The following is a 57,270-nucleotide window of genomic DNA, read 5'->3' on the forward strand; positions in this document are numbered from 1 at the left end:
GCGAAGCGCGGCTGGCTGTCCGGGATCACGTAGACCTCCATATGGGGGGCGTATTCGGTCAGCCGGTCGATCAGGTTTTTGCCCGCGAAAAAGCGACGCTTATTGTTCGTGCGGCCCACAACGATTTTGGATACGCCGGATATGCGCGCGTATTCCGCGATTTGCGCGGCGATGTCGTCCCCATATACGGTGGCGACGCGCGCGCCCAGATCCTCGGCCAGCTTCAGGTTTTGCCGCAGGCGGCGCAGGTTGTCGCCCTTCAGCTCGCTCGTGCGCGGCGTTTGCACAAAAAGGGCGGTAAAGCCGGAATGAAAGGCTTCCGCCATGCGCGCGGCGGTACGAATGACCTTGGCGTTCGACGGCGCGCTCGAAAGGCAGATGAGGATATGTTCGCCCGCGTCGGCAATGGCGCGTTCGCCGGATTTTTCCGCCGTACGGCCCAGTCGGTCGGCGGTGCGGCGCAGCGCGAGCTCGCGCAGCGCGTCCAGATTCTTGCGGGTAAAAAAGTGATGGAGCGCCTGCTGCGCCTGCTCCTCCCGGTAGATCTTGCCCTGCTGGAGGCGCTGCATCAGCTCATCCGGTTCCAGATCGACCACTTCCACCTGCGCGGCCGCGTCAAAGATGCCGTCCGGCACCCGCTCGGTGACCACCACGCCGGTGATGGAGGACACCAGATCGTTCAAGCTCTCCAAATGCTGCACGTTTACCGTGGTGTATACGTCGATCCCCGCGCGCAGCAATTCCTCAATATCCTGATAGCGCTTGCGGTGACGGCTGCCGGGCGCGTTGGTGTGCGCCAGCTCATCGACAAGAATCAGCTGGGGGTGACGGGCGAGCGCGCCGTCCAGATCGAATTCACGCAGGCGAAGCCCCTGATAGCCGGTCAGGCGGGGCGGAAGCTGCTCCAGCCCGCCCAGCAGGCGAAGCGTTTCGGGCCGGGTGTGCGGCTCGATATAGCCCGCCACCACGTCGATGCCGTCCCGCTTCATTTGGTGCGCCGCGTCCAGCATGGCGTAGGTCTTGCCCACGCCGGCGGCGTAGCCGAAAAATATTTTAAGCCGCCCCGGCGCGCGCCGGGGGTCGGTCTCTATTTGCTTGAGCAGCGCGTCCGGGCTTGGGCGTTGTTCCTCCAAGACGGTTCCCTCCCTTGGGATATACGGTATGGTATGAACACAGTATATCACATCGCGCCGCGCCGCGCTGTTTTGATTTTGGGGCTGGCATTAAGATTTTGTTAAGATGAAAGCGCGGGGCGCGGCCGTCTTAACAAAATCTTTATACCGCGGCGCATTCCTTAACGGGGCGTTTATAAGCGTTGGGATACAATGAAAACAATTTATTTCATGCGAGGGGTTAAGACTGTGTCACCTTGGAAAAACAACCGGATCACGCCGGCGCAGATCGTGATCGCGGGATTTCTGCTGCTGATCCTTTGCGGCGCCGCGCTGCTCACGCTGCCCTTTGCCACAAGAGACGGCGCGGGCGCAAGCTTTGGCGATGCGCTGTTCACCGCCACCTCGGCCACCTGTGTGACCGGCCTTGTGATACATGATACCTATACCTATTGGTCGGCCTTCGGCCAGCTCGTTATCTTGGTGCTGATCCAGATCGGCGGCATGGGCGTGGTGACGATGGCCATGGCGATCTCGATGTTCACGGGCCGCCGCATCGGCCTGAAGCAGCGGTTCGTTTTGCAGGAATCCATGGCCGCGCCACAGATGGGCGGCGTGGTGCGCATGACCGGCTTCATCCTCAGGGCCACGCTTTTGTTGGAAAGCCTTGGGGCGGTGGTCATGGCCCTGCGCTTTATCCCACTGTTCGGCTTTGTCAAGGGCGTGTGGTTTTCCGTGTTCCACGCGGTCTCCGCGTTCTGCAACGCGGGCTTTGACCTAATGGGCGGGGCCGCCCCGTATTCTTCGCTCACCGCGTTCGCGGGCGATCCGCTGGTCAACCTGCCCATCATGGCGCTGATCACGGTGGGCGGCATCGGCTTTTTCGTTTGGGGCGATATCCGGGAGCACGGCCTTCGGTTCCACGCCTACCGGCTGCAGACGAAAATGGTGCTTACCGTGTCGCTCGCGCTTATTTTGCTGCCCGCCGCGTATTTTTATTTTTATGAGTTCAGCCAGCCCCAGTGGGCGGGTATGACGGGGGGCGAGCGGGTCTGGGCCGCGCTGTTCCAATCGGTCACGCCGCGCACGGCGGGCTTTAACACCGTAGAGCTGACGCGCTACGAAAGCCCAAGCGTGCTCGTTACCATTTTACTGATGCTGGTGGGCGGCTCGTCCGGCTCGACGGCGGGCGGCGTTAAGACCACGTCGCTGCTGCTGCTTTTCCTGTGCGTGCGTTCCAGTGTGCAGAACCGGGACAGCGTGCAGGCCTTTCGCCGCCGCTTGCCGCCCGAGGTCATACGCAACACAATCACGATCTTGACGCTTTACGTGCTGCTGTTCTTAACAGGCGGCACGCTCATCAGCTGTATCGAGGGCGTATCGCTTTCCGCCGCGCTGTTTGAAAGCGCCTCCGCCATCGGCACGGTGGGGCTGTCGCTCGGCATGACCGGCGGTCTGGGTCCGGCGTCGCGGTTGATTTTGATCTTGCTGATGTATTTCGGCCGCGTCGGTGGGCTGACCATGCTGTACGCCGTGGCCAGCCGCCGCCCGCCCGCGCTGAGCCGTCTGCCGCAGGAAAAGATCGCGGTGGGATAACCGGAGAAGAGGAGAAACTGAAATGAAATCTGTTTTGATCGTCGGCATGGGCCGGTTTGGCCGCCATATGGCGCGCAAGCTGACCGAATATAAGCACGAGGTGCTTGCGGTGGACCGCAGTGAGGAACGCATCAACGACGTGCTGGGCTATGTGACCAACGCCCAGATCGGCAATTCGACCAACGAGCAGTTCATCGCTTCGCTCGGCGTGCGCAATTTCGATTTCTGCGTTGTCGCGATCGGGGATGATTTTCAGGCGTCGCTGGAAACGACCGCGCTGCTGAAGGACTGCGGCGCGCGTTTTGTGCTGGCCCGCGCCAACCGCGACGTACACGCCAAGTTCCTGCTGCGCAACGGCGCGGATCAGGTGGTCTACCCGGAAAAAGAGATGGCGATCCGCACCGCGGTCAAGTATTCCTCGGATCATATTTTTGATTACATCGAGCTCACGCCCGACCATTCCATCTACGAAACGCCCGTGCCGGGCGCGTGGGTGGGCCGCAGCATCGTGCAGCTGGCCGTGCGCTCACGCTACCATATCAATATCCTTGCGATCAAGAAAAACGGGGAGCTTCAGCCGCTGCCCGGCCCGAACCACGTTTTTTCCAGCGAGGAGACGCTGCTGCTTCTGGGCAGCAACCGCGATGTCCAGCGTTTTTTGCAGTTTTAAGAAAAGGGCGGCGCGCCGGGAGAGTCAAAGCTCCGGCGCGCCGCCTTTTTCTCGCTCAGGAGAGCATACCGTCAAGCGCGAGGTTTACCTTGAGCACATTGACGCGCGGTTCGCCGAACACGCCGAGCAGGCGGCCCTCGGTATATTGCCGGATCGTCTCGCGTATCTCGTCCTCGCTTTTGCCGGTGGCCTTTGCGATGCGCGGCACCTGATATTCGGCGGCGGCCGGGGAGATATGCGGGTCAAGCCCGGAGCCCGAGCAGGTCACAAGGTCGACCGGCACCGGCTCGCCCGCGCGGTCGGGGTTGGATGCGCGCAGCTTTTCCACACGCTCGGCCACCAGCGCCTCGTATGCGGGGCTGGCGGGGCTCAGGTTGGAGGGCCAGGCGTATGCGGCCGGTGCGCCGTTTTCATCGGTAAACGTGCCCACGTCGTATTGCATGACGCGGCCCCACAGGTGGCCGTTATCCGTAAACTGTTGGCCGAGCAGCGCGGAGCCGACGACCTTGCCGTTCTGAGAAAGCAGGCTGCCGTTCGCTTGGCTGGGAAACAACAGCTGTCCCAAACCCATGACCGCCATGGTGTAGATCAGGCCGGTGATGAGCGACATGAGGACGAGCAGCCACATGGCGCGGACGATCACACCGCCGGTTTTTGTTTTGGTATTCATATGCTTCTAAATCTCTCCTTACAGCAGCCCCAGCAGATACAGGGGGCCGGTGATCGTTAGTGTGATAAGCGTAACGCCCGCGAGCACCGCCGCGGGCGCGCAGAAAAGCAGCGCGGGCAGCAGCAGGGCGGGGTGGCGCAGCAGGAACGAAGCCATATAAGCTTCCCTCACTTTCAAACAAGGCCGAACGACGAAAGCAGCAGGTCGATCAGCTTGATGGCGACAAACGGCGTTAGGATGCCGCCGAGGCCGTATACGAGCAGGTTGTGCGAAAGCAGCTTGCCCGCGGGCACCTCGCGGTATTTGACGCCGCGCAGCGCCAGCGGAATGAGCGCCACAATGATAAGCGCATTGTAAAGGATAGCGGAAAAGATCGCGCTTTCGCCACTGTGCAGGCCCATGATGTTGAGCGCGGACAGGCCGGGGTACAGCCCCATAAACAGCGCCGGGATAATGGCGAAGTATTTTGCCACATCGTTGGCGATGGAAAAGGTGGTGAGCGCGCCGCGCGTCATCAAAAGCTGCTTGCCAATGCGCACCACTTCGATCAGCTTGGTGGGGGAGGAATCCAGATCGACCATGTTGCCGGCTTCCTTTGCGGCCTGCGTGCCGGAGTTCATGGCCACGGCCACGTCGGCCTGCGCAAGGGCGGGCGCGTCGTTTGTGCCGTCGCCGGTCATTGCGACAAGGTGGCCCTTGGCCTGATAGTCGCGTATCATGCGCAGCTTGCCTTCGGGTGTGGCTTCGGCCAGAAAATCGTCCACGCCCGCCTCGGCCGCAATGGCCGCCGCTGTCATGGGGTTGTCGCCCGTGATCATGATGGTTTGAATGCCCATTTGGCGCAGGTCGGAAAATTTCTCCTTCACGCCGTCCTTGATGACGTCTTTTAAATGGATCACGCCTAAAATCCGATGGTTTTTGGCTACGACCAGCGGCGTGCCGCCCGCGCGGGCAATATCCTCCACCACGCCGCGGCACGCGGCGCTGTATTGGCCGCCGCCCACCTCGGCCCAAGCGCGAACGGCTTCCGCCGCGCCCTTGCGGATCTCGCACCCGTCAAAATCCACGCCAGACATGCGGGTACCGGCCGAAAAAGGGGATGAAGCGCATGCCTTTTTCGCCGACCGTCCGTCCGCGCAGCCCGAATTGCTCCTTGGCCAGCACGACGACCGAGCGGCCCTCCGGCGTTTCGTCGGCAAGGGAGGAGAGCTGGGCCGCGTCGGCCAGCGCGCGGGCGTCCGCGCCGTCCACCGGGAGAAAGGCGACGGCCTTGCGGTTGCCCAGCGTGATGGTGCCGGTTTTATCCAGCAACAGGATGTCGACGTCGCCCGCGGCTTCGATCGCGCGGCCGCTCATGGCGAGCACATTGGCTTGATTCAGGCGGCTCATGCCCGCGATGCCGATGGCCGAGAGCAGCGCGCCGATCGTCGTCGGCGCAAGGCAGACGAGCAGCGCGATCAGCGCGGTGACGGACGAGGGATTCGCAAGCCCCGCCTGCTTTGCCGAAAAGTCCGAATACGCATACAGCGCGACCGTGACGAGCACGAAAATGATGGACAGCGCGGTCAGCAGGATTTGCAGCGCGATCTCGTTTGGAGTCTTGCGGCGGTTGGCGCCCTCGACCATGGCGATCATCCGGTCGAGAAAGCTGTCGCCCTCCTCCTGCGTCACACGGACGGTCAGCCAGTCGGACAGCACGGTCGTACCGCCCGTGACGGCCGAGCGGTCGCCGCCCGCTTCGCGGATGACGGGCGCGGACTCGCCGGTAATGGCCGATTCGTCCACCGAGGCCGCGCCCTCGACCACCTCGCCGTCCGCCGGAATCTGTTCACCGGCGCGCACGAGGAAGCAGTCGCCTTTTTTCAGCGATTGCGAAGCCACGTCGGTAAACGCGTCGCGGTTTGCCGGATCGGCCAGCCGGTGCGCCGTCACGCCCCGGCGCGAGGCGCGCAGCGTGTCGGCCTGCGCTTTGCCGCGGCCCTCCGCGATCGCCTCGGCGAAGCCCGCGAACAGGCAGGTCAGCCAAAGGATGACGGCAATGCCAAGAATAAAGCCGGTGCCCGTGTCCTGCATGCCGAAAAAGGTAAGAAGAAATAAAACCGTGGTGAGGATGGCCGAAAGATAGACCAGAAACATCACCGGGTTTTGCAGCTGCGTTTTGGGATGGAGCTTGATCAACGAATCCCTAACGGCGCGCCCGACCAGCCGCGGGTCGGACAGCGCTGTTTTTTTCTTTTCTTTCATACGGTGAGCACTCCCTTTTATGCAAGCATTTGTGTGAATTCAGCGATCGGGCCTAGGCTTAAAGCCGGGAAGAAGGACAGCGCGCCCACGAGCACGACGATGAAGATCAACAGGCCGACGAACATGGCGTTCGTGGTGGAAAGCGTGCCGGCCGAAACCGCCGTCCGCTTCTTTTGCACCATCGAGCCCGCGATGGCAAGCGTGGCGAGCATGGGCAGAAAACGCGCCGCGAGCATGACCAGACCGATCGATACATTCAAAAACGGCGTGTTCGCGTTAAAGCCCGCAAAGGCGGAGCCGTTGTTGCCCCCGGCGGAGGAATAGGCGTATAGCACCTCGGACAGGCCGTGCGCGCCGCCGTTGTTCAGGCTGTCCGCCGTCGCGGGCAGCAGCGTGGCGATACAGCTGCCGATCAAAATGACCAGCGGCGTCGCTAGACAGACCAAAACCGCCATGCGCATTTCAAACGGCTCTATTTTTTTGCCCAAATATTCCGGCGTACGGCCCACCATCAGGCCGGCGATGAACACGGCGAGTATGGCGAAGCCGATCATGCCGTACAGTCCGCAGCCGACGCCGCCGAACACGACCTCGCCCAGCTGCATCAGCAGCATGGGCGCCATGCCGCCGAGCGGCGTTAGGCTGTCATGCATGCAGTTGACCGAGCCGTTCGAGGCCGCCGTGGTATATACCGCCCAAGTGGCGGAGGCGGCGATACCGAAACGGGTCTCCTTGCCCTCCATGTTGCCGCCGGGGTAACCCTCGGCCGGGGCCATGGCCACCGCGCCGTCCTGCGCGAGCTGCGGCGTGCCGTGTTGCTCCATGACCGCGACCACGCCGAGCGCCGCGACCAGCAAGAGCAGCATGGCGAGGAACAGCGCCCGGCCCTGCCGTTTGTCCCGTATGCTGCGCCCAAAGGCAAAGCAGCAGGCCGCCGGAATGAGCAGCAGCGAGATCATTTCGATCAGATTGGAAAGCGGCGTTGGGTTTTCCAGCGGGCTTGCCGAGTTGACGCCGTTGTAGCCGCCGCCGTTTGTGCCGGATTGTTTGATGGCGACTTGGCTCGCCTGCGGGCCCATGGGGATGATGCCGCGCGTCACGGTGATTTCCGTGCCATCCTCCTGTTGCACGGTGGCGGGTTCGACCAGCTCGTAAACCTGATAGTCCTTTAGATTGGTCATGACGCCCTGCGACACAAGAGCCAGCGCGATCACCAGATTCAGCGGCAGCAGTACGTACACGACCGCGCGGGTCACATCGGCCCAGAAGGAGCCAAGCCCTTGCTTCTGTACGCGCCGAAAGCCGCGTATCAGCGCAAACAGTACGGCCAGCGCGACCGCCGGGGTGACGAAGTTTTGCACGGTTAGGCCGATCGCCTGCGAAAAATAGCTCAGCGCCGATTCGCCCGAGTAGGACTGCCAGTTGGTGTTGGTCACAAAACTGGCGGCTGTATTAAAGCCAAGGTGCCAGCTCGTTCCTTCGATGCCCTGCGGGTTCCACGGCAGGCCGCCCTGTAACATGAACATCGCCCAGAGGGCAAATAGGCTCAGCGCGGAAAAGGCAACGGCGCAGCCCGCGTATTTCTTCCAGCTCATTTGTTCGCCGGGGTCGATGCGCATAAGCTTGTAGATCCCGCGCTCGCACGGGCCGAGCAGGCGGCTGAAAATAGTCTTTTCACCCTCCATCGCACGGCTCATGAATCTGCCGTACGGAACGGCCAGCGCGATGAGCAGCACGGTGTACAGCACGATCTGTAAAATAGCGTTCACTTCTTATTCCTCTCCTTTTAACAGTACATAGCTTAAATAGATAAGCACGAAAATTGCCACAACGCCTACTGCGGCGACGACGACTTGCATAGAGAACCCTCCTTTGTCTGCTTTTTGGTTCGATGGCATAATACCATGGAAAAAATAAGCGCGCCGCTAAAAAAACGGCGCGCCTGTTAAAGCTTTATTAAAATAGAAAAAGAGGGGCGGGAGGCCTTAACGTTTCCTTAATATGAACGGAAAAACCTTAACCGCCCGCAAAGACAAAAGGGGGTATAGTAAGGATAGAAGAAAGGGGGTGAGGAAATGAACATGCTGATCGTTGCCGCGGGGTTTGTTTTCGCTCTGGCGTTTTTGGGGTATCGGCTGCTTCAGCTGGGCCGCTTCCTCGATCACAGCACGCTGCACCCCTATCCATGCGATACAATAAACTGTGAAAACGCGCAAAACAAACGATAGATGAAAAAGCCCGGCCGGCGCAGAATCATGTCTGCGCCGGCCGGGCTTTTTCATTTTTTACTGCGCGGTCTCGGCTTCAAACTTTTGCTGGTAGGCCTTTTGCAGCGTTTGCAGCAGGTCGGGCGCTTTGCCGCCGACGGGCTTGCCGTCCACCTCGCAAACGGGGATGCAGTGCGCGCCGGTGGAAAGCACAAGCACCTCGTCCGCCGCCATCAGTTCCTCCATGGTAAACGGAGCGACGCGGACCGGAATGCCGCGTTCCTCGCAAAGCTGCAAACAGTGCAGCCGCGTGATGCTGGGCAGGATGAGCTCATCCGCCGGCGGGGTGCAGAACGCGCCGTCTTTTAATATGGCGATGCCGGAGTGCGCGCCCTCGGTCACGCGGTCCGCGCGGTGGAACACCACCTCGTCGCATCCCGCCTCGTGCGCCCGCTGCGAAGCGACGACGTTCGGGATCAGGTTCAGCGTTTTGATATTGCAGTGCAGGAAGCGCGTGTCCTCGCGGGAAAGAAGCTTCATCGCGGCCTGCTGGCTGTCCAGCCTCGTCGGTTCGACGAAAACCAGCAAGCTGGGCTTTGCATCCTTCGGAAAAGCGTGCATGCGGTGGGAAACGCCGCGTGTTACCTGCCAGTAGCACACGCAGGGCGAGGCGTCCACACGGCTGATCAGATCGCGCAGAAGCGCGTCCAGCTCGGCGCGGGGCATGGGCTCGGCGATTTCGAGCAGGCGCAGGCTGTTATAGAAGCGATCCATGTGGTCGGAAAGCGCGAAGGGCTTTTGGTTCATGCAAGCGGCCGCCTCGTACACGCCGTCGCCAAAATAAAAGCCGCGGTCGGTCACAGGGGCGCGCACCTCGTCGATCGGCCCGATCTCGCCGTTATAATATGCAATATCCTTCATGGGGTGTCTTCCTCCTTCTGTTCCGGTGTCCAGTATTCTCTTAGTATACGATAAACGTGCGCGCTTGGCAAGCGCCGCAGGCCATGCTATAATAAAAGAAACATATGCGCAAGGAGACTGTTCATGATGAAAACACTGCTGCACATCTGCTGTGCGCCCTGCTCGATCGCCTGTATCGACACGCTGCGGCAGGAGGGGATAGAGCCCACCGGGTTTTGGTACAATCCGAACATTCACCCGTTTACCGAATATAAAACGCGGAAAAACACGCTGCGCGAATATGCGGAGAGCATCGGCCTAACGCTAATCGTGCAGGAGGAATACGGCCTGCGCCGCTTTATCGAGGGCGTGTATCCGGATTTCGACCACCGCTGCGCGTTCTGTTATACGCTGCGCTTTGAGGAGACCGCGCGCTACGCGGCGGAAAACGGGTTCGACCAGTTTACCTCCACACTGTTCGTCAGTCCCTATCAGAACCACGAGCTGATGCGTCAGGCGGCCGAGCGGGCCGCGGAAAAGTACGGGGTGGCCTACCTGCACCGCGATTTTTCGCCCCGCTTCCGCGAAGGACAGGACAAGGCGCGCGAACTGGGCCTTTACATGCAAAAATACTGCGGTTGCATATTCAGCGAAGAGGACCGCTATAAGAAGAAGCCAAAAAAGAAAAAGGATGCATAAGGAAATTGCTTTACAAACGGCGCGGGAACTGCTATAATACTTCTCGTACACGCGCCCGTAGCTCAGCTGGATAGAGCGTTGGACTCCGACTCCAAAGGTCGCAGATTCGAATTCTGTCGGGCGTACCACGAAAGCCGCTTATTCGTAAGAATAGGCGGCTTTTTTGCGCGCCTACGTTTTTAATCGAGCGCTATGGCGCTTTTTTGCGTGTAATACGGCCCCCGTTGAACGCTGGTTCTGCGGGGGCTTTTGCATTGGTATAAATAGACAAGTATCGGAATGCGTTCCAAAAAACAGCAAAATGCGGTACGCTCCTTTTGACGAAAAAAAGGGAGGCGTAACCATGCTAAAGGACATCATCGCAAAAAACGCGGTACGAACGCGGGAGTTAAATCGGCCCGATCCATCAAGACCCCTGTCGCGATCGAACATGCTGTCGCAGGATGAGGCGGCGGCCCGCGTACCCATGCAAACGAGCCATTTGAGCAGAATTGAACGCGGCGTGCAAAATGCAACGCTGGATACCCTATGGCGGCTGGAAGCCGCGTTTGGGCTGAAACGCTATGAACTGTTTAATGAAAACGGCGGCAAGGAGGGCGAAGAACCCTGCTATGCGACGCTGAACCGATTTGCGCGCCGCTGCGTCAAGCTGCCGGACGATACCCCGGATACGGCGCCCTCTCCACTACTTGCGGTGCTGGACGATATGCTGATCGAGCGCATCGAGGTGGACGACATTGAAAAGGCGGCGCGGGGCCAATGACAAAGTCCGCTTATTCTTACCGAATAAGCGGCTTTTTACTGTCTGTTTTGGGTATAAAAGGAAGGTGGAGAGCGTTGAGAGAACAAAACCTGAAAATTATAGAAGTTTCATGCGGTGCGGCTGTATAATCTGTCGCGTTTTGACTTGATTTCTTGTGAGAAAACTGTCAGAATGATGGGAGGGAGCGCATGAGGGGCGGGCGGCCGCAAACCCCTCTGCATTTTCGCATGACGAGGAAAGCGGGTAAGTGAAATGTTTTTGATGCTGCTGGTGCTTTGGATCATACTCAACGGCAGGCTGAACGCCGAGGTCCTTGTGATAGGCGTGCTTCTTTCCGGGCTGATCTACCTGTTCGCGGTGCGCTTTATGGGCTATTCCTTTGGGTTTGACCGGAAGCTGATGAAAAAACTGCCGGCCTTTGCCCGATACTGTTTTTTGCTGCTGTTTGAGATCATCAAAGCCAATATCGACGTGATGCACCTGATCCTTTCGCCGCAGTACGAACCGGAGCCGCAGCTGATCACGGCGCACATTCCGCTGAACACCGCGCTGGGCCGCGTGATCCTCGCAAACTCCATCACGCTGACCCCGGGCACGATCACCATACAGCTCAAGGGCGACGAGTATTTGATCCACTGTTTGGACAAGGAGCTTGGCGAAGGGATCGAGCACTCCGCGTTTGTCGCAAGGCTCACGGAATTGGAGGAAACGCATGGATAATGTCTTTGTTTTCTGCGCGGGGCTGTGCGTGCTGCTGCTGGCTATCCTGATCTTTGCGTGTCTGGTGCGCGCCGTGCGCGGGCCGCGCATCACGGACCGGATCTTGGCCTGCAATATGGTGGGCACCATGACCATTGCCATTATCGCCATTCTCGGTACGATCATGGACCAGAGCTGGCTGTACGATATCTGCCTGATCTACGCGATGATCAGCTTCTTGGCCGTGGTCGTCCTGAGCCGGGTGTACACCGGCGTTTACCGCAGGCACAAGCGGGAAAGCGCCGCGGGGGAGGATAATCCGCATGATCGATAATTTATTTGCGCTGCTCGCGGCGCTTTTGATGCTCGCGGGCGCGGCCATCATGGTGATCGGCACCATCGGCGTGTTTCGTTTCCGCTTCGTCCTCAGCCGGATGCACGCCGCCGCCATGAACGATACGCTGGGCATTTTGTTCATCCTGTTGGGGCTGTCGGTGCGGTGCGGTTTTACCTTCGCCACGCTTAAGCTGCTGCTCGTCATCGGCTTTTTCTGGATGGCAAGCCCGGTCAGCTCGCATCTGCTTGGCAAATTAGAGGTCAACACAAACGAAAACCTGTCGAAGGAGTGTGAGATCGTCGATGAGCGGAATCATTGAAACGGTATTGCTGGTTTTTCTGATCCTGTGCGCGGTTTCGTGCAACTTTAGCAAAAGCCTGCTTTCGACCATTATCATTTTCATGTCCTACAGCCTTGTCATGAGCATTATTTGGGTGCTCTTGGAATCGCCTGATCTGGCCATCACCGAGGCGGCCGTTGGCGCGGGCGTGACCAGTATCCTGTTTTTCATCACGCTCAAGCAGATCCATGCCATTGACGTGCATGACGAGGAGGCGCCCCATGAGCCGACAGAGAAGTAACTACGAAAACGGTTTTTGGGACAAGCTGGGGCGCATGCTGCGCGGGGAATACGATCCCTTTGCCGGCAAGCTTGAAATGGGCGAAGCGGAACGCCCGCCGCGGCTCAGCGCGGCCGATCTGCTGGAGATCGAGAAGCTGCGGCAAACCCGCGATAAGGTGGAAAGCCCGCGCGAGCTTCGCCTGTTCCGCAGGCTATATAAGCTTGCCTCGCTTGTGGTCTGCGTCAGCATCATCGGTATTTTGCTGCTGACGGTCGCCAACCTGCCGCCCTTTGGGGACGCGGGCAACCCGTCGAATAACGAAGTCGCCGCCCGCTATATCGAAAACGGCGTGGAGGAGACCGGCGCCACCAACATCGTGACCGGCATGATCTTGAATTACCGTGGGTTCGATACGCTGGGCGAGACCACGGTGCTGTTTATCGCCGCCTGCTGCGTGATGATCCTGCTGCTGACCACGGAAGAGGAATCGAAAAAGCAGGATCTGGACGACGAAAGCTTTGAACCGCACGAGGACGATATCCTGAAAAAGATCGCCTCCGTGCTGTTTCCCGCTATTTTGCTGTTCGGCGTGTACGTGCTGATGAACGGCCATTTATCGCCGGGCGGCGGCTTTTCGGGCGGCTCGGTGATCGGCGCGGGGCTGATCCTTTATCTGAACACCTTCGGAGTGGCGGGCACGCGCCAGTTTTTCAACGAGCATGTATACGAAATCGTCAAGATCACGGCGCTCACCATTTACGCGCTGACGATCTGCTATCATGTGTTCACGGGAGCGCTCGGCTTGCCGAACCTGATCCCGCTGGGCACGCCCGGCGCGATCCTTTCCGGCGGCATGATCTTTTGGATCAATCTGTGCGTGGGTTTTGAGGTCGCGTGCACGATGTATGCGTTTTACGTGCTGTTCCGGCGGGGCAACATGTAGTTTCGATCGCAACCACGCTTGCGATCGAGCATTCCGGCTCCGGCGCGCGCCTTTCAGGCGCACTTCTCCGCCGGTTTGTGAAAAAGCGAGATACATGCGCCAATGTCATTAAGATAAGGGAAGCGCACAGGAAAAAACAAGGGATTCACCGAGCTAGAAGGGCGCGACGCCCTCGGCGCGCCGTCTCGAAGGGACGTAACACTTGCTGAGAAACCATGTCCCTTCGCTCGGCCGTACCAGCCTGTTTGATGCTCTCACTTATCCCGGTGCTTCGCTCTCGGCGCGCCGAGGGCGTCGCGCCCTACATGTTCTGTGCTTGCGATACCTTTTTGCCTTGCCTGACCTTATCTGAATGACATTGATACATGCGCCCGCTTTTTTGTCAACTTGAAGCGTTGCTTCAAGTTTCCATTTGATCACGCGCTGCGGCGCGAAAGTAGGGGGAATCGGGGATGCTGCAAAACTTGCTGGTCAATAAATACGCGGCCTGCGCGGTCATTTTGTTCGGCATCGGCTTTACCATGCTGCTGCTGCACCAAAATTTGATCCGTAAGATCATCGGCCTCAATATCATGGATACGTCGGTATACCTGTTTTTGGCCGCCGAAGGCTTTATCAGCGGGCGCACCGCGCCGATCATTGTCAACGGCGTGCGCGAGGCTTCCGCTTATATCAATCCCATCCCCTCCGGTCTGGTGCTGACGGGCATCGTGGTTTCGGTCAGCTCTTCGGCGCTGCTGCTCGCGCTGACAATCTGCCTGTACCGGCGCTATCACACGCTAGATCTGGACGAGATATTGATGCAGGTAAAGAAGGAGTGGATGTGATGACGCTTTTTCAGTGCCTGCCCGCGGTATCCATTTTTCTATGCATGATCGCGGCCATCTTTTCCTCCGGGCTGAGCGGCAAGAACGCCCGGCGGCTGTCCATTCTGCTTCTGAGTACGGTGAGCGTTTTGAGCCTGTTGACGCTGATCTACACGCTCGGCACCGGGGAAAGCTTCGTGTTCCGCATGGGCCGGTTTCCCGCGCCATGGGGCAACGAGATCCGCGGCGGCATTCTGGAAGCGATGCTGGCGCTCCTTTTTTCGGTCATTATGCTGATCTCGGTTTTGGGCGGCATGAAGCATATCGATGTGGAGGTCGATCCGAAAAAGCTGAACCTTTATTTCATTATGATCGACCTGATGCTGGCCAGCCTGCTCGCGCTGACCTACACCAACGACATGTTCACCGCCTACGTGTTCGTGGAGATCAACACCATCGCGGCGGCGGGGCTGATCATGATCCGGCAGATCGGCCGCACCTATGTCGCCGCCATCCGATATCTGATCATGAGCCAGCTCGGCTCCGGCCTGTTTTTGCTCAGTCTGGCCCTTTTGTACAGCCTGACCGGTCAGCTTCTGATGAGCCCGGCAAAGGAGGCGGTCGCGGGGCTGCTATCCTCCGGCGCGTACGGCGAACCGCTGATCATCACCATCGCGCTGATGACGGCGGGCCTTTCCATCAAGAGCGGCCTTTACCCATTCCATTCTTGGATGCCGGACGCCTACGGCTATTCTACGGCGGCGTCCAGTTCGATTTTGTCCGGTCTGGTGTCCAAGGGCTATATCGTACTGCTGATTAAAATTTATTACCGCGTGATCGGGCTGGATATCATCATGCACGGCAAAATATCGAACATTTTGTTCGTATTCGGCCTTGCGGGCATGGTGATGGGGTCGATCTCCGCGATGCGTGAATCGGATATCCGCCGCATGACCGCCTTTTCCTCGGTCGCGCAGATCGGCTATGTGTACATGGGCCTCGGGCTGGGCACGGAATACGGCGTGATCGCCTCGGTCTTTCACATCCTGACCCATGCCGTGACCAAGCCGCTCTTGTTCATCACCGCCACCGGGCTGTCCGATGTTTCCGGCGGCTCCAAGCGCTTTCACGATCTGCGCGGCGCGGGCTACCGCAACCGTATCGCGGGCGTGGGCTTTACGGTGGGCGCGCTGTCCATGGTCGGCCTGCCGCTGTTCGCCGGGTTTATTTCCAAATTGCTGTTTGCCGAAGCCGCCGTGCGCGACCCCAGCAAAATGCTGCCCGCGCTGATCGTTTTATCGATCAGCACCATTTTGAACGCAGTGTATTTTTTGCGCACGGTCATCAATATCTATACGCCGGTGTCCGGTCGGACAAAACGCATTTCGGGCAGCAATCCGCTTTTTGTATTTGCCGTTTTATCGTTCACGCTGATCAACATCGGCCTAGGCCTGCTTTCGCAGCCCGTGGTGGACGCGATTTCGGCGGGTCTTAACATTTTCGGATAAGGGGGGAACCGAATATGGTCTTGCTGCTGGCCGCCATTCTGCTGCCGGTGCTCGGCGGGCTTTTGCTGTTTGTGTTCCGCCCGGGATATACGCTGCGGACGGTCTTCGTTTCGCTCGTGCTGCTGGCGCAGGCGGCGCTCGTCGCCCTGTTGGTGATGACGGGGCAGGGGAGCTACTATTCCTGCGGCGCGTTTATCGATCTGCTGCCCATCACCTTCCATATCGACGGGGTCGGCAGTCTGTTTGTTTCGCTGTTTACCGCGGCCCGTATCATCATCACGCTTTTTTCCTTCCGCTATATGTCGCGCGAGCAAGGGCAGAACCGCTTTTTCGGCTTCTGGCTGCTTGCCACGGGCGTGCTGACGGGCCTGTCCTTTGCGGGCAACCTGCTGACGTTCTACCTGTTCTATGAAATGATGACGCTGTCCACGCTGCCGCTTGTGTTCCACGAAATGACGCACGAAGCGCTGATGGCGGGGCTGAAATACCTGCTTTATTCCATCGCGGGCGCGTTTCTCGCGCTGCTGGGCGTGATGTACCTGTACCATTACGATCAGGCGCTCCGCTTTGTGCCCGGCGGCTTTATGGGCGGTTTTGCGGGCAACCCTGTCTATTTGCAGCTCATCGCCTTTGTGATGATCCTCGGCTTCAGCTGCAAGGCCGGTCTGTTCCCTTTGCACGGCTGGCTGCCCACGGCGCACCCGGTCGCGCCCGCGCCCGCCTCGGCGCTGCTTTCCGGCTGCATCACCAAGTGCGGCGTTTTGGGCGTGATCCGCACGGTGTACTATGTGATCGGCCCGGACGCGATCCGCGGCAGTTGGGTGCAGACGACGTGGATGGCGCTGGCGCTCACGACGGTCTTTCTCGGCTCCATGATGGCCTACCGCGAACCGGTCACCAAAAAGAGGCTCGCCTATTCAACGGTCAGCCAGCTTTCCTATATTTTGTTCGGCCTGTCGCTGCTGAATCCGGCGGGACTGAGCGGCGCGCTGCTGCACGTGGTTTTCCATATGGCGATCAAGTGCGGCCTGTTCCTGTGCGCGGGCGCGATCATCTTTGAGACCGGCCGCAAGCGCGTTGCCGAGCTGCGCGGTCTTGGCCGCGAAATGCCCGTCACCTGCATTTGCTGGGCGGGTCTCGCGCTGTCGCTTACCGGCATTCCGCCTTTCGCGGGCTTTGTCAGCAAATGGTCGCTGGCGGAGGGCGCGCTCGCGGCGGATATCGGCGTGTTCCGCCTGCTTGGCCCCGCCGTCTTGCTGCTATCCGCGCTGCTTACCGCGGGCTATCTGTTTCCGCTGCCCGTGCGCGGCTTTTTCCCCGGCGCGGGCTTTCAAAGGCAGGGCGAACCGGCCCGGGAGGCCGCGCCCTCCATGCTGCTGCCGGTCATTATTTTGGCGCTGCTCGCGCTGCTGCCCGGTATCTTCACTTCGCCGCTGCATGATGTGATCGCCTCCATCACAGCGGGACTGCTGTAAAGGGGGCGGGGAACATGAAGCCTGTCTTTTTGCTCATCCCGATCCTGATCGCCGCGCTCGGCGGTTTTTCGCTGCTGTTCATTCGCGGCGGCGAGCGCCTGCGCGCCGTTTATACGGAAGCCATCGTTTTGGCGGTGTCCGTACTGGTGTGGATGCTGATTCTGAACCGCCCGGAAGAGGGGATACAGCTTTTCCAGTTCGCGCGGGGCCTGACCATCACCCTGCAGCTGGACGGCTGCGGGTCGGTCTTTGCCGGGCTGATCGCCACGCTTTGGCCGCTGGCCACGCTGTATTCCTTTGAATATATGCGCGCCGAGGAGCGCCGCCGGGGCTTTTTCTGCTGCTATACCGTGACCTACGCGGTGACGCTGGGCGTTGCGCTGGCCGGGAATTTGCTGACGCTTTATATGTTTTACGAGCTGCTCACGCTGATCACAGTGCCGCTCGTCATGCACCCGATGACGCGCGAGGCCATCCGCGCCAGCCGCAAGTACCTGTATTATTCGCTGGGCGGCGCGGCGTTCGCCTTTTTGGGGCTGGTGTTCCTGCTGGTCAACGGCGCGACCACCGCGTTTACCCCGGGCGGCACGATCAACGCCTACGCGCTGGACAGCCACCACGATATCATGCTCATCATCTACGTGATGACCTTTTTCGGCTTTTCGGTCAAGGCCGCCATGTTTCCGTTCCATGGCTGGCTGCCCACGGCCTCGGTCGCGCCCACGCCGGTCACCGCGCTGCTGCACGCCGTGGCGGTGGTAAAATCCGGCGCGTTCGCGATCATACGGCTCACCTATTTCAGCTACGGCACGGTTTTTCTGCGGCACACTTGGGCGCAGGTGCTGGTCATGGGCGCGGCGATGGTCGCCATCGCCTTTGCGTCCACCACCGCGCTGCGGCAAACGCATTTTAAGCGAAGGCTGGCGTATTCCACAATATCGAACCTGTCCTACATCCTGTTGGCCGCTTCGATGATGAGCCCGTTCGGCATGGTCGCCGCGCTGGCGCACATGGTCTGCCACGCGTTCACCAAGATCTGCTCGTTCCTGTGCGCGGGCGCGGTCATGCACCAAACCGGTCGCGCCTATATCTACGAGCTGAACGGCGTGGGGCGGAAGATGCCGGTCACCTTCGCGTGCTTCACCGTTTCCGCGCTCAGCCTAATGGGTGTGCCGTTGTTCGCCTGCTTTATCAGCAAATGGAAGATCGCCGAAGCGGCCACGCAGTCCGAGGGGCTGCTGCCAAAGCTGGCGGTCGTCGTGCTGCTGTATTCCGCGTTTATGACCGCCGCGTATATGCTCACGGTCGTGATCCGCGCGTTTTCACCCATCCCGGCGGATGCGGGCGGGCTGACGGACGTGCGCGACCCAAACTGGCTGATGCTGCTGCCGCTCGTGCTGTTTGCCGCCGCCATCATCCTGATCGGGGTCCATCCGGCCCCGCTGCTCGATTTACTGGAACAGATCGCCGCGTGGCAATGGTAGGGAGGGAGAAAAGATGCTGCTGTTGTTTTTGATCTTTTGGCCGCTCGCCATGGCGGTTCCCTGCGCCGCTTTGGGCATAAAAAACCGTTTTCTGCGGGATAACCTGCCGCTTTTTACCTGCTTGATCGGGCTTACCGCGGCTGTTTTCGCTCTTTGCCGCTTTCTATCCGGCGAATCGATCGTTTGCGACCTGCCGGGGGTGTGCGGCCTTGGCCTTTCCTTCACGCTGGATGGGTTCCGCGCGGTTTGGGCCGTGCTCATCACCTTTTGCTGGGCGGCGAGTGAAACGGTCGCGCGCGAATATTTGGAGGAGCGCCAGTGCCGCTACCACTTTTTCACCCTGCTGACCCTGTGCGGCACCATGGGCGTGTTTTTATCCGCCGATCTGTATACCACCCTGCTGTTTTTTGAAACCATGAGCCTTGCAAGCTGGGTCTGGGTCGCGCATGAGGACACGGCCAAGGCGAGCTACGCCGCGGATACCTACCTTGCCGTGGCGGTCATCGGCGGGCTGGCGACGCTGATGGGGCTATTCCTCCTGTACGACCTGACCGGCGACCTGACCATCGCGGGCCTATACGAGCGGTGCTTGCCGTTTGCGGGTTCCGGACAGCTTACGGCGGCGGGCGTGCTGCTGCTGTTGGGGTTCGGCGCAAAGGCCGGTATGTTTCCGCTGCACTTCTGGCTGCCGCAGGCGCACCCGGTCGCGCCCGCGCCCGCATCGGCGCTGCTTTCCGGTATTTTGACCAAGTGCGGCCTGTTCGGCATCCTCGTGACCAGCTGCGAGATCTTCCGAAACGACGCGCGCTGGGGCAAGCTCGTTTTAGGGCTTGGCGCGGTTACCATGCTGTGGGGCGCGGTGCTCGGCGTGTTTTCGGTCGATCTCAAGCGCACGCTGGCGTGCTCGTCCGTGTCGCAGATCGGCTTTATCCTGACCGGCGTGGGCATGTGCGGCATTCTGGGGGAGGAAAACGCGCTGGCCGCCGCCGGTACGATGCTGCACATGGTTAACCATTCGCTCATCAAGCTTACCCTGTTCCTGCTTGCGGGTGTGGTCGCCATGAACCGGCACACGCTCGATCTGAACCGCCTGCGCGGCTGCTGTCGGGGCAATAAGCCGCTCGCCTTCGCGTTTCTCGCGGCGGGGCTGAGCGTGGCGGGCGTGCCGCTGTTTTCCGGCTATATCAGCAAAACGCTGCTGCATGAAAGCATTGTGGAGGGCGCGGCGCTTCTGGGTACCGCCGGTTTCCCGCTGCGCGTGATCGAATGGATGTTCCTGTTTTCCGGTGGGCTGACGCTGGCCTACATGGGCAAGCTGTTTTACGTGCTGTTCGTTTTGCCGCCGGAGGAGGGCGCGCCGCCGCTTGTGATGCGCCGCGCCACCGCCGTCGCGGTGCTGCTCCCGGCGGCGCTGATGCCGGTAATGGGCGTGCTGCCGCATGCCACGATGGACCGCTTCGCCGAGCTGGCGCGGTCCTTTCTGCACGGCGCGGCCGCGGAAGCGCCGGTCGCTTATTTTTCGCTGAACAATTTATCGGGCGCGGCGGTCTCGCTTGGTATCGGCGCGCTGGTATACCTGCTGTTCATCCGCCGCAGGCTGATGGAACCGGGCGCGCGCGGCATACCGGCGGTACGGAATACGTGGCCGGGATGGTTCGACTTGGAGGGGCGTATCCTGCGGCCGTTCGTGCAGCGGGTGCTGCCCGGCGTTTTTGGCTTTGTTTTCCGCCTGCTGGATTATTTACCGGATGCGCTTGTTCTGCTGCTGCGCAAAACCGTGGTGCGCGATCAAACGCCCGCGCCGCCCGCCGTTTCCGGCAGCGAAGCGCTGGACCGGCTGGGCCGCGCGCTCGACCGTGCCGCCGCCCGCCGTGGCAAACGGGCGGACAAACCCTCGTTTGTTTATCTGCTTGCGGAAAAGGAGCAGGCGTTTGTGCTGACGACAAGGCTGATCTTCGCCAGCATGTCCTTCGGCCTGCTGCTGTTCTGCGCCGGACTGACGCTGACGCTTTGCTATCTGCTTATTTGAGCAGAGGGGGCCGCGTCAGCTGGATGCGAATTGGAAACCGCCGGTTTTCCAGTGTTAGGAAAGAAAATTGGAAATTCCAAATTGGAAGCGCCAAGGGAACCAACCGCGATTTTTTTACGTCAAAAGAATGCCGAAACGTATAAAAACGAGGTTCTGTACTATATATGAGCCTAAAAGCCGCCTTATAAATGATAAAAAGGTAAAAATTGAAAAGGTTTTTTGTCGCGCGCTGGAAAATATTGATGCGCCAAATTTGAAATAAACCTTGAAAATTCCAGCCAAACGTAGTACCATGGAGCTGTGCAAGTAAAAGCGTGGTAATGCGCGAAAGCACACGAAATAGGAAAAATTTTTTCGAGAGGGTGGGGTGATCCTATCGGCATGTGATGGAAAACCACGAGAACGAATCAAATGCAAGGAGGAGCAACAACCAATGAGAAAGAAACTTTTGTCCGCATTATTGTCTATGTGCATGATGCTGACGATGCTGCCGATGTCCGCATTTGCAGCAGACGAGACCGCTGACGCGAAGGTTCCGTGGGATACGGATAACGTTTATACGTTGACAGAGGATACCACGTATGAGACCATTGATACGAACGCTGATGGTGAAAAAGATACCTATGCAATTAATCTGGACACCTATACCCTGTCTGTCGACACCGTAAACGTTGGCAAGGATAGCTTCTTATCTATCAAGGATAAGAAGGATGCTAAGGGTTCTGTGAAAGCTGCAACGTCTAAGGATGGTGTCCGGTTCGTACTGGATGGTACCCTGACAACCGAGTATGTTATCTTTGAGGATACTGTAACGGTATCTGCATCTGAAGCTACGCCCGCGCCCGCTTCTTTCGCGGCTCGCGCAGCAACTCCGACAAGCAGCGTTCTGAGCGGCACCTTCAAAGACGGTCTCATCATTGAGAAGGATGCAGTTGTAACTTTGAAGGATGCTACGGTTACGGGCGATATCACGGTTAAGGGTGAGTTGACCGTTTCTGGTGCTGTTGAAGTAACGGGTAGCCTCAAGGTTGAGGGTAAACTAACCATTGCTGACGATGCCAGTGTCACTGGTAAGATCGAAGGCGAAGGCGACATTATTGCGCCGTCTGGCTATACCCCGTACACCTTCGAGGTAACTAGCGGCGGCCATGTAGACGTATACACTGTAAGTGAAGATACGACTTCGGCTGTAAAGGTTGAATCCGGCATAACCACATTGTCCGTAAAGGGCGATAAGACGCAGATGAATTTCTTCCCGGATAGCCGCTACGATCTTGGCGATGTCAAGCTCGGCGATGATAAGCTGGATGTACAGAACAATACTTACACCCTGAATAACGATACGACGGCTCACAAGACTGTCTCCGTTAACTTCACCTATCAAGGTGGCGGTGGCGGCGGTGGCGGTTCGTCCGGCTACTCCGTCAACGTTGCGTCCACCACGAACGGCACCGTAACGGTCAGCCCGAAGAACGCCTCCAAGGGCGCTACGGTCACTGTTACCGCCAAGCCTGACAAGGGCTACGTTCTGGACACCCTGACCGTTACCGACAAGGACGGCAAGAAGATCGACCTGACCGACAAGGGCGATAACAAGTTCACCTTCGTTATGCCTGCCGGCAGCGTTACTGTTAAGGCGACCTTCAAGGTAGCTCCCAAGACGCCGTTTACCGACGTTGCGGAAAGCGCTTGGTACGCCGACGCTGTAGCCTATGTCTATGAGAACGGCATGATGAAGGGCACCAGCGACACCAAGTTCAGCCCCGAGCAGACCACCACCCGCGGCATGATCGTTACGATCCTGTACCGTCTGGAGAAGGAGCCGTCTGCTTCCGCCGCCAGCTTCACTGACGTAGCTTCCGGCAAGTACTACTCCAAGGCTGTGGCTTGGGCTTCCGCCAACAAGATCGTCACCGGCTACGGCGACGGCAAGTTTGGCCCGAACGACACCATCACCCGCGAGCAGATGGCTGCGATCCTGTATCGCTATGCCTCCTACAAGGGCTATGATGTGACCAAGACCGCCGACCTTTCCAAGTTCACCGATGCTTCGCAGGTTGGCGTATTTGCCAAGGCTGCTATGCAGTGGGCGAACGCGGAAGGCCTGATCAACGGCACCAGCACCACCAAGCTGTCGCCGAAGTCCGGCGCTACCCGCGCGGAAGTCGCCACCATCCTGATGCGCTTCTGCGAGAATATCGCCAAGTAATTACAATAGCATAGATACCAAAAGAGGGCTGCGACGAAACGCGTTTCGTCGCAGCCCTCGGTTTTAGTTGGAGATTCGCGTCTAAGGGAAACGCATAGGAAAAACAGGGGATTCACCGAGCTAGTAGGGCGCGACGCCTCGGCGCGCCGAGGGCGTCGCGCCCTACATGGTCAGTGATTGCAATACCGTTTTGCCTTGCCCGGCCTTATTGGAATGACATGGATGGGGCGCGACGCCCACAACATCAGCGCTCGCCCGCCTGTCGAGTAGGACGGGCTGACCCAAGCCCGCCGAAAGCGAAGCGCCAGCAAAGATGGGCGCGCCCGGCAGGCCGATTCGGCCGAGCGGAGGCAGAAGGTGAGCCGCTGTAAGCGGCGAGAAGCCCCTCTGGAGGGCCAATCCATTAAATCCCTAAGCACCCGGTACGGCTCCATGGCAAATGGTTTGTATAGTATGCAGTATGTAGCTTACGATTCATCCGTATGATTGGTAAGCTGATAGCCAATGCGGGGGAGCGTAATGATGGTATGCTGCGGCGGAAGCTTTTTGCGGATATTGCCGATCAGGCGTACCACCGTTTCGTGGCTGGGCTTTTTGGCGGTATCCTGAATAGCTTCGATCAGAACGTCATATGTGCATGGTTGATCAAAGTTTGTATGGAGGACGCCCATGATTTGACTTTCGCTGGGGGTAAAATGCTGCGACATTAGGTCGGGTGCGGTTTGGCCGCTGTATTCCGTGATCAGCTTACTAATCTCTGTTACATCCACTTGTAGATCCGCGGCGAGCTGATTCATGATTTCATCGAACGCTTGCAGACATTGCTCTCCCTGTAATGAGAGAGCCTCCTGCGTGAAGGTATGTATTAATTCGACGATATGCAGCGCTTTCGCTGTAGGCTCCTTACAGGAGTCTTGAAGCAGGGAAGGTGTTTTGCATATAATACGGTCGGCCTTTTGGAGGAGATGATTACAGGCTGTCTGGATAAATAGATGGATATCCGGCGGGGGAGCCTGCTTGAGCAATTCCCACTTGGCAAGATATAGTTGGAACAACTTGTGCAGCCCTATGACCTGTTGCGCGTTACGTTCTATAAATACGGCGCTCCACTGCTGCTTCACAGCATCCACCGTTAACTCGGATGAATTGGCTTCTGCAATTCGCAGTGCGGACATATCAGTCTCACCTTGAAACAGGGCGTTTTGCTGACGCGCTTCCTGCCATCCTGCTACCTTATAGCCGCGCATTTCGGAAAGAATGGACACAAAACGTGCTATGACTGAATTGACCGTACCTTCTATGGGAGCTGCAAAGTCTGATTCCAAAGAAGAAGCAGCGGAATAGAGCGACTCCATATCGATCAGCGAATACAGTCCGGCGGAGACGGTTTGGTTTTGCGAATGGAGCCTTCGCAGTTCATCCATGCCCATGGCTTCGCCATGTCCTCCGGTGCCCACGCCCTGCGTGGCGGTGACGCTGCTGGCATAGGCGTCGTTAAAATCCCGAATCACGGAGATAAGCATCTTGCGCATATGGCGCTCCGGCATGGGGCCTGATAAATTTTGAAGCTTCTCTAAACCTTGCTTCGCAATAGAAACGGATACGTGCGCCCGGTAGTCCGCCGTTTCAACGGGCTCGTTGTCAAGCTTCACCTCGTTTAAAAGGTTTTGATAGAAGTGCGCTGCCGCCGGCACCGGCATTTCCCGCACCATGACTTTTTGATATTTCTTCATGAGCGCATCCGCGATCGTATGGTCGCCCTGCGTGGCATTTTCATCGGGAGATAATAGATTTGTCGGTGAGCGGCCGTCCAGCTTTATGGTCTCCACAATCATTTCGTCTGGACTGATCGGAGCGTTGGGATCTAGCCCCTTATGCCGTAGCGATACCGCCGCGGAAAGCGCGCACTGCACCACAGCGGGCGCGGAAACGGCGCGCGGCGTAACGGTAGGGGGCGCAAGCGCGCCGATCCGGCTGGCCGATTGCTCCAGCGCCGGGTTTAGGTTCGCGGGCATACCGCCAAGGCGTATGGTCGGCCGCACCAGCCCTTGCTTTTGCTGCACCACATGGCCCAGCTCGTGCGGCAGGTGGCGCTCCTGCCCGGGGGCGATATGCACCTGCGTGCCCTGCGTATAGGCCAAGGCGCCGATTCGGCCGGGCTTTTCGGAATGGTAATGGATACGCACATCGTCCAGCGAAAAGCCGGACGCAGTCTCGAAACGCCGCTTCATTGCGGTGGGTATGCCGGTGCTGTTTGGCGCCGGTCTTTTTTCTGCTGTTTTGGGCACGGTCTTTTTTTCTGCGGACAGCATAGGCGCGCCTCCTTTTTCGGGGTGGGGCAAAATGGCCAAGATATCTGATAGCCTTACTATATTCCAAAATCCGACAAATAGCAAGAGCATAAAAGAAACAACATAAGAAAGACAATTTACAAAATAATAGCAAATTATTTAGTAAATGATCGCGGCGAAAAACAAATGGATGAAATAGAAAACATACAAGCTGTTTGTTACGATAAAGGAAAAACTAAACGTGCAGTACTCCATATTTCTGATAAAATGATAATTTATTCACAATTATTGCAAAAGAGCACACATAAAAATAATGCATAATCACTAAATGACACGATTCAAATTTCTATAAATCTACTAAATATTACTTGATAATTTAGAAAACGATTGACACAAATTCGGCGGTGTGATTTAATAATCTCAACAAAACCGAAACAGTAGATCGGTAGGCATAAACAGCGAAGCAGGCGGGCCGGGGGAACGCACCCGAATAGGCGAAGAAAGGAGCTGAGCATTGCATCCGTAAAAAGAAAACGAAGATTTCCGCCTGCGAAAAAGGGAAGGACCATACAGAAAATCTTCTAGTCTTTGATTTGAGAGGAGCAGAAAAATGAAAAAGAGATTATTTGCATCGCTGCTGACGGCCGCCATGTTGGTTGGCACCCTGACCGCGTGCGGCTCCGAACCCGCGCCCGCCGCGTCGTCCGATCCGGATGCGCAGTCCGGCGCGGAGCCCGCGGAAAACACCCCCTCGGCGGAAGGGAAGGTAAAAATCGGTTTTTCTCTCAAGACGGTCAACAACCCCTTCGTCGTATCGGTGAAAAACGGCGCGGCCAAGGCCGCCGAGGAGTTTGGCGCGGAGATCATCATTACCGACGCGCAGCTGGATTCGCAAAAGCAGATGACCGATGTGGAATCCTTTATGCAGCAGAAGGTGGATGCGATCCTGATCGATGCGCTCGACTCGACCGCGCTGCTGCCCACCGTGCAGGATGCGAACGATCAGGGCTTTAAAATCCTCACCGAGGATTCCCGCATTACGGGCGCGGAGGATATCGTCCTATCCCACGTGGGCATCGATAACGAAAAAAGCGGCGAACGCATTGCCCAGTATCTGGTAGACGAGATGAAAAAGCAGGGCAAGAAAAATATCATTATATTTGAGGGCCTGCCCGGCGCGGAAGCGACGACACAGCGCGCCAAGGGCTTCCATACCGTACTCGATAACAACAGCGATGTTAATATCCTATTCGCCAAAAACGTCGGCGACAAGCGCGAGGAAGGCCTGCAAAACATGGACGACATGCTGCAGAAGTTCGATAATATCGACGCGGTGATCTGCTGCAACGACGAGCTGGCTTTGGGCGCGATCTCCTCGATCGAGGGCGCGGGCCGCGAAGGCATTCTGGTGACCGGTTTTGACGGCAATTCGGACGGCTTGCAGGCGGTCAAGGACGGCCGCATGCTCGCCACGATCGACCACGCGCCCTATACCATGGGCTATATCGCGGTGGAGACCTGCATCAAGGCCGCGAAGGGCGAAAGCGTGGATAAGGCCACGGTGTTCGATGTGGAGCTGGTCGATTCCTCCAATGTGGACGAAATCATCGCCAAGCACGCGAACGAGTAGGACGGATCAAACAGCATTCTTCTTTCTCTTCTTCCTTCTGTGAAAGCTTGGGCGGGGCTTCGGCGAAAGAGAGCCCCGCCCGGCTTTCCCATCACGCGGCTCCTTTCGCCGGAGCCGTACCGCATCACAAAGATAAGGGGAGACCTATGGATCAGGATATTATTCTGGAAATGAAGCACATCACCAAGGTTTATCCGGGCGTTACCGCGCTGAACGATGTCAGCATCGACCTGCGGCGCGGCGAGGTGCTCGCCCTGCTCGGCGAGAACGGCGCGGGTAAATCGACGCTGATGAAGGTGCTCAGCGGCATTGTGCAGCCAACCGCGGGGGAAATCGTCATAGCCGGTAAAAAGGCTGAAATGAAAAGCATAACGGACGCCCGCCGTCTGGGCGTCAGCATCATCCATCAGGAGCTCAACCTGATCGGTGAAATGGACGCCGCGCAAAATATCTTTCTAGGCCGCGAACCCAAACGATTCGGCAATGTGATCGATAAGAAAAAGCTTTATCTGGATACGCAACAAATCATGGACAGCTTGGGTCTGCATCTGGATATCCGCACGCCGGTAAAAAAACTGAGCGTTGCCCGCCGGCAGATGATAGAGATCGGCAAAGCGCTCTCCTTTGGCGCAAACATCATCATCATGGACGAGCCGACGGCCCCGCTGACCACTGTGGAAATAAATGAGCTGTTCCGCATCATTCGCGGCCTGAAGGCGGAGGGACGGTCGGTTATCTACATATCCCACCGCTTGGAGGAGATTCCCGCGATCTGCGACCGCGCGAGCATTCTCAGGGACGGCTGCTATATCGGTACGGACGATGTGGCGAGGCTCGACCGCGATACGATGATCACGATGATGGCGGGCCGCGTGCTGAACGATCTGTTCCCGAAAACGAAAGTGGAGATCGGCGAGACGTTGTTCGAGGTGAAAAACCTGAACACGGACATGCTGCACGATATTTCATTTACCGTTCGCCGGGGCGAAATACTGGCGCTGACCGGACTGGTCGGCGCGGGCCGTACCGAGACCGTGCGCGCGATCTTCGGGGTCGACCCGCGCGACGCGGGGGAGATTTATATCGGCGGCAAGCCGGTCGGCATCAAAAAACCGGCGGATGCGATTCGCCACGGCATCGCCTTTTTAACCGAGGACCGCAAGGAGCAGGGGTTTGTTCCGTTGATGTCGGTTAAGGAGAACATCACGCTGCCGGGCCTGCGCCCGCTCCAGCGGGGCGGGGTGATCCGTGGGGCGAAGGAGCTGGGCATCGTGGACAAATACGTGAACGATCTGCGGATCAAAACGCCCTCCATCCATCAAAAAGTAAAATTCCTTTCCGGCGGCAATCAGCAAAAGGTCGTGCTTGCCAAGTGGCTGAATCTGGACGCGGACGTGATCATTCTGGACGAACCGACGCGCGGTATCGACGTGGGCGCCAAGTCGGAAATCTACGCCATCATGGGCGAGATCGCGAAAAAAGGCAAGGCCATCATCATGATCTCCTCCGAAATGGAAGAGGTAATGGCGGTGAGCGACCGCGCGGTGATCCTATGCGAGGGGCGGATCACGGGCACGCTCGACCGCAAGGATTTCGCGCAGGAGACCATTATGAGCTATGCAATGGGAGGGGTATCATGAAACAGAACACCGCGGGCGCGGAGAAAAAGAGCGCCCTGAAAAGGCTTTTTGAAATACGCGAGTTCGGCGTGATCTGCGCCCTGATCATCATGGTGCTGCTGCTTTCGGTCTTTGCGGAATCGTTCTTTTCCGCCTCCAACTTTCTGACCATTTTGCGTACGGTATCCACCAACGGCATCATCGCGGTGGGCGTTACCTTTGTGATTCTGACCGGCGGCATCGATCTTTCGGTCGGTTCCGGTCTGGCGCTGTGCGGCGCTTTCGCGGCCGCTACGTTCAACGGCACGGGTTCTTCCGTTCTGGCCGCCGTGGTCGCGCTGGTCACCGGCCTGATCCTTGGCCTGTTCAACGGCGTGCTGATCGCGTTTTTCGATGTGCCGCCCTTTATTCAAACGCTTGTCACCATGACCGCGGCGCGCGGCATCGTATACATCTTCTGCGATGGCACGCCGATTCCGGAGGTGGGCGCTTTTATCGGCGGGATCGGCCGGGGCCGCGTGCTCGGCATTCCAAACCCGGTCATTCTGACGGTGATCGTCTTTGCGGTCGGCTGGTTCCTTCTGAACAAGACCACGCTCGGCCGCTATGTCTATGCGATCGGCGGCAACGAGGAATGCACCAAGCTTTCCGGCGTTAATGTGCGGCGGTATAAGATGATGCCCTATATCATCAGCGGCGTCACTTCCGCGTTGGCCTGCCTGATCTTGATCGGCCGCCTGAACTCGGCGCAGCCCTCCATGGGCGATAAGTTTGAAATGGATGCGATCGCGGCCGTCGTGGTCGGCGGCACCTCGCTATCGGGCGGTTCCGGCACCATGGTCGGCACGCTGGTGGGCGCGCTTATCATCGGCGTTTTGATGAACGGCATGAACATGCTCGGCGTCGATTCGTACGCGCAGTATATCGTAAAGGGCGCGGTGATCCTGTTCGCCGTATTGCTGGAGACCCGCAAGAACAAAAACAGCAAGTAAGCGCACAGGAAACAGGGCGGATGTTTGCCGATCAAACACCCGCCCGTTTTTTATACCCCATGTTTTGCCATCTAATTGACAGGGTACCAAAATTACCGTATTATATTAAGTAAAGGCAGAATTCGGGGTATCAGGGTACGGTTACAGGCGTCGCCAGTGGCCTTCCGGACTGTTTGAAAGTTGAGAGGATGCGTTGCCATGACAGTAAAGGAAATTGCCCGGCTTGCAGGCGTTTCCCCTTCGACCGTATCGATCGTCCTAAACGGAAAAGCGGGTGTTGGCTCGGAAAAGCGCGAACGGATCACGGCGCTGCTTCTGGAAAACGGCTTTACCATACGCGACGCGGACGGGGCGGGGAGCCAGCCAAAGGGCACGGTGAAGTTTATCCGCTACCGCGCGACCGGCAACTTTGTCGAGCGCAACGATGATTTTATCACACAGGTGATGGAGGGCGTGGACGCCGCGCTGCGCCGCTGCAAATATACGATGAGCGTGGTCAATGTGGACGACAGCGATTTCGAGACCGTGCTGGGCGGCCTGCGATATGAAAATATCGTGGGCGTGATCTTTCTCGGCACTGAGTTTGACGCGGAACGGTACGGCGTGCTGGCCGATCTGGAGTTTCCGGTCGTCGCGGTGGACAACTGCTTCCGCAATTATCCGATCAACTCCGTGGATATGGCGAATATCGAAGGGGCGCGTCTCGCGCTGCGTCATTTATATGACAAGGGACACCGGCGGATCGGCTATTTAAAGGGCTCCATTCGCACGGGCAGCTTAAAAGAGCGGTGCGCGGGCGTTTATCAAGCCATGCATACGCTGGGGCTGAAAATGCGGGAGGAGGACGTCGTCCGCATCGAGCCCGTGGTAAACGGCGCGTGCGAGGATGTGTGCCGCTACCTTGCGGGGCGGCCGAGCCTGCCAACCGCGTTTTTCGCGGATAACGATGTGATGGCGACGGGCGCGCTGCGCGCGTTCCAGCGGTGCGGGCTGCGCGTGCCGGCGGATGTGTCGCTGGTCGGTTTTGACGACTCGCTGATCGGCTCGGTGATTGAACCGGCGCTGACGACGATCCATATTTTCAAACGCGAAATGGGCGAGATCGCGGCCAAGCGGCTGATCGACATGATGGAAACAGGGGACCGCTGCATCGCGAAAACCAGCGTCGGCGTCACGCTGGTCGAGCGGGACACGGTCGCCGCGCCCCGGGACGGGGAGATCGTCTGGTAAAGGCGGACGCGTCCGCTGCAAAATTTGGATACATAGCCGTGTGCCTGCCGCTTTTGTAAGCGGCAGGCTTCTTTTGCCTGCGGCCCGCAAGAAAGCATAGTGGTTCTTTTCCTTTTTTGTCAGATTGCAATAAATGGCTGGCTATTGCAAAATGGAAGTTGTATAATAAAAACATCTACGTTGCATAGAGTGCAACGAATCAAGGGTAAGGGTAATTTGGAAAGGAGGCGGAAGCTATGGCCATATTGGGGATCTTGGTCGGCTTCCCACTGCTGACGGCGTTCGCCATGCTGTTTATCCGGCACGACGCCGCGCGCGACAGGGTCGTAAAAGTAGCGGCCGCTATCACGGCGATTTTGTCGGTAGTCGTCAGCGTGATGTATTTCAAAACGATGCCCACGTTCTTCAACATCGGCAGCGAGGTGTTTTCTACCGTGCTGCTGATCGCGGAGATCGCGATGTGCGTGCTGATCGTGTATTTGTGCCTGCGGGCGCGGCGCTGGTTCACGGCGCTTTTAAGCGTTGCGCAGACCGCGCTGATCGTTTGGTTCGAGCTGGAAGCACGGGCACCACGTTTACGCGGGCTTCGACCTGATGATCGACAAGCTCGGCATTCTGATGATATTGATCATCGGTCTGGTCGGAAGCGCGATCACGGTGTACGCGCTCGGCTACATGAAGGATTTTCAGCACCACGACAAATCGCTGATGGATAAACGGCCGGTGTTTTTCTTTGTGCTGTATCTGTTTTTGGCGGCGATGTTCGGGCTGGTCCTGTCCAACAACCTGATGATGATGTATTTCTGCTGGGAGATCACGAGCTTTTCCTCCTTCCTGCTGATCGGTTATACCGGCACGAAAGAAGCGCAGAAAAATTCGTTTTGCGCGCTGTCGCTCAATCTGCTCGGCGGCCTCGCGTTCGCGGTGGCCATTGTCTGGCTGGGGCTGACCCAGCAGCTGATCGGCCTGAGACAGATCGTCGGGCTGACGCAAAGCGGCATCGACGTCGTCGTGCCGACCGCGCTTTTGGTGTTCGCGGGCCTGACCAAGGCGGCGCAGATGCCGTTTTCCAAATGGCTGCTCGGCGCGATGGTCGCGCCCACGCCGACCTCGGCGCTTTTGCATTCCTCCACCATGGTCAAGGCGGGCGTGTTCCTCATCATCAAGCTGTCGCCCGCGCTGGGCGACAGCCCCGCCGGTCTGCTCGCCATGATGACGGGCGGCGTCACCTTCCTGTTCGCATCCTTTGCCGCGATTTCGCAATCGAACGGCAAAAAGGTGCTGGCGTATTCGACGATCTCCAATCTGGGGCTGATCGTCTGCTGCGCGGGCATCGGCACGTTTGAAGCGGCGTGGACGGCGATCATGCTGGTCATTTTCCACGCGGTCGCCAAGAGCTTGATGTTTCTTTCCGTCGGCACGGCGGAGCACCACGTCGGCAGCCGCGATATCGAGGATTTCGACGGCCTGTTCGGCGAAATGCCGCAAGCTTGCGGTCTGTATGTCCATCGGCATCTGCGGCATGTTCCTCGCGCCCTTCGGCATGCTGATTTCCAAATGGGCGGCCATGAAGGCGTTTATCGATTCGGGCCACGCGATGCTGATGCTGATCCTCGTGTTCGGCTCCTCCGCCACCTTCTTTTTCTGGACCAAGTGGCTGGGCAAGGTGACGGCCATCGTCGCGGGCAAGCGCAGCATCGAAAGAACCGTACATAAAGAGGAGTGGTTCGTCCTCAAGGGGCTGGCGGCCGTCACCGTGCTGGTCTGCGTCGGCTTCCCGATCATTGCGAAGAATTTAGTCGCGGATTATCTGGTCATTCATTTTGCACGCGTGCCGGGCGAGGTGATCAGTCAGGGCAACATGCTCATCATGTCCTTTATGGTGGTGTTGCTGGTCGTTTTGCCGCTTCTGGCCTTTGGCCGCAGCAACAAAAAGCTGGTGCACGTCAACCTTGCGGGTGAAAACATGGGCGATGATCTGACCTTCCGCGGTTCGATGGATATTCCGGTGCCGGTTTCACTGCGCAACTGGTATATGGAAACGCTGTTCAGCGAGCGGTGGATGCTGCTGGGCGGCAGCATCGTCAACATTGTAATCATCATTCTGTCTTTCTCGGAGCTGTTGGGGGGTGTGCTGCATGTCTGAGCTATTGCCCATCATTCTGGGCGGCGCGGGCTATCTGGTGCTTGCGCCCATCATCGGCGGCTTGCTTGCCGGGATTGACCGTAAGCTGTCGGCCCGGATGCAGCGCCGTAAGGGCCCGCCGCTTTTGCAGCCCTTTTACGATGTTTTCAAGCTTTGCAGCAAGCAGGGCATTTCGGTCAACGGCGTGCAGGATTTTTACGTCGCGGGCTTTCTGTTGTTCGTTGTCATCAGCGGTATTTTCTTCTTTACCCATGGCGATATTCTGCTCGTCGTTTTCACGCTGACGCTCGCGAGCGTGTGCCTGATCGTGGCCGCGTATTCGTCCAACTCGCCGTACAGCCAGCTTGGCGCGGAACGCGAGCTGCTGCAAACCATGGCCTACGAGCCCATGCTTTTGATGACGGCGATCGGCTTTTACCTTGCCTTCGGCACGTTCAACCTGTCCGAGATCATCAGCGATGAGCGCGCGGCGATCGTCTACCTGCCGGGCGTGTTCGTCGGCCTTTGCTTCATCCTGACCATCAAGTTCCGCAAATCGCCGTTTGACCTTTCGATGTCGCACCACGCGCATCAGGAGCTGGTCAAGGGCATCGTGACCGAATTTTCCGGCAAAACGCTCGCCATGGTCGAGGTCGCGCACTGGTATGAAAATATCTTTTTGCTGGGCTTTGTCTACTTATTCTTTGTATGGTCGGCGCGGCTTTCGCCCCTTCTGGGCATTGCCATGTGCGCCGTGGTCTTTGTTTTGGAAATCTTGATTGACAACTGCTGCGCGCGCGTCAAATGGCAGCACGCGCTGGCCGCCACTTGGGGCGTTTCGCTCGTGGCCGGCTTTGTCAACCTGCTGGTATTGATGACGATTCGGTAAGAGGGGAGGGGCTCGTCCAATATGTCTTTTATGAAAAAATCGCCGTGGATTATCCATTATGACGGCTCAAGCTGCAACGGCTGCGACATTGAGGTGCTCGCCTGCCTGACCCCGCTGTACGATATCGAGCGGTTCGGCATCGTCAACACCGGCAACCCCAAGCACGCGGATGTGTTTTTGCTCACCGGCTCGGTCAACGCGCAGAACCTGCCCGTGATCCGTCAAATCTATTCGCAGATGCCGGAGCCCAAGGTCGTGGTCGCGGTGGGTATCTGCGCCAACTCGGGCGGTATTTTCCGCGAATGCTATAACATCCTCGGCGGCGCGGATAAGGCCGTGCCCGTGGATGTGTACGTGCCCGGCTGCGCCGCCCGGCCCGAGGCCATTATCGACGGCGTGGTGCGCGCGCTGGATATTTTGGAAGAAAAACGAAAGGCCCTGAAGGAAGGCCGCGAGGACGAGCTGGAGGATCGCGACAGTCTGCCGCTCTTGCCGGGTGAGGAGGAAGCGCCGTGAAACAGCAGATCATTCAAATCAAAGCGGCCGACTTGCTTGACCGCGTGCACAGCCTGCACGACGAGGGCTGTCGTCTGGTGCAGATTTGCTGCACCCGCGTGCCCGAGGGCTATGAACTGACCTATACCTTTGACCGGGCGTATAATATGTATCACCTGCGGCTGACCGTGGGCGAAACCACGCCCGTGATCAGCATCACCAGCCTGTACTGGCCCGCTTTCATCTACGAAAACGAAATGCGCGACCTGTTCGGCGTGCAGATCCGCCATATCGCGGATGAAGTGGACTACGGCGGAAGCTTTTACCGGCTGGCGAAAAAAACGCCGTGGCGCGCGCTGCCGCCGCAGCATAAGGCGCCGCCCAAGCCGGCGGCAAAGCCCGCCGCGCCCGCGCCGCAGGCGGCGAATACCACGGAGAAACCGGAAGGGGGCGAGCAGCATGGGTAAGCGCACCGTCATTCCGTTCGGGCCGCAGCATCCGGTGCTGCCCGAACCGATCCATCTGGATTTGGAGCTGGAGGATGAAAAGGTCGTTCGCGCCATCCCGTCCATCGGCTACATCCATCGCGGTTTGGAAAAGCTGGTGGAAAAGCGCGAGTTCACCGAATATGTCTACGTGGCCGAGCGCATTTGCGGCATCTGCTCGTTTGGGCACGGCTGGGGCTACTGCAAGGCCGTGGAAGGCATGATGGGCGTGGATGTGCCGCGCCGCGGCAAATACCTGCGCACCATTTGGCACGAGCTTTCCCGTATCCACAGCCATCTGCTGTGGCTGGGCCTGCTGGCGGACGGCATGGGCTTTGAAAGCCTGTTTATGCACGCTTGGCGCTTGCGCGAGCAGATCCTCGATATTTTTGAACAGACGACCGGCGGCCGCATCATCTTTTCCGTCTGCAAAATAGGCGGCGTGCGCCGCGATATTGAAAACAGCGAGCTAAACGGTATCGCGCAGCGCCTGCACGATATGGAGGCCGAGGTGCGCCGCATTACCGACGTGTTTTTGGAGGACCCGACCGTGAACGGCCGTTTGCGCGGCGTGGGGTTACTCAGCCGCGAGGACGCGGCGGAGCTGTGCTGCGTCGGCCCGGTGGCCCGCGCCAGCGGCATTTCGATGGATTTGCGCGCGGTCGAGCACGACGGCGCGTACCACGAGCTGGCCTTCAAGCCCTGTCTCGCCACGGAGGGCGATTGCTACGCCCGCTGCGACGTGCGTATCCGCGAGATATTTTCGTCCATGCGCATCATCCGCGAGGCGATCGATAAAATGCCGGAGGGCGATATCGCCGTGCCGGTAAAGGGCAACCCGCAGGGCGAGTTCTTTGCCCGGCTGGAGCAGCCGCGCGGCGAAGCGCTGTATTACGCCAAGGGCAACGGCTCCAAGTTCCTTGACCGCGTGCGCGTGCGCACGCCCACCAACATCAATATTCCCGCGCTGGTTAAAACGCTGGAAAACTGCGACTTTGCCGACGTGCCGATGCTGATCCTGACGATCGACCCATGCATCAGCTGTACGGAACGCTAAGGGGGCACCGATTATGGCATATTTACATTTCGCCCGCACGGTATTGGCGAGCCTGTTTCAAAAGCCCGCGACCACGTCGTACCCGGTCACCCCGCGCGAGTATCCGGATAAAACGCGCGGCAAGGTCGCGATCGTAATAGACGATTGCATATACTGCGGCATGTGCATGCGCAAGTGCCCGGCGGACGCGATCACCGTCGACCGCGCGCAAAAAACGTGGACGATCAATCCCTTCTCCTGCGTTCAATGCGCCTGCTGTGTCGATAACTGTCCCAAAAAGTGCCTGCATATGGAGGTGCAGTATACCGCCCCCGCGCCCGTTAAAACCGAGGAGGTTTTCCATGCACGAGTACCCGATCACTCAGAGGATCGTTCAGATCGCGACGGCTGAGGCCGATAAAGCGCATGGCCGCGTGACCGGGATCGATCTGGTCGTGGGGGACGATTCCGGCTTTATCGGGGAATCGATCCAAATGTACTTCGATATCATTTCGGAAGATACGCCCTGCGCGGGCGCGGCGCTCCACATCGAGCGCGTGCGGCCCAAGCTGAAGTGCGGGGCCTGCGGCGCGTATTTCGAACGCAAGCCCTTTTCCTTTGCCTGTCCCGCCTGCGGGGGAGACGGCGCGCCGACCGGGATCGGCAAAGAATTTTACGTCAAAAGCGTCGAGCTGGAGGTAGATGACTGATGCATATGGTAAAAAAGGACGTCATGACGGACATCCACGCGGAAAACGACCACATTGCCGCGCATGTAAACGGTTATTTGTCCGATAAGGGCGTCTTTACCGTCAACCTGATGGGCGCGCCCGGCGCGGGCAAGACGACCACGCTGGAAAACCTGATCCGCCGGTTAGCGGTCAAATGCTACGTGGTGGAGGGCGATATCGAATCCGATATCGATACCGAGCGCCTGCGCGGGCAGGGCGTGACCGCCAGTCAGATCAATACCTTCGGGGCCTGCCATCTGGACGCGCCGCTGCTGCACAACGCCGTGCACGCCATGACGTTCGCGGAGCCCGGCATCCTGTTCGTTGAAAACGTGGGCAACCTCGTGTGCCCGGCGGAGTTCTCCATCGGCGAGGATATCAAGCTGTTGCAGGTATCCGTCGCGGACGGCAGCGATAAGCCCTATAAGTATCCGCTTGCCTTTGAAAAGGCGGATGCGATCCTTTTGAGCAAGATCGATCTGACGCCCTATCTGAATTTTGATGAGGAATTTTTCATGAAGGGCGTGCGCCATTTGAACCCCAACGCGCCGGTGTTCAAGGTGTGCGGCGTCACGGGCGAGGGATACGACGCGGCCGCCGCATGGCTGATTGACCGGTCGGGCAAATGACGACCTACCGTCTTATTGTCACGGGCCGGGTACAGGGCGTGGGCTTTCGCCCTACGGTATGCCGCATCGCGCGGGAACTGGGGCTAAAGGGCGAGGTGCGTAACCTTGGCGGCGCGGCGGAGATCGTCTGCAACGCGGAAGGGGCGGCGCTCGAATCGTTTTTAAGGCGCCTTGCCGCCTGCCCGCCGCCCATTCATATCGAGCGCATCACCGCCGCGGAGGTCGCTCTGCGGCGGTTTTCTTTCTTTCGGGCGGTGGAGAGCGCGGGCGAGCCGTCGCGCCCCGTGCTCCCGGCGGATCTGGCGGTGTGCGCGGATTGCCTGCGGGAAATGCAAAACAAAAAGGATGCGCGCTACCGCTATCCGTTTATTTCATGCGCGGGGTGCGGGCCGCGCTACACCATCATCCGCCGTTTGCCGTACGACCGCGCGCGCACCACGATGGACGCGTTTGCAATGTGCTCCATGTGCGCGGGCGAATATGCCGATATGGAAAACCGCCGCTGCCATGGGCAGACGCTTTCGTGCCCGTCTTGCGGGCCGCAGCTATTGGGCGAAACACGGGCGGGCGACCGAACCGCGCGGGAGGACGCGGTGCGCGCCGCCCGCGAGCTGCTAAAAAGCGGGGCGATCATCGCGGTCAAGGCGGCGGGGGGTTACAACCTTGTCTGCCGGGCGGACAGCGAAAAGACCGTGCGCGCGCTGCGCGCACTGAAAGCGCGGCCCACAAAACCGTTTGCCGTGCTGTTTGCATCGATGGACGAACTGCAAGCCGTGTGCGAGACGGACGAGACGGAGCGGGCGCTTTTGCTTTCGCCCGCGCGGCCCATCGTGCTGCTGCGCCGGGGACAAAATTGGCGCGCGCGGGTGTGCGCGGACGCGGCGGGGACGGACGGTCCGCTCGGCGCTTTTCTGCCCGCCTTCGGCCTGTATGCGCTGCTGGCCGAGGGGCTGCCGCTCATCGTCACAAGCTGCAACCACGCCGGGCAGCCGATCTTATACGGGGACACGGCGATGCGCGCTTACTTTGCCGCGCACACCGAGATCGCGGGTTTGTTCTGGAACGAGAGAGAAATTTTGCGTCCGGCGGACGACGCGGTGACCCGTGTGGTCGGCGGCGCGCCGCAGGTGCTGCGCCGCACGCGCGGTTATCTGCCCGAGCCGCTCGCGCAGGAGGCCCCCATGGGCGAGGTGCTGGCGCTTGGGGCGGAGATGGAGCCCGCGTTTTGCCTTGCCTCCGGCGGGCGGTACTACCCGGCCGCCGTGCCGGGCGACCTTGCGGAACGCGAAACGCAGCGGGCCTTTCGGCAATCGCTGCGCGATCTGACCGCGCTGACGGGCGCAAAGCCGCGTCTTGTCGTGCACGATAAGCACCCCCTCTATTTCACCACCGCGCTGGCGGAGGAGATGGAGCAGCCCCGCCTTGCGGTACAGCACCACCACGCGCACGCCTTGTCCGTCATGGCGGAGCACGGGCTGAAGGGCCCGGTGCTCGCCGTGTGCTTTGACGGCACGGGTTATGGCGATAACGGCAAGGTTTGGGGCGGCGAGTTTTTACGGTGCGAGGGTGCGGACTATACCCGCGCGGGCCATCTGGCCGAGGTGCCCTTGCTCGGCGGCGACGGCTCGATGCGGCAAGGCTGGAAATCCGCTTTGTGCCATCTGGCGCATGCGGGGCTGGAAAGCGCGGACGCGCGTTTTCCGGTCGTTCGCGCGGCGCTTCAAAGCGGCGTCAACACGATTGGCAGCTCCAGCATGGGGCGGCTATTTGACGCGGCCGCCGCCGTGCTCGGCCTTTGCGGGGAAAACACGCATCAAGGCCGCTGCGCGCGGGCGCTCGAAGCGGCGGCGGAACGCGCGGCGCGGCGCGGCGTTCGTCCGCTTGCCATGGCGTTTGCCGAAGCGGACGGCGTGTTCGATCCCGCGCCGCTGTTCCACGCACTGGTTTGCGCGCCTGACGCGGATGCGGCGGCGCTCGGCTTCCATCTGGCGGTCGCTGATATGGTGGCGTGCATGGCCGCGCGCACGGGGATCGAGCAGGTCGCGCTCGCGGGCGGCGTGTTCGCGAACCGGCTGCTTATCACGCGCTGCACGGAAATGCTCGCCGCGGCGGGCCATACCGTTTGGTTTAATCGCGAGGTGCCGCCCGGCGACGGGGGCCTTGCCGTCGGGCAGGTATATTACGGACTGCTCGCGGGCGGCCAAACCTGACTGAGAAACGAGGAAATAACATGTGTGTAGCTTTTCCCGGACGGATCGTCTCAATCGACGGCGATCGCGCCAAGGTGGATTTCGCGGGTACCATGGCCGATGTCAACGTGTCCATGGTCGAGGCGCGCGTCGGTGATTACGTGCTTGTCCATGCGGGGGTCGCCCTGCAAACCATGGGCGAGGAAGAGGCAGGAACGCTTACCGAGCTGTTTGACGAACTGAAAGAGGCCGCGAATGGATAAACGGTTGCTGGCGGATTACCTGCGGACGTATCATGGCCGCCCGCTGCGGCTGATGGAGGTCTGCGGCACGCATACCGCCGCCCTATACCGCTCCGGCGTGCGCGGTCTGCTCAGCGAAAAAATCACACTGCTCGCCGGGCCGGGCTGTCCGGTTTGCGTCACGCCGACGGCCTATATCGACAAGCTGGTCGCGCTCGCCCGCACGCCGGGCGTCCGCGTGCTATCGTTCGGCGACATGCTGGCCGTGCCGGGAAGCGCGGTCTCGCTCGCGGGCGCGCGGGCCGAAGGGGCGGATGTTGACTTTTTCTACGCGCCCGAGCAGGCGCTCGCCCTTGCGGAGCGCGCGCCTGATACGCAGTTCGTGCTCGCGGCGGTCGGCTTTGAAACGACCGCGCCTGTCTGGGCGGCGGTGGCGGAGGGCATATTGTCGCGGGGCCTATCCAACGTGCGCCTGCTGACCGCGCTCAAGACCATGCCCGCCGCGATGGACGCGCTGTGCGGGGCGGGCGGTATCGATGGTTTTTTGTGCCCCGGGCACGTCGCGGTCGTAACGGGCGCGGAAGCGTTTCGCCCGCTCGCGGAAAAGTGGAAAAAGCCCATGGTTGTCGGCGGGTTCACGCCCGAGCTGCTGCTCGCGGCGCTGTGCCGCCTGACGCGCGAGGCGGAGCGGGGCAATGCCGGCGTGTGGAACGAATATCCGGCCTTTGTGCGCGCCGCGGGCAATGAAAAGGCGCGAAGCGCCGTTTCGCGCGTATTCGAGGCGGGCGAAGCGCTGTGGCGCGGGCTGGGGCAGGTGCCCGGTTCCGGGCTGTATCTGCGCGGCCCCTATGCCGCGCTGGACGCGGGCAGCCGGGGACTGAGCGCCGACCGCGCGCCGGAGGGCTGCCGGTGCGGGCAGGTGCTGACCGGCGCGATCGGGCCTTGGGACTGCCCGCTTTGTGGAAAGGCCTGCACGCCCGAGCATCCGGTGGGCGCGTGCATGGTGTCGGGCGAGGGCGCGTGCCGCATTTGTCTCATAACGGGAAAGGAATGACCATGAAAATTCAGTTGCGCCATGGCGCGGGCGGCGCGGATACCGCCCGGCTGATCGGCGATATTTTTGCGGAACGACTTGGAAACGAAGTGCTGAACCGTATGGAGGACGCCGCCGTGCTGCCCTGTCCGGCGGGCGAGCTTGTGATGACGACGGACAGCTTTGTCGTGCAGCCCCTGACCTTTGCGGGCGGCGATATCGGGCGGCTCGCGGTGTGCGGCACGGTGAACGATCTGCTGTGCATGGGCGCAAGGCCTTTGTACCTGACCGCGGGCTTTATTTTAGAAGAGGGGCTGGATTCCGCGCTGCTGACGCGGCTTGTCGAGTCGATGGCGCGAACGGCGGCGGAAGCCGGCGTGCACATCGTCGCGGGCGATACCAAGGTGATCGAGGGCAATGGCGGCCTTTATATCAATACGACCGGGCTGGGCGCCCGTCCGGCGGAGCGCGAGGTGTCCGCCGCCAACCTGCGGCCCGGCGACGCGCTCATTCTATCCGGCACGCTGGGCGACCACCACGCGACGATTCTGTCCGCGCGGATGGGGCTGGAAAGCGAGCTGCAAAGCGACTGCGCGCCTCTTGGCGGCATGGTGGAGGCGCTGTTCGCCGCCGAGGCCGAGGTGCACGCCATGCGTGACGTCACGCGCGGCGGTCTGGCGACGGTCGCCTGCGAGCTGGCCGAAGCGTCGGGGTGCGCGATTGAGCTCACCGAGGACGCGCTGCCCGTTTCAGCGGGTGTGCGGGCGCTGACCGGCATATTGGGGCTTGATGTGCTGACCATGGGCAACGAGGGCAAGCTGCTGATCGCGGTGCCCGAGGGGGACGCGCTGCGCGCGCTTGAGATCGTGCAGGCCTCGCCCTATGGGGGACAAGCCGCCGTCATCGGCGCAGTGCGCGAGGGAAACGGCGTGACGCTTCATACCACCATTGGCGGCCGCCGCGCGGTCGCCCCGCTGCGCGGCGAAGGCCTGCCGCGCATCTGTTAATTAGTTAGGAATTAGTAATTAGGAATTAGGAATTGCGGTACCGCGCGTCGCGCGGTTATTAATTATCGGCTTTGGCCGATACCTTTAACTCCTAACTCCTACTTTCTAACTCCTAACTAAAAAAAGAGCGGCCGCTTGTCAGAATGACAAGCGGCCGCTCTTTTTTTTTGCAACAGCTTATTCCTAATTAAAAGCTAGTTTTCCATCTCAAGCAGGGTGCCGTCCTCGTATTTCAGGCGGGCGACCTCGTTGCCGGTGCTGCGCTCGATATCGTCCATACGGATGCTCTCCGCGATGGAGGTGATGAGCGTGTAGGAAACGCCGTGCCGCTTGGCGCGGCCGGTGCGGCCGATGCGGTGCACGTAATATTCGTTTTCCTCGGGTACGTCGTAGTTGAACACCACGTCGACATCGTCGATATCCAATCCGCGCGCGGCCACGTCGGTAGCGACCAGCACGCGCAGCTTGCCGTCGCGGAAACGGCCCAGCGTTTTTTCGCGGTCGCGCTGGCGGATGTCGCCATGGATGCAGTCCGCCTCAATGCCCTGCAGCTTTAACAGCGCGGTCAGCCGGTCGGACATGGTCTTGGTGTTGCAGAAAATCAGGGCGCGTTCATATTCGCCCGCTTCCAAAAGCCTTGCGGTCAGTTCGGTTTTGACGTTCCAGCCAAGGTCGATGCGGTACTGCTGGATATCCGGCTTGTTTTCATCCACGGCAGGAACGGTGATCTCCGCCGGGTCGCGCTGGTATACCCACGAGATATCCATCACCTCGCGCGAGATGGTGGCGGAGAACATGCCTAGATTGCGGCGCTGGGGCATGGCGTCCAAAATACGGGTCACATCCTGCACAAAGCCCATGTCCAGCATGCGGTCGGCCTCGTCCAGTACGACGGTTTGCACCTTGTCCAGCCGGGCGGCGCCGCGCTTCATCATATCCATCAGCCGCCCCGGGGTCGCCACGATGATCTGCGGGTGCTGATGCAGGGCCGTGATTTGGCCGGCGATCGGCGCGCCGCCGTAGAGACAAACGGTGCGCACGCCTTTTTTAAATTCATGCAAGCCGCGCAGCTCGGCCACGATCTGCAAAGCGAGTTCCCGGGTGGGGGCGAGCACGAGCGCCTGCGTTTCTTTCAGTTCCGGGTCGATGTGCTCGACCATGGGAATGCCAAAGGCAAAGGTCTTGCCCGTGCCGGTGGGCGCTTTGGCGATGACGTCCTTCCAGTCCATAAAAAACGGGATCGCGCCGCCCTGCACGGGGGTGGCGACTTGATAGCCCTTTTTATCCAGCGCGCGCATGATGGCCGGGGAAAGCCCCAGCTCGGCGTAGCTTACGGTTTCGGTAACTTCTTGTCCGTTGATTTCCATTTTGTTCGATCCTATCCTAATATTCGATTTACGGTTTAATCCAACAGTCAGTGTATCATACTCAGCCGTTTTTCGCAACTTTTCTTGTTGGCTGCTGTAAGAAGGTGGTTTTTTTTGTTTCCAAAGAGAAAAGATTGTGGTATAATAGCCGCAAAGCGCCTATTATACCTGTATTAAATATAAAGTATACCACCAGCGGCACGCAATGAATGCTGGTGGCTTTAAATTTGCTGGCCGCTGTGGTATACTATATCTTATCGAAATATGCCTTTATGACCTGATGCGAAAGGAAGAGATAAAAATGGCAAACCGTGTCACCATCCAGATCGCAGGGCAGCACTATACCATGCTGGCCGAGGAGTCCGAGGAGTATATGAACGAGGTGGCCGAACTCGCCCGGCAGACGATCACGGAATGCGGCGGTTCAGAGAGCTTTGCGACGACGCGCGCCTTCGCGCTCGCGACGATCAACCTCGCGGATGAATATATCAAAGCCAAAAAGGCCGCCGAGGCAGCCGAAGCCAAGCTTCGCGTGGCCGAAAGCGAGCTTAGCGCGCTGCGCAGCCAGCTGGACCGTCTGCGCGGCCAGAACCAGCGCCGCAAATGAGCTTTCCGGAACTGCTTTCTCCCGCCGGCGCGCCGGAAAGCGTGCGCGCCGCCGTACAGGCGGGCGCGGGCGCGGTGTATATGGGTTACGGCTCGTTTAACGCGCGCCGCAGCGCCAAGGGATTTTCACAGGATGAAATGGCGGAAGCAATCGCCTATTGCCGCGCGCGCGGCGTAAAAACCAATATCACACTCAACATACTGACCACCGACCGCGAGCTGTCCGGCGCGCTGAACGACGCAAAATTCCTGTACGAGGCGGGCGCGGACGCGCTGATCGTGCAGGATTTGGGTCTGGCGAGCCTGCTTCGGCGGCACGCGCCGGATCTGGACCTGCATGCCTCCACGCAAATGACCGTACACACGCTGGACGGCGCGCGGGAAGCAAAGGAACTCGGTTTTTCCCGGGTTGTCCTCTCGCGCGAATGCTCGCTTGACGAAGTGCGCCTGATTACAGAAAACGCCGGTGTGGAGACCGAGGTATTCGTGCACGGCGCTTTGTGCATGTGCTATTCGGGTCAGTGTTATCTGTCCGCCGTGATCGGCCGACGTTCGGGCAACCGGGGCCTGTGCGCCCAGCCTTGCCGCCTGCCGATGAGCGGCGGCTATCCGCTGTCGCTGAAGGATTTGTCGCTGGCCGACCATGTTTGTGAACTGAAAAAGCTGGGCGTTTGCTCCCTCAAGATCGAAGGGCGTATGAAACGGCCGGAATATACCTATATTGTCACCGCGATCTACGCCGCGCTGCTGCGTGAAAACCGCGCGCCGACCGAAGCCGAGCGCGACACGCTGCGCCGTGTCTTTTCGCGGGACGGCTTTACCGACGGCTACCTGACCGGCGAAAAAGGCGACGCGATGTTCGGCACCAAAACCGAGGTGCTGCTGCATGAGGTGCAAAGCCTGTATGACGAAGCAGCGAGCCGCTTTGCGCAGGGCAGGGAAGCGCCGCTTGTTCCGGTCGCGCTGCGTTTTTCGGCGGCGGAAAGCGGAATTTCGCTTTCTGTAGAGGATGGAACGCACGGCGCCGCCGCTGTCGATTTGGACGAGGTGCCGCGGGCGATCAACCGCCCCGCGACCGTGGAGACCGTGGAAAAGGCGCTGCGCAAAACCGGCGGCACGCCTTTTTATGCTGAAAAATTGGAAATTGATCTGCCCGAAGGGCTGATGCTGTCCGCCGCGCGCCTGAACGCCCTGCGGCGTGAAGCGCTTGAAAAGCTGATGGCGCGCCGTTTGGCGCCGCCGGAACGGCGCTGGCAGGACGCGGCCGCTCCGTTATCCATGGACAAGCAACAGCCGTTCGCGGGCTTTACCGCTTCCGTTAGGACGGGGGAGCAGGCGCGGGCGCTTGCAGAGCTGGGACTTACGGCGATCTACGCGCCGCTCGCGGTCGCGGCCGAGACCGGCCTGCCCGCTATCCTGCCGCGCGTCTTTTCCGATTGCGAGCAGCCTGAGATCGAACGCCTGCTGGGCAGCGCGATGGAAAAGGGCACGGATACCGTGATGATCGGCAATCTCGGCCAACTCGCGCTCGCGCGGCGGCTGGGCCTTACCGTTTGCGGCGATTTTGGGCTGAACGCCTTTAACAGCGAAACGCTCGCGGTGCTGGCGGCGCGCGGGGTTTCGCGCCAAACGCTTTCGTTTGAGCTGCGGCAGGCGCAGCTGCGTGATCTGCGCGGGCCGCTTGAGACCGAAATGATCGTTTACGGCTTTTTGCCGCTGATGGTTTTTGAAAACTGCGCGATACGCCGCCGCCACGGCGGCAAATGCGCGTGTAAAAATGGCGTGACCGAGTTGACCGACCGTAAGGGCCAAAAATTCGCCCTGCTGCCGGAGTTCGGTTGCCGGAATACGCTGCTCAACAGCCGCGCCCTCTGCTGGGATGAGCCGCCCGCCCGCGCGGGCGTCACCTATGGGCGGCTGCTGTTTACTGTGGAATCGCCGGAGACTTGCGCGCGCATCGCGCAGTCGTTTGTCGCGGGCGAAGCGCCCGCGGGTGAATTTACGCGCGGCCTTTACCACAGGGGAGTAGAGTGACGGACAAATTAGTTAGGAATTAGTAATTAGTAATTAGGAATTGCGGTCCCGCGCGCCGCGCGGTAATTTCAATATCGGCCTATGGCCGATCTCCTTCAATTCCTACCTATCCAATTACTAACTACTAATTCCTCATTACTAATTATCACAGGGATAGCAAGGGGTATGTATGGAACTCGTATTAGCATCGGCTTCGCCACGGCGGCGCGAGCTGCTCGGGCTGATCACCGAAAACTTTACCGTGGCCCCGATGGACACGGATGAAACGCTTTTGCCCGGCGCGCCGCTGGGGCAGGAGGTCGTGCGCCTGTCGCGCGGAAAAGCGGAAAAGGCGCATGGAGCGTACCCAAATGCGTATTGCATCGGCTCGGATACGCTCGTAACGATCGACGGGATCGCGCTCGGCAAGCCGGAGGGACCCGGCCGCGCCCGCGAAATGCTGCGCATGCTGCGCGGCCGCACGCACGAGGTGCTGACCGGTCTTGCCGTGCAGCCGCCCATTGGGGAAACGAGAACGCTTTTGACGCGCACGCTCGTTACCTTCCGCGCCTTTGATGAGGATGAGCTGGAAAAGTATCTGGCCACCGGCGAGCCGCTCGATAAAGCGGGCGCTTACGGGATTCAGGGCCACGGCGCGCTGCTGATCGAAGGCATCGCCGGCGATTACTACAGCGTGATGGGCCTGCCTGTCGCAGGCCTGAACCGCATCCTCCGCGATCTCGGCGTTGCCGTGTAGCAAGGGCCGCGTAAGGCGCGGCTTTTGATCGAACTTAACTCGAAGGGAGCAATCAATTCTTGCGTAGGAAGAACATAACCTCGCGCTTTGTTGTCGTGATCGCCGCGATCATAGCGATCTGCGTGCTTTCCGCGTTATATAGCGGCGTGACGGGCAATCCGTCGCCTGTGACAAAGCTGGCCGGCATGGTCGTAACGCCGATCCAAAGGCTGGGCACCGGCATTACCGGGCTATTTGGCAAGGGGCACGAATATTTTTTTGAAGTGGACGACCTGAAGGCTGAAAACGAAAGCCTGAAAAAACAGGTGCGCGAAATGGAACAGAAGGTGCGCGACGCACAGATCGCGCTGGATGAAAACGACCGCCTGCGGCAGGAACTGGGCCGCGCCGAGCGCAGCCGCGACCTGACGCAGCAGACCGCCGAGGTAATAGGCCGCAACCCGGGCGACTGGGCCATGACGCTGACGCTCGACAAGGGTACCTCCCACGGGGTCGAGGTGAACGATCTTGTCACGACAGAGGACGGCATGGTCGGCTATGTCAGTCAGGTCGCGTCCAACTATTGTACCGTTACGACCGTGGTGGATGTGGAAATGCAGTGCGGCGCGCTGGTTACGCGCACGCGCGAAGCCGCCATTGCCGAAGGCAACTACGACATGATGAGCGAGGGCAACCTGCGCCTTTCCTATTTGAAGGAGGATGCGGACATTGTCATCGGCGACACGGTGGAAACCTCGGGCCGCGGCGGCGTGTTCCCCAAGGGCGTGATGATCGGCACGGTCGAAAGCGTGCTGACCGAGGAAAACGGTATTTCCTATTACGCGGTCATCAAGCCGTTTGTCAATGTGGATACGGTGACAAGCGTGTCCATCATCACCGACTACACGATCACGGAGTAAAAAAGCATGCAGAGAGAACAGGTATCCATTCCTAAAAATTTATTATATATTCTGTTGGCGGTCGTGTATTTTGCGCTGCAAAGCAGCTGGGGCCGCTACTTCTCGGTGCGCGGTTTTCATATCGACCTGCTGCCGTGCTTCGTCGCGGCGGCCGCCCTGTTGGACGGTCCGGTCGAAGGCGTTATCATGGGCGTTGCGGTGGGCGTTTTGTACGATGTGGGCTTTGTCGGCATCGACGGGGTCTATCCCATCTTCTTTTTACTGTTCGGCTTTATCGCGGGCTCGCTCAGCAGGCTCACGCTCAGCCGCAACTATGTATCGATGATGATGCTTTCCGCCGGTGAAATGATTCTGATAGGGCTTTTGCGCTATTTTTGCTACCTGCTGCCCATGCACGGGGCTTCGTTCGGGCTGGTGATGCAGCAGGTGTTCGGCGGCGCGGTGCTCACGGCGGCGCTCAGCTTTCTGGTATACGCGCCGGTGAAGAAAATAAGCAAAAAATTCGAGTCCAGATAAGTTTTCGGAGCTGATTTGTGAGGTCTTTTTTCAATGGTGAATAAAAATCAACTGCTGCGCCGCTTGATCGCGCTTGCCTGCGTGCTTCTGGTGTGCGCCTCGCTCGCCGGATGGAAGCTGACGCAGTTGCAGCTAGTCCACGGCGAGGAAAACGTGAAAAAGGCAGCGGTGCACCTGACGACGATCACGACGGTCTCCGCCGCGCGCGGCGAAATACTGGATCGCTACGGCCGTCCTCTCGTGACCAACCGCACGGCCTTTTCCATGGTGCTGACCTATTCTAACTGGCAGACCGAGGGCCAATTCGACCGCCTGCTGGAGCTGACGCGCATGGTCGAAGCGGACGGCGGCGAAGTCAAGGACGTGATGCCGATCTCGAAAACCGCGCCCTATACCTTTACGGCGGAAAACGCGGATGAGGCAATGACAAAGCTGCGTAAGTATATGGCGGAAAGCGAAAATAAGATCCATGTCGGCAATACCGCGACCGCGCCCGAGTTTATCGAAGCCATGCGGGTGTATTTGAAATTGCCGGATACTTATTCCCAGCAGGATGTGCGTACGGTGGTAGGCCTTTATTACAGCATGCGCACGGTCGGCTTTGATATGCGGCAAAACTTTACGTTGGCGACCGATGTCACGGTCGACCTGATCGCAAAGGTAAAGGAAAACCACAAAAAGTACGCGGGCGTTGATTTTCAGACCGAGTCCGTGCGGCAATATGATACCGAATACGCCGCGCACCTGCTTGGCACCGTTCACCCGATGTGGACCGAGGACTGGGACGGCGAGGACGGCAAACCGGGTTATAAAGAGGATCCCCGTTACAACATGAACGATTCGGTAGGCGATTCCGGCATTGAAAAGGCGATGGAATCCTACCTGCACGGCACCTCCGGTTCCGCCACGGTGGAGACCACGCTCGGCGGCGATAATCTCAGCGGACAAACGAACTCCTATGCGCCCGAGCCGGGCAACAACGTGGTGCTCACCATCGATCTGGAGCTGCAAAAAGCGGCGGAGCAGTCGCTGGCGGAGAATGTGTCCGGCTACGGCCACGGCGGCGCGGCCGTCGTGCTCGACGTGCACTCGGGCGAGGTGCTGGCCATGGCCTCGTATCCGACCTATAACCTCGCGACCTTTAACAAGGAGTACGACGAGTTAAAGAAAGATAGCCGAAAGCCCTTTACCAACCGCGCCACCAGCGGTCTGTACGCGCCGGGTTCCACCTTTAAGGTGCTTTCCGCCATCGCGGCGCTGGAGACCGGCGTGATCGATGAAAACACATCGTTTACCTGTACGGGCGTTTTTGAATACGGCGGACAGAAATTTGAGTGTAATAACCATGAGCATCCGGCTACCTATGATGTGGTCAACGCGATCAAATATTCGTGCAACACATTCTTCTACAACGTAGGCCAGCAGCTGACGGGCGCGGCGCTTGAAAAATGGTGCAAAAGTTTTGGTCTGGGTCAGGTGACCGGTATTGAGGTGGGCGAGGCGGCAGGTCAGGCCGCCGGCCCGGAAACCCGCGAAAAAATGCTGGATAACGACCCGACGCTGCGCGAGTGGCAGGGCGGCGACGACGTACAGGCGGCCATCGGCCAGTCGGACAACTGGTTCACGCCCTTGCAGCTTTGCAATTATATCGCGGCGGTCGTCAACGGCGGCACGGTCTATAAGCCGACGCTGGTCAAAAACGTGAAGAGCTACGATTACGGCGAGGTCGTCAAGACCGATGAGCCGGAGGTCCTCGGCAATGTCACCTTTTCAGACAAGACGCGCGATACCGTTATGACCGGCATGGCCGAGGTTACCGCCGAGGGCGGCACCGCCGCCACCGTGTTCGCCGATTATCCGATCAAGATCGGCGGCAAGACCGGTACGGCGGAAACCAACGACCCGGAAAAGTCCAACGGTGTGTTTGTGGCCTTTGGTCCGTTTGAGGATGCGCAGATCGCGGTGTGCGTGGTGGGCGAGGCCGCGCAGCACGGCGCGTCGGTCGCTCCGGTCGTGCGCGATATTTTCGACGCCTACTTCAAGACCGAGCCGGATTTAGTGGAAACGGTGGAGAAGGAGAACGCGCTTTTAAACTAAGCGCCCCATGCCGCGCCGCTTCGACGCAACAGGCGTAAATATTTGCTGAAACGCTTGTAAATTGTGGTTTTCTCGTGTATAATGATACACATAGATTTTTAGCTTCGGAGGCGTTATGTTGAAAGTCATATTGGTTGCATCCGGCAAGGGAGGCACGGGCAAGACCTCCTTTACCGCGGGCGCGGGCGCGGCGCTGTCGCTGCTCGGCCGCCGTGTGCTCCTGATCGACGGAGACTGTGGCCTGCGAAATCTCGACATCGCGCTCGGCATGTCCGACCGCGTGGTTTATTCCTTTGCCGATGTGGCGGGCGGCGCGGTGCCGCTTGCGGATGCGATTGCGCATCACCCGACGTATGAAAGACTGAGCCTGCTGACGGCGCCGGTCGCGCTGCCCGCGCTCAGCGAGCGCGGGATGGAGCAACTGGCCGTGCAGGCGGAGGAAGCGGGTTTTGAGTACCTGCTGATCGACGGCCCGGCCGGTCTGCCGGCTGAGCTTTCCTTTTCCGCGCATATTGCAACACAGGCAATTATCGTCACCACACCGGACAGCGCCTGTATCCGTGGGGCGGAGCGCTGTGCCCGTAAGCTGGAAGAGGAATATTGTATTGCCCGTATACGTATGATTCTCAATCGTGTTCGCCCGCAGCTGATTCGCAGCGGCAAAGCGGACAATATCGACGACGCCATGGATGGCGCCGGGTTGCCGCTGCTCGGCATCGTGCCTGAGGACGAGGATATCATCGCGTGCTCAAACCGCGGCAACAGTATCCTTTCTATCAAGCATACCGGCGCGGCGCGCGCCTTTTCCAACATCGCGCGGCGGCTCGAAGGCGAGCGCGTACCGCTAATGAAAATCTAAAGATCGGCTCCGTATCGCCGACGCTTCAGACAAGTCTGAAAGGGGATGGATCGCATATGAACGTAGCGCTGATCGCACATGACCGCAAAAAGGAACTGATGGTGCAGTTCTGTATGGCCTACTGCGGTATTTTGGCAAAGCACAATATATGCGCTACCGGCACGACCGGTAAATTCGTAGAAGAGGCAACCGGCCTCAAAATAGAAAAATGTCTTGCGGGCATGCAGGGCGGCGAGGAACAAATTTCCGCGCGCGTGGCCTACAATGAAATCGACCTTGTTCTGTTTTTCCGCGACCCCATGACCAACGCCCAGTACGAGCCCGATGTGCACGCGATCGCGCGACTGTGCGATATGCATAACATCCCGATCGCCACCAATTCCGCCACCGCGGAAATGCTGATCCTTGGCCTTGACCGCGGCGACCTCGATTGGCGTAATATCGTCAATCCTAAAAATCGCTAACAACGTAAACTGTCCTTCCGGGATTGTTGCGGCGGTCTCTGCCCCTGTCCCAGAACGATACATTACGAAATTTATTCAGCGCCCTCCGAATGGGGGGCGTTTTGATGCAAAACAGGAGAACGACAGATATGGATAAAGTAAAACCAAGAACCCTTTCCGGCTTCATGGAGCTGCTGCCCGCGCCGCAGATGCAAATGGAACGCATCATGCAGGCGCTGCGCGAAACCTACGCGCTTTACGGCTTTTACCCGCTGGATACGCCGCTGATTGAATCCTCCGAGGTACTGCTTGCCAAGGGCGGCGGCGAAACGGAGAAGCAGATATACCGCTTCCAGAAGGGGGACAGCGATCTTTCCCTCCGTTTCGATCTGACCGTGCCGCTGGCCAAATACGTGGCCCAGCATTACGGCGAGCTGACGTTCCCGTTCCGCCGCTACCAGATCGGCAAGGTCTATCGCGGTGAGCGCGCGCAGCGCGGCCGTTTCCGTGAGTTTTATCAGGCCGATATCGACGTGATCGGCGACGGCAAGCTCGATATCGTGAACGAAGCCGAGGTACCGAGCATCATCTACCGAACGTTTTCTACCCTTGGCTTGAAGCGCTTTAAGATCCGCATCAACAACCGCAAGGTATTAAACGGCTTTTTCGCCATTTTGGGACTGACCGAAAAAGCGGGCGACGTGATGCGCACGGTCGATAAACTCGAAAAGATCGGCGCGGCAAAGGTGAAAGAGATCCTGACCGAGGACTTCGGCGTATCCGCTGAAACAGCGGACGAGCTTCTGGCCTTTATCGCGACCCCCGGCGGCACCGAGGGCATCCTCGCGGCGCTGGAAGCTTATCAGGGCAGGAACGAAGTGTTTGACGCCGGCGCGGACGAGCTTAAGACCGTCGCGACCTATATGGCGGCCTTTGGCGTGCCCGCCGACCATTTTGAGATCGATCTGACCATCGCGCGCGGGCTGGATTATTACACCGGCACCGTGTACGAGACCACCATGCTTGACCATCCGGAGATCGGTTCGATCTGTTCGGGCGGCCGGTACGACAATCTGGCGGAATACTATACCGATAAGCAGCTTCCCGGCGTCGGAATTTCGATCGGCCTGACGCGGCTGTTCTACGTGCTGGGCGAACAGGGCTATTTGAACGGCGAAAGCCTGACCGCTCCGGCGGATGTGCTCATCCTGCCCATGACGGACGACCTCGCGCCCGCGATCGCGCTGGCGACAGGGCTGCGGGAGGCGGGCGTCCGCGCGCAGCTTTATGGCGAGCAGAAAAAATTCAAGGCCAAGATCGGCTACGCGGATAAGCTCGGCATTCCCTATGTCATCTTCCTCGGCGAGGATGAGATCGCCGGTCAGGTGTATGCCGTCAAGGACATGGCGTCCGGCGAGCAGGTCTCCGTCAGCTTTGACGAAGCCGTTCAGCGCATTCAAAACGGTCTTGCCGCGAAGAACGCGGGCACGGTGATTCTCGATCAGTAAAATTCTTTGGATAGGAATGATAGAATAATGAACGAAACCTCTATTTCGGGTATGAAGCGCACGCATATGTGCGGCGACCTGCGCCTTTCGGACGCGGGGCGGACCGTCACGGTCAACGGCTGGGTCGACCGTGTGCGCGATAACGGCGGCGTGCTGTTTTTGCTCGTGCGCGACCGCGCGGGCGTTATTCAGTGCACGTTTGATAAATCGGTGAACGCCGGTTTGTTCGATATCGCCTTTACCTGCCGCACCGAGTTCGTTGTGGCGGTCAGCGGCAAGCTCACCGCGCGCGACGAAGCAGCGGTCAATAAGAAAATGCCGACTGGCGAGGTCGAGCTGATCGCCGAGGAACTCCGCATCCTCTCCAAGGCGCAAACCACGCCGTTTGAGATAGACGACTCCAAGGAGGTCGGCGATCAGGTGCGCCTGAAATACCGCTACCTTGATCTGCGCCGCCCGTCTATGCAGAAAAACCTGATGCTGCGCCATCGCGTGACGCAGGTCGCGCGCAATTACTTTGATGAAAACGGCTTTCTGGAAATCGAAACCCCCATGCTGACCAAGTCCACGCCCGAAGGCGCGCGCGACTATCTGGTGCCCAGCCGCGTTCATCCGGGCAAGTTCTACGCGCTGCCGCAGTCGCCCCAGCAGTATAAGCAGCTGCTGATGCTCTCCGGCGTCGACCGTTACATGCAGATCACCCGCTGCTTCCGCGACGAGGACCTGCGCGCCGACCGTCAGCCCGAATTCACCCAGATCGATCTGGAAATGAGCTTTGTCGAGCAGGACGATGTGATCGCGGTAAACGAAGGCTTTATCAGCCGCGTGTTCCAAGAGGTGCTGGGGGTAGACATCCCGCTGCCGCTGCCGCGCCTGACATGGCGCGAAGCGATGGATCGCTTCGGCTCCGACAAGCCGGATACCCGCTTTGGCTTTGAAATAAAGAATATTTCGGATATTGCCGCGAAATGCGAGTTCGGCGTGTTTAAGGGCGCGATTGAAGCGGGCGGTACCGTGCGCCTGATCAATATAAACGGCTATGCCGATAAGTTCCCGCGCAAGGAGATCGATAAGCTGGCCGATTTTGTCAAGACCTACCGCGCCAAGGGCCTCGCGTGGATGAAGCTTGCGGCGGATGGGGCCATGACCTCCTCCTTTGCCAAGTTCCTGACCGAGGACGAGATCGCGCAGATCAAGGAACGCGCCGATATGCACGAAAACGACGTGCTGTTCGTCGTCGCGGACGCTTCGGAAGAGACCGCGCTGGTTTCGCTGGGCGCGCTGCGCTGCGAGTTGGCGAAACGCCTTGGCCTTGCCAAAAAGGACGATTACAAGCTGCTTTGGGTAACCGAGTTCCCGCAGTTTGAGTATTCCGAGGAAGAGGATCGCCTTGTTGCCAAGCATCATCCCTTTACCGCGCCCATGGATGAGGATATCGCCCTGCTGGATACCGATCCGGCCAAGGTGCGCGCCAAGGCGTACGATATCGTGCTAAACGGCTGCGAGCTGGGCGGCGGTTCGATCCGTATCCACGATTCCGAGCTGCAAACCAAAATGTTCCGCGCGCTCGGCTTTACCGAGGAAAAGGCGAAGGAGCAGTTCGGCCACCTGATTACAGCGTTTTCCTATGGCGCGCCCCCGCATGGCGGTCTGGCCTACGGTTTGGACCGGCTGTGTATGCTGCTCTCCGGGCTGGATTCCATCCGCGATGTGATTGCGTTCCCCAAGGTGCAGAACGCTTCCGACCTGATGATGAGCTGCCCCGACGTGGTGGACGACAAGCAGCTGGACGAGCTGTCGATCGCCGTGACCCGCATGGAGCAAGAAGACGCGGCTGAGTAAACCGCAAAGCTTGATAAAATAGGCTGCTGCAAAACAAAGCTTTGCAGCAGCCTTTGTTTTCCCAAGGGAGGGAACCGTACCGATGAAAGAGGAAACCGCGCGCCAAAAGAAGGTGCGCATCGCGGTCGCGGCCGGGCTGACGCTGCTGCTCGCCCTTTTGGTGCTGCCGCTGCTGTGGCGCGGCTCGCTTGCCGCTTGGCGGCTGACGGCGGGCCTTACCGGCGTTTTGGTCTTTTTGCCGCTCTTCGCCAGACCCTACCGTGACGGCGCGAAGCGCCCGCTGCTCGCCCTGCACGATGCGGCGCTGTTGATCGCCGCTTCCGCTTTGAGCCTGCTGACGACGGAGTATGTGGTCAAGGGCCTGTCGGTCAACATGCAAAAATCGTTATGGCAGGGCCTGCTCTGTTATTTGGCGCTCTATGCCGTGCTTTATTTGGTTTGCGGGCGGGCGCGTTTGGCAGTATGCATCGGGCAGGCGGTATTTCTGGTACATGCGCTGATCGATCATTATGTCACTCTGTTTCGCGGCACGCCGGTACTGCTGGGCGATATCCTTGCCATCGGTACGGCGGCCGATGTGGCGGAGGGGTATTCCGTGCCGGTCGAAAAATCGGTGCTGCTCGCGGCGTTGGCCGCGCTCCTGTTTTGCACGGCGGTATGGCGCATGCGCCGCGTTTGGCGCGCGCCCGCCAAAAGGCGGCTGCCGGTCGTGCTCGCGCTTGCGGTACTGGTGTGCGGCGGCCTGCGGGTGACGGGCACCGGCATCGGCTTTTGGCAGTCCAGCCGGTCGTACAGCGAGATATTCTACTTTTTGCGCTGCGCGAATGAATCCGTTGTGCGCAAGCCCGCGGGATACGGTGACGAAAACATGGCGCGGATCATGGAAAGCCATCCTGGCGAGACCGGCGAAAAAAAGCCGAACTTGATCGTGGTGATGAATGAATCCTTCGCCGATCTTGAGGATGTCGGCCCGTTTGCGACCAATGAGGATTATATGCCCTATGTGCGCTCGCTCGCAGGCAAGGAGAACACGGTCACCGGCAAGCTGCTGGTCTCTACCTTCGGCGGCGGTACGGCCAATACCGAATTCGAGTTTTTGACCGGCGCCACCATGGGCTTTTTGCCCTTCGGCTGTTCGCCATACCAGATGTATATTCGCGCGGCCATGCCCACCTTGGTCTCCAGCCTGAAAGGGCAGGGGTATCAGGCGGTATCGCTGCACCCCTATCTGGCTTCGTCATGGAGCCGCGACCGGGTGTATGAGCGCTTCGGCTTTGACCGCCAGCTTTATGAGGAGGACTTTGCCGAGGACGCGGCGCGCGTGCGCTACCGCGTAAGCGACAGCGAGGATTACCGCAAAATCTATGAGCTGTATGAAAAAAAGCCCGAAGGGCAGCCGCTGTTCGTTTTCAACGTGACGATGCAGAATCACGGCGGCTATGCTCCGGCGGATTACCCCAATTTTGACCCTAAAATATACCTGACCGGCGAATACGAGGGGCAATATCCCGATGTGGATAATTACCTGTCCCTCGTGCGGTATAGCGACGACGCGGTGCGTGAGCTGATCGCGTATTTTGAAGCCGCGGACGAGCCGACCGCTATTATTTTCTTTGGCGACCACCAGCCCAAGGTGGACGCGGCGTTTTATACCAGTCTGCTCGGCGGGGCGGGGCAGGCGGTCACGAGCGAGACCGAGCAAAAAAAGATGGTAACGCCCTTTTTTATCTGGGCCAACTACGATATCGTGGAGGCGCAGGATGTGACCATCAGCGCCAATTACCTGTCCGCCTATGCGCTCGATCTGCTTGGGCTGGGCGCCTCCGGCTACGACGCGCTGCGCCTTGCCGCCCGGGAGACGGTGCCCGCGATCAACAGCTTTGGCTATTACGACACGGCCGGCGCGTTCCACGAGGTACAACAAGCGGCGTCGGAAGAAAGCCTTGCGGATTACCGCATCGCCCAGTACCGCCAGCTGTTCGATATCAAAAACAGGCAGGATGACTTTTATCAGCTGCCGGATGAAAAGAAAAAATAAGTCATGCTTTGACAGCCTTTGGGCCGCAGCGGAACGATTGTTCCGCTGCGGCCCTTTTTGTCATGTTTTTATGGTGTTTCATCCGTAATCAGATATTTTAAACGGTGCGAATATAGCGTACGATAGACCGAAGGCGTCATACCCGTTCTTTTCTGAAATTGTTTGGCGAAATGGTCCGCGCTTTCATAGCCCATGTCAAAAGCAATGTCTTTGATCGAGGTGCTTTCCATGACAAGCCGCCATTGCGCGGTGTTGATGCGCTTTTGGATCACATAGTCGATGGGCGAAATACCGCATTCCGTTGAGAGAATATGGCATAGATGCCCCGCGGTGATGAAAAAACGTTTGGAAAGCAGATCGAGCGTGATATTGGAGGTATAGTTTTCTTCGATATATTCCATGATATCGGAAGCGAGCTTGGATATACTGCGGGGCTGGATCTTGAAGGTTTTTCGGCGGATCATTTGGTGTAACAAAGCGCAGAGTAAAGAGATCGTTTGCGTACAGATCATGAGATGTCCGGGTGGTTTTTCAAGATTTTGCGCCATTAAGCAAGAAAAGAGCGCGGCGAAAAGGGGAAGCTGCGCTCCGGTTTTCAGAAAGGGCTGCACATCCGGGGCGATCAGCTGGCCCATTTCCAATCCCCGGATTGTAAATTCGTTGAGGGATAAGGTGTACACGTCGACCGGGTCCTCGAAGGAGGAGTCGCAGGAATGCAGCACGCCTCGGTTAATCAGTAAAATATCCCCGGCCTCGACAATATACTCGTCACGGTTGACGGTATATAC

At 59.1% G+C, this 57,270-nt stretch carries 53 protein-coding genes, 1 tRNA gene and 1 pseudogene (2 of these 55 only partly in view); 46 read left to right on the forward strand and 9 right to left on the reverse strand.

Going from position 1 to position 57,270, the window contains the following annotated elements; translation table 11 throughout:
• Positions 1 to 1,133 carry the start of a sensor histidine kinase KdpD gene (locus RWV98_RS08140; protein ID WP_317865131.1) on the reverse strand. Its footprint begins 1,546 nt before the window's first position, so the window shows 1,133 of its 2,679 coding nt (coding positions 1-1,133); its start codon is at positions 1,131 to 1,133; its stop codon lies beyond the left edge, outside the window.
• 228 nt (positions 1,134 to 1,361) lie between these two features.
• On the opposite strand from RWV98_RS08140, the gene RWV98_RS08145 reads away from it, so the two are divergent.
• Positions 1,362 to 2,708, forward strand: coding sequence for a TrkH family potassium uptake protein (locus RWV98_RS08145; RefSeq protein ID WP_317865132.1), 1,347 nt, complete (start codon positions 1,362 to 1,364; stop codon positions 2,706 to 2,708).
• Between the two features lie 22 nt (positions 2,709 to 2,730).
• Positions 2,731 to 3,378 (forward strand): potassium channel family protein, encoded by a 648-nt coding sequence (locus tag RWV98_RS08150; RefSeq protein ID WP_280963632.1) that lies wholly within the window; start codon positions 2,731 to 2,733, stop codon positions 3,376 to 3,378.
• A gap of 55 nt (positions 3,379 to 3,433) precedes the next feature.
• On the opposite strand, the gene kdpC is transcribed toward RWV98_RS08150, so the two are convergent.
• From kdpC to kdpA, 4 genes and pseudogenes are all read right to left on the reverse strand, one after another.
• Entirely contained in the window at positions 3,434 to 4,048 is a 615-nt protein-coding gene (gene kdpC / locus RWV98_RS08155; RefSeq protein WP_317865134.1) for a K(+)-transporting ATPase subunit C, read from the reverse strand.
• An 18-nt stretch (positions 4,049 to 4,066) separates the two neighbouring features.
• Complete coding sequence (locus RWV98_RS08160; protein ID WP_317865136.1) at positions 4,067 to 4,204, reverse strand: hypothetical protein; 138 nt, start codon at positions 4,202 to 4,204, stop codon at positions 4,067 to 4,069.
• Between the two features lie 17 nt (positions 4,205 to 4,221).
• Positions 4,222 to 6,292, reverse strand: a pseudogene (gene kdpB, locus RWV98_RS08165) (potassium-transporting ATPase subunit KdpB).
• A 17-nt stretch (positions 6,293 to 6,309) separates the two neighbouring features.
• A complete protein-coding gene (gene kdpA / locus RWV98_RS08170; RefSeq protein WP_317865138.1) occupies positions 6,310 to 8,061 on the reverse strand; it encodes a potassium-transporting ATPase subunit KdpA in 1,752 nt (583 codons plus the stop codon).
• Between the two features lie 306 nt (positions 8,062 to 8,367).
• On the opposite strand from kdpA, the gene RWV98_RS08175 reads away from it, so the two are divergent.
• Positions 8,368 to 8,520, forward strand: coding sequence for a hypothetical protein (locus tag RWV98_RS08175; protein ID WP_317865140.1), 153 nt, complete (start codon positions 8,368 to 8,370; stop codon positions 8,518 to 8,520).
• 57 nt (positions 8,521 to 8,577) lie between these two features.
• Here the strand turns inward: RWV98_RS08175 and RWV98_RS08180 are convergent, their stop codons facing one another.
• Complete coding sequence (locus RWV98_RS08180; protein WP_317865142.1) at positions 8,578 to 9,420, reverse strand: aminotransferase class IV; 843 nt, start codon at positions 9,418 to 9,420, stop codon at positions 8,578 to 8,580.
• A 123-nt stretch (positions 9,421 to 9,543) separates the two neighbouring features.
• Between RWV98_RS08180 and RWV98_RS08185 the strand changes: the two genes are divergently transcribed.
• From RWV98_RS08185 to RWV98_RS08250, 14 genes are all read left to right on the forward strand, one after another.
• Positions 9,544 to 10,098 (forward strand): epoxyqueuosine reductase QueH, encoded by a 555-nt coding sequence (locus RWV98_RS08185; RefSeq protein WP_317865144.1) that lies wholly within the window; start codon positions 9,544 to 9,546, stop codon positions 10,096 to 10,098.
• A 51-nt stretch (positions 10,099 to 10,149) separates the two neighbouring features.
• Positions 10,150 to 10,226: transfer RNA gene (locus tag RWV98_RS08190), tRNA-Arg, on the forward strand.
• 215 nt (positions 10,227 to 10,441) lie between these two features.
• A complete protein-coding gene (locus RWV98_RS08195) occupies positions 10,442 to 10,861 on the forward strand; it encodes a helix-turn-helix domain-containing protein (RefSeq protein WP_317865146.1) in 420 nt (139 codons plus the stop codon).
• Between the two features lie 252 nt (positions 10,862 to 11,113).
• The gene (locus RWV98_RS08200) at positions 11,114 to 11,581 is read left to right on the forward strand and encodes a Na+/H+ antiporter subunit E (protein WP_317865148.1); all 468 of its coding nucleotides are present in this window, start codon (positions 11,114 to 11,116) and stop codon (positions 11,579 to 11,581) included.
• The gene (locus tag RWV98_RS08205) at positions 11,574 to 11,894 is read left to right on the forward strand and encodes a monovalent cation/H+ antiporter complex subunit F (protein WP_317865150.1); all 321 of its coding nucleotides are present in this window, start codon (positions 11,574 to 11,576) and stop codon (positions 11,892 to 11,894) included. The genes RWV98_RS08200 and RWV98_RS08205 overlap by 8 nt, the downstream gene beginning before the upstream one ends.
• Complete coding sequence (locus tag RWV98_RS08210; protein WP_317865152.1) at positions 11,884 to 12,216, forward strand: cation:proton antiporter; 333 nt, start codon at positions 11,884 to 11,886, stop codon at positions 12,214 to 12,216. The genes RWV98_RS08205 and RWV98_RS08210 overlap by 11 nt, the downstream gene beginning before the upstream one ends.
• Positions 12,200 to 12,478 (forward strand): hydrogenase subunit MbhD domain-containing protein, encoded by a 279-nt coding sequence (locus RWV98_RS08215; RefSeq protein WP_317865154.1) that lies wholly within the window; start codon positions 12,200 to 12,202, stop codon positions 12,476 to 12,478. The genes RWV98_RS08210 and RWV98_RS08215 overlap by 17 nt, the downstream gene beginning before the upstream one ends.
• Entirely contained in the window at positions 12,459 to 13,403 is a 945-nt protein-coding gene (gene mbhE / locus RWV98_RS08220; RefSeq protein WP_317865156.1) for a hydrogen gas-evolving membrane-bound hydrogenase subunit E, read from the forward strand. The genes RWV98_RS08215 and mbhE overlap by 20 nt, the downstream gene beginning before the upstream one ends.
• 452 nt (positions 13,404 to 13,855) lie before the next feature.
• Positions 13,856 to 14,230: a sodium:proton antiporter gene (locus RWV98_RS08225; protein WP_317865158.1), complete on the forward strand. Its 375-nt coding sequence runs from the start codon at positions 13,856 to 13,858 to the stop codon at positions 14,228 to 14,230.
• A complete protein-coding gene (locus RWV98_RS08230) occupies positions 14,230 to 15,717 on the forward strand; it encodes a complex I subunit 5 family protein (protein ID WP_317865160.1) in 1,488 nt (495 codons plus the stop codon). Before RWV98_RS08225 ends, RWV98_RS08230 begins: the two co-directional genes overlap by 1 nt.
• A 14-nt stretch (positions 15,718 to 15,731) precedes the next feature.
• Positions 15,732 to 17,192 carry a complex I subunit 5 family protein gene (locus RWV98_RS08235; protein ID WP_317865162.1) on the forward strand — a complete coding sequence of 487 codons (1,461 nt, stop codon included), beginning with the start codon at positions 15,732 to 15,734 and terminating at the stop codon, positions 17,190 to 17,192.
• A gap of 14 nt (positions 17,193 to 17,206) precedes the next feature.
• Positions 17,207 to 18,676 carry a complex I subunit 5 family protein gene (locus tag RWV98_RS08240; RefSeq protein ID WP_317865164.1) on the forward strand — a complete coding sequence of 490 codons (1,470 nt, stop codon included), beginning with the start codon at positions 17,207 to 17,209 and terminating at the stop codon, positions 18,674 to 18,676.
• A gap of 13 nt (positions 18,677 to 18,689) precedes the next feature.
• Positions 18,690 to 20,705 carry a complex I subunit 5 family protein gene (locus RWV98_RS08245; protein WP_317865166.1) on the forward strand — a complete coding sequence of 672 codons (2,016 nt, stop codon included), beginning with the start codon at positions 18,690 to 18,692 and terminating at the stop codon, positions 20,703 to 20,705.
• Positions 20,706 to 21,138: 433 nt separating this feature from the next.
• A complete protein-coding gene (locus RWV98_RS08250) occupies positions 21,139 to 22,914 on the forward strand; it encodes an S-layer homology domain-containing protein (RefSeq protein ID WP_317865168.1) in 1,776 nt (591 codons plus the stop codon).
• Positions 22,915 to 23,381: 467 nt separating this feature from the next.
• On the opposite strand, the gene RWV98_RS08255 is transcribed toward RWV98_RS08250, so the two are convergent.
• Positions 23,382 to 25,226, reverse strand: a complete 1,845-nt coding sequence (locus RWV98_RS08255; RefSeq protein WP_317865170.1) for an eCIS core domain-containing protein — start codon at positions 25,224 to 25,226, stop codon at positions 23,382 to 23,384.
• 589 nt (positions 25,227 to 25,815) lie between these two features.
• Here RWV98_RS08255 and RWV98_RS08260 point away from each other — a divergent pair.
• The 18 genes from RWV98_RS08260 (at position 25,816) to hypE (ending at position 41,537) form a co-directional block, all read left to right on the forward strand.
• A complete protein-coding gene (locus RWV98_RS08260; protein ID WP_317865172.1) occupies positions 25,816 to 26,835 on the forward strand; it encodes a sugar ABC transporter substrate-binding protein in 1,020 nt (339 codons plus the stop codon).
• A gap of 146 nt (positions 26,836 to 26,981) precedes the next feature.
• Positions 26,982 to 28,475 carry a sugar ABC transporter ATP-binding protein gene (locus RWV98_RS08265; RefSeq protein ID WP_317865174.1) on the forward strand — a complete coding sequence of 498 codons (1,494 nt, stop codon included), beginning with the start codon at positions 26,982 to 26,984 and terminating at the stop codon, positions 28,473 to 28,475.
• A complete protein-coding gene (locus RWV98_RS08270) occupies positions 28,472 to 29,446 on the forward strand; it encodes an ABC transporter permease (RefSeq protein ID WP_317865176.1) in 975 nt (324 codons plus the stop codon). The genes RWV98_RS08265 and RWV98_RS08270 overlap by 4 nt, the downstream gene beginning before the upstream one ends.
• A 198-nt stretch (positions 29,447 to 29,644) precedes the next feature.
• Positions 29,645 to 30,676 (forward strand): LacI family DNA-binding transcriptional regulator, encoded by a 1,032-nt coding sequence (locus RWV98_RS08275; RefSeq protein ID WP_280963724.1) that lies wholly within the window; start codon positions 29,645 to 29,647, stop codon positions 30,674 to 30,676.
• Between the two features lie 236 nt (positions 30,677 to 30,912).
• The gene (locus tag RWV98_RS08280) at positions 30,913 to 31,392 is read left to right on the forward strand and encodes a hypothetical protein (RefSeq protein WP_317865179.1); all 480 of its coding nucleotides are present in this window, start codon (positions 30,913 to 30,915) and stop codon (positions 31,390 to 31,392) included.
• The gene (locus RWV98_RS08285; RefSeq protein ID WP_317865727.1) at positions 31,274 to 32,392 is read left to right on the forward strand and encodes an NADH-quinone oxidoreductase subunit 5 family protein; all 1,119 of its coding nucleotides are present in this window, start codon (positions 31,274 to 31,276) and stop codon (positions 32,390 to 32,392) included. The genes RWV98_RS08280 and RWV98_RS08285 overlap by 119 nt, the downstream gene beginning before the upstream one ends.
• A complete protein-coding gene (locus RWV98_RS08290) occupies positions 32,274 to 32,822 on the forward strand; it encodes a hypothetical protein (RefSeq protein WP_317865180.1) in 549 nt (182 codons plus the stop codon). Before RWV98_RS08285 ends, RWV98_RS08290 begins: the two co-directional genes overlap by 119 nt.
• The gene (locus RWV98_RS08295; protein ID WP_280963722.1) at positions 32,815 to 33,690 is read left to right on the forward strand and encodes a respiratory chain complex I subunit 1 family protein; all 876 of its coding nucleotides are present in this window, start codon (positions 32,815 to 32,817) and stop codon (positions 33,688 to 33,690) included. Before RWV98_RS08290 ends, RWV98_RS08295 begins: the two co-directional genes overlap by 8 nt.
• 21 nt (positions 33,691 to 33,711) lie before the next feature.
• Entirely contained in the window at positions 33,712 to 34,206 is a 495-nt protein-coding gene (locus RWV98_RS08300) for an NADH-quinone oxidoreductase subunit B family protein (RefSeq protein ID WP_317865183.1), read from the forward strand.
• Positions 34,203 to 34,652, forward strand: a complete 450-nt coding sequence (locus RWV98_RS08305) for an NADH-quinone oxidoreductase subunit C (RefSeq protein ID WP_317865185.1) — start codon at positions 34,203 to 34,205, stop codon at positions 34,650 to 34,652. Before RWV98_RS08300 ends, RWV98_RS08305 begins: the two co-directional genes overlap by 4 nt.
• Entirely contained in the window at positions 34,645 to 35,727 is a 1,083-nt protein-coding gene (locus tag RWV98_RS08310) for a hydrogenase large subunit (RefSeq protein ID WP_317865187.1), read from the forward strand. Before RWV98_RS08305 ends, RWV98_RS08310 begins: the two co-directional genes overlap by 8 nt.
• 13 nt (positions 35,728 to 35,740) lie before the next feature.
• A complete protein-coding gene (locus RWV98_RS08315) occupies positions 35,741 to 36,118 on the forward strand; it encodes a 4Fe-4S dicluster domain-containing protein (protein WP_317865189.1) in 378 nt (125 codons plus the stop codon).
• The gene (locus tag RWV98_RS08320) at positions 36,069 to 36,416 is read left to right on the forward strand and encodes a hydrogenase maturation nickel metallochaperone HypA/HybF (protein WP_317865191.1); all 348 of its coding nucleotides are present in this window, start codon (positions 36,069 to 36,071) and stop codon (positions 36,414 to 36,416) included. The genes RWV98_RS08315 and RWV98_RS08320 overlap by 50 nt, the downstream gene beginning before the upstream one ends.
• Positions 36,416 to 37,066: a hydrogenase nickel incorporation protein HypB gene (gene hypB / locus RWV98_RS08325; RefSeq protein WP_442872110.1), complete on the forward strand. Its 651-nt coding sequence runs from the start codon at positions 36,416 to 36,418 to the stop codon at positions 37,064 to 37,066. Before RWV98_RS08320 ends, hypB begins: the two co-directional genes overlap by 1 nt.
• On the forward strand, positions 37,063 to 39,276 hold the full coding sequence (gene hypF, locus RWV98_RS08330; RefSeq protein ID WP_317865193.1) for a carbamoyltransferase HypF: 2,214 nt from the start codon (positions 37,063 to 37,065) through the stop codon (positions 39,274 to 39,276). Before hypB ends, hypF begins: the two co-directional genes overlap by 4 nt.
• A 20-nt stretch (positions 39,277 to 39,296) precedes the next feature.
• Positions 39,297 to 39,518, forward strand: coding sequence for a HypC/HybG/HupF family hydrogenase formation chaperone (locus RWV98_RS08335; RefSeq protein WP_280963715.1), 222 nt, complete (start codon positions 39,297 to 39,299; stop codon positions 39,516 to 39,518).
• Positions 39,511 to 40,551 carry a hydrogenase formation protein HypD gene (gene hypD, locus RWV98_RS08340; protein WP_317865196.1) on the forward strand — a complete coding sequence of 347 codons (1,041 nt, stop codon included), beginning with the start codon at positions 39,511 to 39,513 and terminating at the stop codon, positions 40,549 to 40,551. The genes RWV98_RS08335 and hypD overlap by 8 nt, the downstream gene beginning before the upstream one ends.
• Before the next feature lie 2 nt (positions 40,552 to 40,553).
• Positions 40,554 to 41,537, forward strand: a complete 984-nt coding sequence (gene hypE, locus RWV98_RS08345; RefSeq protein WP_317865198.1) for a hydrogenase expression/formation protein HypE — start codon at positions 40,554 to 40,556, stop codon at positions 41,535 to 41,537.
• Between the two features lie 194 nt (positions 41,538 to 41,731).
• Here hypE and RWV98_RS08350 read toward each other — a convergent pair whose 3' ends face one another.
• Positions 41,732 to 42,904 carry a DEAD/DEAH box helicase gene (locus RWV98_RS08350; RefSeq protein ID WP_280961516.1) on the reverse strand — a complete coding sequence of 391 codons (1,173 nt, stop codon included), beginning with the start codon at positions 42,902 to 42,904 and terminating at the stop codon, positions 41,732 to 41,734.
• Positions 42,905 to 43,205: 301 nt separating this feature from the next.
• On the opposite strand from RWV98_RS08350, the gene RWV98_RS08355 reads away from it, so the two are divergent.
• From RWV98_RS08355 to RWV98_RS08405, 11 genes are all read left to right on the forward strand, one after another.
• Positions 43,206 to 43,511, forward strand: coding sequence for a cell division protein ZapA (locus RWV98_RS08355; protein ID WP_280961515.1), 306 nt, complete (start codon positions 43,206 to 43,208; stop codon positions 43,509 to 43,511).
• Positions 43,508 to 45,544: a U32 family peptidase gene (locus RWV98_RS08360; RefSeq protein WP_317865200.1), complete on the forward strand. Its 2,037-nt coding sequence runs from the start codon at positions 43,508 to 43,510 to the stop codon at positions 45,542 to 45,544. Before RWV98_RS08355 ends, RWV98_RS08360 begins: the two co-directional genes overlap by 4 nt.
• Positions 45,545 to 45,713: 169 nt before the next feature.
• The gene (locus tag RWV98_RS08365; protein WP_317865202.1) at positions 45,714 to 46,280 is read left to right on the forward strand and encodes a Maf family protein; all 567 of its coding nucleotides are present in this window, start codon (positions 45,714 to 45,716) and stop codon (positions 46,278 to 46,280) included.
• A 59-nt stretch (positions 46,281 to 46,339) separates the two neighbouring features.
• Positions 46,340 to 47,179 (forward strand): rod shape-determining protein MreC, encoded by an 840-nt coding sequence (gene mreC, locus RWV98_RS08370; protein WP_280961512.1) that lies wholly within the window; start codon positions 46,340 to 46,342, stop codon positions 47,177 to 47,179.
• 6 nt (positions 47,180 to 47,185) lie between these two features.
• Positions 47,186 to 47,695 (forward strand): rod shape-determining protein MreD, encoded by a 510-nt coding sequence (mreD, locus tag RWV98_RS08375; protein WP_317865205.1) that lies wholly within the window; start codon positions 47,186 to 47,188, stop codon positions 47,693 to 47,695.
• 33 nt (positions 47,696 to 47,728) lie between these two features.
• Positions 47,729 to 49,792 carry a penicillin-binding transpeptidase domain-containing protein gene (locus RWV98_RS08380; protein ID WP_317865206.1) on the forward strand — a complete coding sequence of 688 codons (2,064 nt, stop codon included), beginning with the start codon at positions 47,729 to 47,731 and terminating at the stop codon, positions 49,790 to 49,792.
• Between the two features lie 118 nt (positions 49,793 to 49,910).
• Positions 49,911 to 50,651 carry a nucleotide-binding protein gene (locus RWV98_RS08385; RefSeq protein WP_317865207.1) on the forward strand — a complete coding sequence of 247 codons (741 nt, stop codon included), beginning with the start codon at positions 49,911 to 49,913 and terminating at the stop codon, positions 50,649 to 50,651.
• Between the two features lie 56 nt (positions 50,652 to 50,707).
• Positions 50,708 to 51,115: a methylglyoxal synthase gene (locus RWV98_RS08390; RefSeq protein WP_280961508.1), complete on the forward strand. Its 408-nt coding sequence runs from the start codon at positions 50,708 to 50,710 to the stop codon at positions 51,113 to 51,115.
• Positions 51,116 to 51,243: 128 nt separating this feature from the next.
• Entirely contained in the window at positions 51,244 to 52,602 is a 1,359-nt protein-coding gene (gene hisS, locus RWV98_RS08395; protein WP_317865209.1) for a histidine--tRNA ligase, read from the forward strand.
• A gap of 27 nt (positions 52,603 to 52,629) precedes the next feature.
• Positions 52,630 to 54,444, forward strand: coding sequence for an aspartate--tRNA ligase (gene aspS / locus RWV98_RS08400; protein WP_317865211.1), 1,815 nt, complete (start codon positions 52,630 to 52,632; stop codon positions 54,442 to 54,444).
• An 82-nt stretch (positions 54,445 to 54,526) separates the two neighbouring features.
• Positions 54,527 to 56,482, forward strand: a complete 1,956-nt coding sequence (locus RWV98_RS08405) for an LTA synthase family protein (RefSeq protein ID WP_317865213.1) — start codon at positions 54,527 to 54,529, stop codon at positions 56,480 to 56,482.
• 68 nt (positions 56,483 to 56,550) lie between these two features.
• Here RWV98_RS08405 and RWV98_RS08410 read toward each other — a convergent pair whose 3' ends face one another.
• On the reverse strand, positions 56,551 to 57,270 hold the 3' portion of the coding sequence (locus tag RWV98_RS08410) for an AraC family transcriptional regulator (RefSeq protein ID WP_317865215.1). It continues 177 nt past the right edge of the window; 720 of the gene's 897 nt are visible here — the last part of the coding sequence; its start codon lies beyond the right edge, outside the window; it ends in the stop codon at positions 56,551 to 56,553.

The sequence above is a fragment of the Agathobaculum sp. NTUH-O15-33 genome, assembly GCF_033193315.1.
Lineage (GTDB): Bacteria > Bacillota > Clostridia > Oscillospirales > Butyricicoccaceae > Agathobaculum > Agathobaculum faecihominis_A.

Coding starts and splice junctions, on each gene's coding strand:
- RWV98_RS08150 (WP_280963632.1), top strand. CDS start 2,731: ATGAAATCTGTTTTGATCGTCGGCATGGGCCGGTTTGGCCGCCATATG.
- RWV98_RS08405 (WP_317865213.1), top strand. CDS start 54,527: ATGAAAGAGGAAACCGCGCGCCAAAAGAAGGTGCGCATCGCGGTCGCG.
- hypB (WP_442872110.1), top strand. CDS start 36,416: ATGCATATGGTAAAAAAGGACGTCATGACGGACATCCACGCGGAAAAC.
- RWV98_RS08295 (WP_280963722.1), top strand. CDS start 32,815: ATGTCTGAGCTATTGCCCATCATTCTGGGCGGCGCGGGCTATCTGGTG.
- RWV98_RS08300 (WP_317865183.1), top strand. CDS start 33,712: ATGTCTTTTATGAAAAAATCGCCGTGGATTATCCATTATGACGGCTCA.
- RWV98_RS08210 (WP_317865152.1), top strand. CDS start 11,884: ATGATCGATAATTTATTTGCGCTGCTCGCGGCGCTTTTGATGCTCGCG.
- RWV98_RS08310 (WP_317865187.1), top strand. CDS start 34,645: ATGGGTAAGCGCACCGTCATTCCGTTCGGGCCGCAGCATCCGGTGCTG.
- RWV98_RS08225 (WP_317865158.1), top strand. CDS start 13,856: ATGCTGCAAAACTTGCTGGTCAATAAATACGCGGCCTGCGCGGTCATT.
- mbhE (WP_317865156.1), top strand. CDS start 12,459: ATGAGCCGACAGAGAAGTAACTACGAAAACGGTTTTTGGGACAAGCTG.
- RWV98_RS08205 (WP_317865150.1), top strand. CDS start 11,574: ATGGATAATGTCTTTGTTTTCTGCGCGGGGCTGTGCGTGCTGCTGCTG.
- RWV98_RS08275 (WP_280963724.1), top strand. CDS start 29,645: ATGACAGTAAAGGAAATTGCCCGGCTTGCAGGCGTTTCCCCTTCGACC.
- aspS (WP_317865211.1), top strand. CDS start 52,630: ATGAACGAAACCTCTATTTCGGGTATGAAGCGCACGCATATGTGCGGC.
- RWV98_RS08230 (WP_317865160.1), top strand. CDS start 14,230: ATGACGCTTTTTCAGTGCCTGCCCGCGGTATCCATTTTTCTATGCATG.
- RWV98_RS08290 (WP_317865180.1), top strand. CDS start 32,274: ATGCTGATGCTGATCCTCGTGTTCGGCTCCTCCGCCACCTTCTTTTTC.
- RWV98_RS08270 (WP_317865176.1), top strand. CDS start 28,472: ATGAAACAGAACACCGCGGGCGCGGAGAAAAAGAGCGCCCTGAAAAGG.
- RWV98_RS08380 (WP_317865206.1), top strand. CDS start 47,729: ATGGTGAATAAAAATCAACTGCTGCGCCGCTTGATCGCGCTTGCCTGC.
- RWV98_RS08235 (WP_317865162.1), top strand. CDS start 15,732: ATGGTCTTGCTGCTGGCCGCCATTCTGCTGCCGGTGCTCGGCGGGCTT.
- mreD (WP_317865205.1), top strand. CDS start 47,186: ATGCAGAGAGAACAGGTATCCATTCCTAAAAATTTATTATATATTCTG.
- RWV98_RS08215 (WP_317865154.1), top strand. CDS start 12,200: ATGAGCGGAATCATTGAAACGGTATTGCTGGTTTTTCTGATCCTGTGC.
- RWV98_RS08335 (WP_280963715.1), top strand. CDS start 39,297: ATGTGTGTAGCTTTTCCCGGACGGATCGTCTCAATCGACGGCGATCGC.
- RWV98_RS08280 (WP_317865179.1), top strand. CDS start 30,913: ATGGCCATATTGGGGATCTTGGTCGGCTTCCCACTGCTGACGGCGTTC.
- RWV98_RS08315 (WP_317865189.1), top strand. CDS start 35,741: ATGGCATATTTACATTTCGCCCGCACGGTATTGGCGAGCCTGTTTCAA.
- RWV98_RS08180 (WP_317865142.1), bottom strand. CDS start 9,420: ATGAAGGATATTGCATATTATAACGGCGAGATCGGGCCGATCGACGAG.
- hisS (WP_317865209.1), top strand. CDS start 51,244: ATGGATAAAGTAAAACCAAGAACCCTTTCCGGCTTCATGGAGCTGCTG.
- RWV98_RS08245 (WP_317865166.1), top strand. CDS start 18,690: ATGCTGCTGTTGTTTTTGATCTTTTGGCCGCTCGCCATGGCGGTTCCC.
- RWV98_RS08350 (WP_280961516.1), bottom strand. CDS start 42,904: ATGGAAATCAACGGACAAGAAGTTACCGAAACCGTAAGCTACGCCGAG.
- RWV98_RS08320 (WP_317865191.1), top strand. CDS start 36,069: ATGCACGAGTACCCGATCACTCAGAGGATCGTTCAGATCGCGACGGCT.
- RWV98_RS08195 (WP_317865146.1), top strand. CDS start 10,442: ATGCTAAAGGACATCATCGCAAAAAACGCGGTACGAACGCGGGAGTTA.
- RWV98_RS08175 (WP_317865140.1), top strand. CDS start 8,368: ATGAACATGCTGATCGTTGCCGCGGGGTTTGTTTTCGCTCTGGCGTTT.
- RWV98_RS08255 (WP_317865170.1), bottom strand. CDS start 25,226: ATGCTGTCCGCAGAAAAAAAGACCGTGCCCAAAACAGCAGAAAAAAGA.
- RWV98_RS08250 (WP_317865168.1), top strand. CDS start 21,139: ATGAGAAAGAAACTTTTGTCCGCATTATTGTCTATGTGCATGATGCTG.
- RWV98_RS08355 (WP_280961515.1), top strand. CDS start 43,206: ATGGCAAACCGTGTCACCATCCAGATCGCAGGGCAGCACTATACCATG.
- RWV98_RS08360 (WP_317865200.1), top strand. CDS start 43,508: ATGAGCTTTCCGGAACTGCTTTCTCCCGCCGGCGCGCCGGAAAGCGTG.
- RWV98_RS08260 (WP_317865172.1), top strand. CDS start 25,816: ATGAAAAAGAGATTATTTGCATCGCTGCTGACGGCCGCCATGTTGGTT.
- hypF (WP_317865193.1), top strand. CDS start 37,063: ATGACGACCTACCGTCTTATTGTCACGGGCCGGGTACAGGGCGTGGGC.
- RWV98_RS08160 (WP_317865136.1), bottom strand. CDS start 4,204: ATGGCTTCGTTCCTGCTGCGCCACCCCGCCCTGCTGCTGCCCGCGCTG.
- RWV98_RS08240 (WP_317865164.1), top strand. CDS start 17,207: ATGAAGCCTGTCTTTTTGCTCATCCCGATCCTGATCGCCGCGCTCGGC.
- RWV98_RS08265 (WP_317865174.1), top strand. CDS start 26,982: ATGGATCAGGATATTATTCTGGAAATGAAGCACATCACCAAGGTTTAT.
- RWV98_RS08365 (WP_317865202.1), top strand. CDS start 45,714: ATGGAACTCGTATTAGCATCGGCTTCGCCACGGCGGCGCGAGCTGCTC.
- hypD (WP_317865196.1), top strand. CDS start 39,511: ATGGATAAACGGTTGCTGGCGGATTACCTGCGGACGTATCATGGCCGC.
- hypE (WP_317865198.1), top strand. CDS start 40,554: ATGAAAATTCAGTTGCGCCATGGCGCGGGCGGCGCGGATACCGCCCGG.
- RWV98_RS08200 (WP_317865148.1), top strand. CDS start 11,114: ATGTTTTTGATGCTGCTGGTGCTTTGGATCATACTCAACGGCAGGCTG.
- RWV98_RS08185 (WP_317865144.1), top strand. CDS start 9,544: ATGATGAAAACACTGCTGCACATCTGCTGTGCGCCCTGCTCGATCGCC.
- RWV98_RS08390 (WP_280961508.1), top strand. CDS start 50,708: ATGAACGTAGCGCTGATCGCACATGACCGCAAAAAGGAACTGATGGTG.
- kdpC (WP_317865134.1), bottom strand. CDS start 4,048: ATGAATACCAAAACAAAAACCGGCGGTGTGATCGTCCGCGCCATGTGG.